We start from the raw sequence: 57671 nt of genomic DNA on the forward strand, positions 1-57671 counted from the left end.
GCGGGGACCCGGGGGAGGCCCGGTCGGGGCCGGACCGTCCGAGGGCCGGGGCCCGGGCCGTGGCGGCCGTGGCCGCTCGCCGTCGGGCGGTGTGGGGTCCGGGCTCACGGGGACGCCGGGGGCGTGTGCGGTTCCGTGCGGGACGCGTCCGGACGGGGGGAGGGGTGCGGGGCGCGGGCGCGCTGCCGCCAGTCCCGGGGCACGATGACTTCGAGCACGTCGTCCACGGTGATCACCCCGAGGATCTCGTCGGCGTCGCCGACGACCGGGACGACCAGCAGATTGTGATCGGTCATCAGCAGGGCGACATCCTCGACATCGGTGTCCGGCCCGACCCGTACGGGGTCGGTGTCCGCCAGGTCCCCCAGCGGGTGGGAGGGGGCGGCCTGCACCAGGGCGACCAGCGGGACGACGCCGGTGAGCCGGTTCCCCTCCGCGGTGACGAAGAGACTGCTCAGGGCTTCGGGCTGGAGGGAGTGGGCGTCCCGCACCGAGCGCAGCGCCTGCTCCGCCGTACGGTCGGCGGGGGCGGTCAGTACGTCGAGGGACATCAGCCCTCCGGCGCTGGAGGGGTGGAAGCCGAGCAGGGTGAGCACCCGCAGCCGCTGCTTGGCACCCAGCGCGTCGAGTACGGGTCGGCGCCGCTCCTGCGGCAGCCCGCCGATGGCGTCGGCCGCGTCGTCGGCCCCCATCCGCCCCAGCACCGCCGCCACCTGCCCGTCCGGCCAGTCGCGGAACAGCCGGGCCCGCGCGTCGGGCTCCAACTCCTCGAAGACGTCGGCCTCCAGCTCCGGGTCCGCGCCGACCGCCCCCAGGATCTCCTGGGACTCGGCCCGGTTCGCCTCCTCCAGCAGGTCGGCGAGGCCCGCGGGCCTGAGCCGTCCCAGCCGTCCCAGCACCCTCCTGCCCGCCACGGTGGGAAGGTGGCCGATCAGCGGCTCGACCGACTTCCAGTCCCGCCAGCCCTCCTCCCGTCCGCCGCCCGCCCGGCGGCGCCACGGCCCTCCGCGCCGACGGCGGGTCAGCACCCGGGTCACCGCCCAGCCGTCGCCGACGGGTTCCAGCAGTACGTCGTACGCCCGGACGAATTCGGCCTCCCGCACATCGACCAGGCGATGCCCCAGGACATCGGCGCGCAGCAGCACCTCGCCCTCGCGCCGGTCGAAGGCGCGTACGTCCATCCGGCCACTGGTCAGCGCCACATGATCGGTGCCCCACCGCGCCACCTGGGTCACGGGGAGGAAGACCTCACGGCGGCGGCCGAGCCTCCCCACCACCCCGGTCACCAGCGGATGCTCCTGCCCCCGCAGCCTGACGATGACATCCGACAGCCGTCCGACGGCCTCCTCGTGCCGTCCGAGCAGCGGTCGCCCGACCAGCTCCGCCAACCGCAGAGAACCATCCATGGCGACAAAATAGACACCTCGGCTGTATCGGTTGCGGTGGACACAGCCGACGGACGGCCATCCGGTGGTCACCGGGGGGATTCTTGACTCATTGCTGATGTCGCACACCTTTGCGGGGGGTCGCGGGTGTGTGCCAGCATGGTGGGGGCGCTCAGCCCTGCCGACGGCCCGCATCGGTGTGACGCCGTTCCGCTGGGAGCCCTGGTTCGCGCGGTGCCGTCCGCGCCCGGTCGTGAGAGGGGGCGTCATGGATCATTCCGGTCCGGGTCACAGTCCGACCCCGCTTCCGGCTCCGCTGCCGGCCGCCCCCGTGCGCGTCTGACCGAAGGGGAACGCCGCTCGTGCGGCGACCCGGGTGCGCCCCGCCTCCCTGTCCCTGAAGGGCTCCGGCCCTGTGCAGGTCCGGGCGCTGCGGCAGGCACACACGGTCAGCCGCACCGCCCGTCGCATGGCCTCGGGGACATCTGCGGAGCCGCCGGGCCGACGGGCTCCTGCGACGGCCCTCGTCCCCCCGTACCACCCTGAACCACCCTCCGCACCGAGTCCTGCCCAGCGCTCCACCGGGCGAAGGAGGAACGGCATGACCACTCGGACGATCACGGACACCGCCCCGTCCGACAAGGCGCCGGCCCGCCCGCGGACCACCGCGGTCCCCGATCACCACCTTCTCCGGCGGGAACGTCCCCCCTGTGCCCGAACTCCCCCGGGAGCACGGCTTCCTCGCGACCGCCCTGCCCGCCTTCGCCGCCGCCCTCTTCCCGCTCCGGCGCACCCGCCGCCGCGGCCGGTCGCGCCGACCGCCGCCGCACACCGGACCGACCGTCCGACCACCCCGGGAGGTGTCACCATGCAGGACCTGACCACGCTCGAATTCTCCGTCCGTCTCGCCACCGGAATCGGCTGCGGCGCCCTGATCGGCATGGAACGCCAGTGGCGTGCCCGGATGGCAGGGCTGCGGACCAACGCCCTCGTCGCGGCCGGGGCCACCCTCTTCGTCCTCTACAGCGAGGCCGTCGGCGACCCCGGCAGCCCCACCCGGGTCGCCTCCTATGTCGTCTCCGGCATCGGTTTTCTCGGAGCCGGCGTCATCATCCGCGAGGGCGCGTCCATCCGCGGTCTCAACACGGCCGCCACCCTGTGGTGCTCGGCCGCGGTCGGTGTGCTCGCCGCCTCCGGGCGCCTCGCGCTCGCCCTGCTCGGCACGGCGGCCATCCTCGCCATCCACCTCGTCCTGCGGCCCGCCAGCCGCCTGGTCGACCGCGCCCCGCAGGGCAACGACGACACCACCACCGCCGTCACCCTGCATGTGCGCTGCGACCGCGGCGACGAACACCACATCCGGGCCCTCCTCATCCAACTTCTCAGCAGCGCCGATCCGCGGCTCGCCGGACTGCGTATCCACCGCACCGAGGACGGTGTCACCGCCCTGGAGGCCGAGGTGACCATCGACGGCCCACCGAACGCCCCCATGGAGCAGCTCGTCACCCGTCTCTCCCTGGAGCCCGGCATCCACGACCTGCACTGGCGCTCACCCACCAGGACGACCGGCACCACCGGACACGGTGCCCTGCTCTGACCCGCCCCGCTCCCCGGCCGCCCCCCCCGGCCGGTGGAGCGCTCAACGGGGCAGGTGGAACGGGACGGTGGTGATGACGATCTTCGGCAGATTCCGCAGCGCGTGACGCAAGCGGCTCGCGGTGCGGCTGTGGAGGAGCCGGTGCCACCGGTGCCGGGTGACGATCTCGGGGAGGAACACGGTGAGGGTCAGGCCCGGGTTGAGCCGGTGAAGGGTCTCGATGTAGTGCACCAAGGGTGCGACGACGGCGCGGTAGGGCGACAGAACGGTCTGCAACGGGAGGTGATCACCCCACAGGCCCCAGTAGGCGCGGAAGCGCCGCTCCTCGTCCTCGGTGGTGCTGATGTGGACGGCGAGCGCGGGCTGCCCGAGGGACGCGGCATAGGCGAGGGTGCGCATGGCGGCGAGGTCGAGGGTGGCGACGGCGATCACCGACAGATGGTGGATCTCCTCCGGGATCTCCTCCGTCTCCCGGTCGGCGTCCGCCGCGGCGGCCCGCGTGGCCGGAGCGAGGGGACCGGTGCTCGTGGGCGCCGGGAGTTCGACGGCGTGCGGCCGTAGCCGCAGGGCCTCCCGCGCGGTTGCGTAGTGGCGCTTGATACGGGTGGTGACCAGCAGGAAGAGGGCGATGGCGATGAGCGCGACCCAGGCGCCCGAGGTGAACTTGCTGATTCCCGCGGTCAGCAGGACCAGCGCGGACAGGAGGGCGCCGGTGGCGTTGAAGAGAAGGCTCTTGCGCCAGTGCGGATCGCGCCGCCGCCACCAGTGGACGACCATCCCGGTCTGGGAGAGCGTGAACGCGAGGAACACCCCGACGGCGTACAGGGGGATCAGGGAGTTGGTCTGGCCCTCGAAGGCGACGTACACGAGGACGGCGGCCAGAGACAGCAGCAGGATGCCGCCGCTGTACGCCAGCCGGTCCCCGAGCCGCAGGAAGGTCTTGGGCGCGTAGTCGTCCCGGGCCAGCAGCGACAGCACACGGGGGAAGTCGTTGTACGCGGTGTTGGCCGCCAGCAGCAGGACCGCCGCGGTCGCCGCCTGGACGTACACATACATCCAGCCCTGTCCGAAGGAGAGATGCGCGAGCTGGGACAGCACGGTCTCCTGGGAACGGGGCACCACGCCGGTCAGATGGATCAGGACGACGATCCCGGCGAACATGGCGATCAGCAGCCCGACCATCCAGCTCAGAGTGGTGCGCGCGTTGCGCCACTCCACGGGCCGGAAGGCGGGGACGGCGTTGGAGATCGCCTCGATACCCGTCATCGCGGTGGCGCCGGAGGAGAACGCCCGGGCGATCAGCAGCAGCCCGACGGTCTCGGTGACCGGCAGCGACGGCGGCGGCACGGGCTGGAACCCGCTCCGGGCCGCGTCCACGAGCCCGGCGGCGACCAGAGCGAACATCGCCACGATGAACGCGTACGTGGGGGCGGCGAACAGCGCGCCCGCCTGCCGGATGCCCCGCAGATTCCCGGCGAGCAGCACCACGATCACCAGGACACCCAGCGGAACCGTCCAGGGGGTCAGCCCCGGCAGGGCCGAGGTGATCGCGGCGATCCCGGACGCGATCGACACCGCGACGGTCAGGACGTAGTCCGTCATCAGCCCCGCGGCGGCCACCAGCCCCGCCACCGGACCCAGATTGTCACCCGCCACGATGTACGAGCCCCCGCCGTGCGGATAGGCGCGGATCGTCTGACGGTACGACACCCCCACCGCCACCATCAGGAACACGATGACCGCGGAGACCGGGAACGAGTACGCGAGCCCCGCCGCGCCCGCCAGCACCAGGACCGTGAGCATGGCCTCCGGTCCGTACGCCACCGACGACAGGGCGTCCGCCGACAGCACCGGCAGCGCCACCAGCTTCCGCATCCGCTCCGTCACGAACGCCGAACTCGCCAGCGGCGCCCCCACCAGCACCCGGCGGACCCGGGAGACCGCCTCCGCCTGGACACCGGCCGCCGCCCGGGGCCCCGCGGCCCGCACCCGCAACGGGGGAAGCGGCACGAGCCGCCCGAACCACGCCCGCCCCGCCTCCGCCGACACCGGGAACGCCCCCACATCCGGCTCCACCGGCAGAGCGCGCCGCCACACCTCAGGTGCCACCGACACCCGCCCCCACGCACGGCCCACCCGCCGCAACGCCCGTACCTGCTCCTCACTCAGCCCCGGCAACACCGCGGCCGGCCCGGGAAGCCCCGAGCCGTCGCCGTCCACACGACCCTCCGTACCCGTCACGCAGGCAAGCCTGGAGCACCGGTCCCATCCGGCAGGGCAACGACACCGTCACATCACCCGACCACACCCGGCAGCCCCACCACCGAGCGACCTGGCTCGTGTCAGGGGCTCATCGGTCCCGCCCGGGCCCGGCCGATTCCTGCCGGGCCCCGGGCGTCCCCCGTTTCCCCCGTTTCCCCCGTGACTCCGGACCCGGTGGGCCGGAACGTCTCCCAGCCTCGCACTGCCTCGCTGAGAACAGGCTGAGCGGACCTGAGGATCTCTCAGGAATCCCCGGACTGTCCGGGCGGCGAGCCCGCGCGGGCACTTCGGCGGCCTCAGCATCCTCTCAGCGGACCACGGCCATACTGCGTCCATGCGGATACTGGTGGTGGAGGACGACCCCCGGCTGATGGAACTGCTGTGCCGGGGACTGGGCGGTGAGGGCTTCGCGGTCGACGGGACCGGCGACGGGGCGCACGCCCTGGAGCTGGCCCAGGAGAACGAGTACGACGCGATCGTTCTCGACGTGATGCTCCCGGGGATGAACGGCCTGCGCGTGTGCGCCCGGCTGCGCGAGAACCGGATCTGGACCCCGGTACTGATGCTGACCGCCCGCGACGGCGAGTACGACGAGGCCGAAGGACTCGACACCGGCGCCGACGACTACGTCACCAAACCCTTCTCCTACATCGCCCTGGTCGCCCGGCTGCGCGCCCTGGTCCGGCGGGGACGGCGGGAACGCCCGCCCGTCATCGAGATCGGCGACCTCCGCGTCGACCCGGCCACCCGCCGCTGCGAGCGCTCCGGGACACCCGTCCCGCTGACCGCACGGGAGTTCGGGGTCCTGTGGTACCTCGCCGCACAGCGCGGGGAAGTCGTCGCCAAGACCGAGATCCTCGACCATGTCTGGGGCGACTTCGAGGGAGACGTCAATGTCGTGGAGGTCTATGTCAGCGCGCTCCGCCGCAAGATAGACACCCCGTTCGGGCGGCGGACCATCCACACCGTCCGTGGAGCGGGCTACCGCCTGGAGGACACCGGCAGCACCTCATGAGGCACCCAGGACGGACGCGCCCCCGGCTCTCGCTGAGCATGCGGGCCCGCGCCGCGCTGCTGTCGGCCCTGCTGGTCGCCCTGCCGCTGACCGCCGGGGCCGTTCTGGCCATCGAGTTCTGGCGGCGGGATCTGCTGGACGTCGCCCTGCGCTACAGCGACAAGGGCCTCGTCGGCCCCCGGCCCGGGGCGGGCGCCACCATCGAGACCTGCAAGGAAAGCATCGACCACACCCGCGACACGCTGCCTTCCGGCATGAGCCAGTACTGCGTCCAGGACCTTGTGACCGGATTCATCACCGACCCCGGTGTACTGGAGAACCACATCTGGCCCGAGGCCCTCGGCGGCCCCGGCGACCGCCGCCCGCTGCGGATCGTGGAGACCGACCCCACCGCCGACCCCCCGTTCCAGCTCGTCACCGTCAACACGCTCAAACGGGAACAGACCGAACTCGACACCCTGATCCTGTCGGCGGTACTCGTCGTCGCCGGACTGACCTTCCTGACCGGCACGGCCACCTGGTTCGCCGTCGGACGGGCGCTGCGCCCCATGGAGGCCATCCGGCTGCGCTTCACCGAACTGAGCGCCCACCACCTCAACCAGCGCGTCCCCGTCCCCCGCTCCGACAACGAGATCGGACGGCTGGCCCGCACCCTGAACGAGACCCTGGACCGGCTGGAGGAGGCCATGGAGCGACAGCGCCGATTCACCTCCGACGCCTCGCACGAGCTGCGCACGCCCCTGGCGGCGCTCCGCGCCGAGCTGGAGATCGCAGGGACCCGGCCCGAGCGCGCCGACTGGCCCAGCGTGGTGGAAGGCGCCCTGGGGGACGTGCTGCGGCTCCAGCGGCTCACCGAGGATCTGCTGACACTCACCCGGCTCGACACCGGGCAGCCGCCGACCGGCCCCGGGGACCGCCTCGACCTGGCCCGGCTGATCCAGGACGAATGCGCCCGCCGCCGCCCGCCGGACCATCTCCGGCTGACGGTATCGGCCCCGAACGAGCCCGTCCCGGTCCGGGGCCGGGCCTCGCTGCTCGCCCGGGTCCTGGGCAACCTCCTCGACAACGCCGACCGGTACGCGGAGCGGTGGGTTGAGGTGACGGTCCGCCGGGACGCCGCCTGCGGGACGGCGGTGCTGGAGGTCCGTGACGACGGCCCCGGTATCCCGTGCGCCGACCGGGAGCGGGTGTTCGACCGCTTCACCCGTGTGGACGATGCCCGGGGCCATGACACCGGCGGTACGGGTCTGGGCCTGGCCATCGCACGCCATGTCGCCACGGTGCACCGGGGGAGCCTCACCCTCGTGGACAGCGACCGGGGCGCGTGCTTCCTGCTGGCCCTTCCGCTGGACGCGGACCCGGCGGACTGACGTGATGTTTCCCGGGTCAGGTGACGTAGGCGTAGGCCAGGATCGCGTTGCCGGTGAAGGCGGCGGCCGTGAAGGCGCCGCCGGTGACGTTCGGCGGGGTCGTCTGAAGGGTGTTGGTGGCGCCGAGACCGGGCGCGGTGGCGCCGAGGAGGGTCGAGCCCTCGCCCACGAGGGCGGGGGGCGCCGTTGCGGTGATCATCACGCCGAGATAGTGGAGACCTGCGTAGGTCGTGGTGCAGGAGCCGGCCGTACCGGCGGACGTCTGTGCGACGGCCAGGGTCTTCGTCGTGTGCGCCGCCCAGGCGGCGGTGGTCTGGTCCGCCGTCCGCGCCAGCGCCACCCGTGACGCGTCGTGCAGGGTGAACCAGCAGTTCAGCGGCAGACTGGCAGCCGTCCCGCCGGAGGTGAAGGCGATGTTGCTGATCAGCAGCCCTTGAGGCAGCCAGATCGGCACCAGGTTCAAGGTGCCTGACGTGGGCGCGGAGGAGGTTCCGCAGCGGAGCCTGCTGGTCGTCTCGTACCGGCCCGCGGGGCGCATCGCCGCCTCCAGGGCCGTGCCCGGGGTGAGGTCGGTGTCGACGACGTTGGTGCCGGGGAGGGCGGTCGTCTCGCCCATGCCGGTGATCGGCGCGGCCGTGGAGACGAGGAGCGCGGTCGCGGCGTTCCAGCCGTTGCCGCTCAGGTCGTTGTCCATCACGACGGCGCCGGTGGCGCCGGCCGCGAGCGAGATCCCGTTGGCGGTGGTGCCGCCGTCCCTGCGGATCTGGTTGCCGGTGACGAGGCAGCCGGTGGCATTGGCGGAGAGCCGGATTCCGGCGGACGCGGCGCGGCGGATCTTGTTGCCGGTGATGACGGCGTCCTGGCCGTTGGTCCCGTCGGCGCCCGGGCCGATGGCGATGCCGTGGTTGCCGGCGGTGCCGTCGATGTGGTTCGCGGTGATCGCGACGGACACGGACCCGGACGCGTTGATGGCGTTGGAGCCCGCGTTCCGGATGGTGTTGCCGTCCACGGAGGCGCCGTCGGAGTAGTTGACGAAGATGCCGGTCGACGCGGTGGATTCGACGGTGTTGGAGGTCACGCCGCTGCTGACGCAGTGCTCGATCTGGAGCCCGTTGCCGCCGGACGACCGGATGGTGTTGCTGTCGACCCGCACTCCGGAGAGTTTCGCGGTGGGGTGCCCCACGGCCCGGATCGCGCTCTCGCTCCCCGGCGCGTCCACGATGTTCCCGGTCACCGCGATGGCGTAGGGGGTGAGGGTGTACCCCAGCGCCGGGTCCGGGACGGCGATCTCGATGCCCGCGTGGCCGGGGTTGTCGATGATGTTGCCGCTGATCACGGAGCGGCACCAGCCGAAGGCGTAGATCCCCTCGTGCATCGTGCCGTCGATCTTGTTGTCGACTGCCTGGATGCCGTCGTAGTACGTTCCGGCCACGAGGGTGTGGGACCCGAACGCCCGGCCGAACAGGCCGAGTCGGGAGCTGGGCCCGACGTAGCAGCCCTGGATCAGGATGTTCCGCGCCGGGGTGTTGTCGTTCAGACCGATCGAGCCGGACCCGGCGCGGGCCAGGTCGATCTGGATGGCCTCGCTGAAGCCGCGGTTCCCGGCGGCCGAGTTGTCCTTGAACCCCTCGATCCGGCAGTTCAGCACCCTTCCGCCGTCGATCGAGTTCAGCTCGATCCCGTGCGCCGAGCTGGTGTTGCGGACCGTCGCGTCCCTGACCGTGATGTCCGCCGCGTGCATCCAGCTGATGACGTTCGTCATCGCCGTCACCGTGCCGACGCCCGCGTGCGCCGCGTTCCCGTCCCAGAGCCCGCCCAGCACCTGGATGGAGCCCCGGCCCTCGTAGCCCGCGAAGGAATCGTCGGCGAGGAAGTTGCGGAGGATGCCGGTGTTGCCGATGGCGCGGATCGTCGCCCCGTACGCCCAGATCGTCGTTTTCTCGTACACCGTCAGAAAGTCGGTGACGCCATAGATCCGACCCGCGGGGACGAGGACCTGCCCGCCGCCTGCCGTGTGCGCCGCGTCCAGCGCGGCCTGGATCGCCGCCCGGTCGTCCGCGACACCGTCGCCGACCGCCCCGGTCACCAGGAAGACGCGTGCGCCCGGCAAGTCGGTCAGGCCGGGGGCGGAGACCGGCCCCGTGAATGTCACCGGGGCCCCTGCGGCGAACGCCGTCGGACCGGTGACCGTGCCGCCCGTCAGCGGCAGCCGCGTGTCCGGCCCGGCGAGCGCCGACCGCGCCGTCGACAGCGCGGCCGAGGCGGTCTCCCGCGCCTGTTGGTACCGACGCACCGGGGTGCCGCCCGACGGGCCGTGGTACTCGTACTCGATCTCGGAGACGTCCCGGGCCTTGAACAGGCGCACGGCCCCCGGCGCCGCGGACCCGGCGGGATCGCTGCGGAGAGTGCCGATCGGGGTGACGCCGTCGACCTCGTACAGGGCGGTGACCGGTTCGCCGGTGCCCGCGCGGCGCACCACGACCGCGCCGTCGGGGACGACATTCCCCACCGCGTCGGTGAGCACGTCGGCCGGAGTGCCACCGAAGGTATAGAGGGCCACAGAGTGGGCCTTTCCGTCGATAGGGTAAGAGCCGGGGATATCTACCCATGACACGCCAGGAGGCACCGTCCCGGTGCGGTCCTGGCCGATTCCGTGCCGACCTCCTCGACCGCGAAGCACTCGACGTCGGCTACCGGCTCCTCGTCGCCGAGCTGTAGCGAAGCCGGACCGGCCGCCCGCCCGCGCACGCCCGGACCGGCCCGTCGGCGGAACCACCGCCGGCGGTGCCTCTGCGGGACCGGTAGCCTCCCTGTGGTGACCCCGAGAGAGACGCAGGGCCTTGTATCGATGACGGACGGGGCCCGGTTGGGCTGGACAGCGCTGGGGGACAGGACCCGGCAGCCGCCCGTGGTCATGCTCCACGGCGGTCCGGGGCTGCCGGACGACCTGGGCGATGTCGCCGCGATGGTCGCGGACCTCGCCCCCGTGTACCGCTACGACCAGCGCGGCACGGGCCGGTCGGCCTGGCAGGGGCGCCATCGCCTCGCCCGGCATGGCGACGATCTCGCCGAGCTGCTCGACGCGTGGGAGGCGCCCGAGGCGGTGCTGATCGGGCACTCCTACGGCGCCGACCTCGCGAGCCGGATCTGCATGGCCCACCCCGGCCGGGTCGCCGCGATGCTGCTGATGTGCGGACCGTTCACCGGGGACTGGCATGCCGCGTACCGGGCGGAGCGCGCCGCCCGCATGTCCGCGGCACAGCGGCAGCGGCTGCGTGCCCTGAAGGAGACGCCGGACCGCACCCGGGAGCAGGAGACCGAGCTGCTGACGCTGGCCTGGTGCACCGACCACGCCGACCCGGAACGCGGGTGGCACCGGGCCGCGCGGGACGCCCGGCGGCGCCGCCCCGTCAACTGGGCCATGAACCGTGAACTGGGCGGAGAAGGACAGACACACCCCCTCGACGAGCACCTCGCCGAGCTGCGCGCGTGCCTGCCGGCGCGAACGGAACTGCTGGGCGGGGCCGACGACCCCCGCCCCGTGTCGGCTCTCGCGTCACTCGCGCTGCGGCTCGGCCGTCCGCTGACGCGGATCGAGAACGCCGGACACGAGCCCTGGTCGGAGCAGCCCGACGCCGTGCGGGCGCACCTCCGGCGATTTGTGCGGGACGCGGTGGGCGCACCGGGCCCCGGCCGGTCCACCGGCTGAACCAGCACGACGACCGGCAGGACGACCGGCATGACGACGGGCAGGACCACGGGCAACGGCGGCGGCGGTCACCGCGGCCGTCGATCTGTACGCGGCCCGGGCAGCCCACCGCGCCCGGCGCCGCACACCACCCGCGCTGCGTATGCGTACGGCGCCCGGCCGGGGCTCAGAGGCGCTTGGCGCTGCGCAGGGTCTTCGCGTAGTAGCCGTTGCCGTCCAGCCGGGAGACGCCGCCCACGTCACCGATGGTGGGACCGTTGACCTCCTCGCGGCTGGAGACGAAGATCAGGTGGCCCTCGGTGTCATGGCCGAGGACCATGCCGACATGGTCCAGCCGCTCCTTGGTACGGGCGTCGAGCTTGAAGAAGACGAGGTCGCCCGGCTGGAGCTGATCGATGGTGGTGGGGCGGTCCTTGGACTCGATCCCGGTCAGGGGGAGCACGTCGACGCCCTCGCTGGAGCGGGCCATGCCGTTGGCCGTGCGGGGCAGACCGTCGCCGGACTTGTCGGAGGACATCAGGGGGTAGCGCCCGCGGTAGCCGAGCACCATCCGCAGATAGCCGGAGCAGTCCAGCGAGTTGGCGCGCATCGCCTCCGGGGCCCCGGTGACACCGTCCCGGAAGGCGTAGGAGGTGCCGAGGTAGTCGTAGAAGTCGGACTGCTCCAGACGGAGATCGCCGCCCTCCCCGCCCGCGGTGTTCAACGGGCCGAAGTTCGCGTCGCCCGCGATACGCACCCCGTTCTCGTCCTTCTTCTCCTTCGCGCCCTCCACATACTGGAAGGCGAAGGCGAAGAGGTCGTCCTCCTTGCTGTCCGCGTACTCGGTGTACCAGTCCTTGAACCACTGCTCCTTCTCGGCGCCCTCGGTCCAGGTCTCCGGCATGACCCGGACCCAGTCCGTGGTGGAGACCTTCGACGCCGTCGAGGCGGGCTCGGCGAAGGTGCGCGCCGGGCCGGTCAGTTTCGCCGTCCGGGCGCCGTCGGTGAGCACCGCCCTGACCTGGCCGTCGGAGCCCCGCAGCACGCTGCGCGCGGGGTTCTCCATCCGGGACCACTTCTCGCCGCCCTTGTCCTGGGCGGCGGTGCCCGAACCCTTGCCGCCGTTCAGGACCCCGACGTTGCGGATCTCCGTGACACCTTGGTCCTCCTGCTTGCGCAGCTCCAGGGTGAGGAATCCGGAGACTCCGACCAGCCCGAGGACGACGGCGCCCGGGAGGATGCGGCGGGACTTCTTCTTCGCGGTCATCGACGTTCCTCGACTCTCAGATGGTGGGCATGATGCCGAGCAGCAGACCGGCGGCGACGACGATGTAGGCCATGAGCGACACGGAGGCGGTCGCCAGCAGCGTGGGGCCCTTGGGCTGGCGCACCAACTGGTAGGCGATCAGACCGGGGACGATGAAGCCGAGGGTCTCATTGGCGTACAGCAGCGGGAATTCCAGCGAGAGGACGATCATCACGGTGGCCTGGAGCACCACGCCCAGCAGGACCACCGCGGCGAACAGCCGCTTGCCGTAGAGGATCATCAGCCGCTGCATCAGCTTGGTGCCCGCGTAGGTCAGGGCGGTGACGCCGACGACCATGGCCGCCCGCTGAAGGTCCTCGATGAGGGTGAGGGCGAGCCAGCCCGGCGTGATCATGCCGCCGGGGGAGAGGTTGGTCGTGAGATAGCAGAGCAGGGAGAAGAGCAGACCTATGGCGATGCCCAGGGCGGCCATCTCGGGGGTCAGGGCGGCGGTGGTCAACAGGGGCTCCGGGCGGGTGGTACGGCGAATGGCTACGGGAGGTTCGGCGGCGGCGGGCGGGCCGCGCGGCCGTCAGGGGCGGTGGTGCGGAGGCTGGTGTCCGTTCTCGGGGTCCGGGTCGTCGAACCAGCCGAAGGCGCCGTCCGCCCCGGGCCGCTCCTGTCCGGGGCGGGCCCCGGCCTCGTGCGCGGCCCCCGGACGCGGGGTCTCCTGGTGCGGGGCCTCCTGCGCCTGCCAGTGCCCCGGCTGCTCGTACGGCGTCTGCCCGTACGGCTGCTGTCCGTGCGGCCACTGGTCGTGACGGGGCTGCTCGGGCGGCGTCCGCCCGTACGGCGTCTCCCCGTACGCGGGCTGCTCGTATGCCTGCCCGTACGACGGCTGCCCGTGCGGCGTCCGGTCGTACGACGACTGCTCCCGCGGCGCGTCCTCGTGTCCGGGCTGCCCGTGTCCGGGCTGCTCGTACGCGGACCACTCCTCGCGCTGCTGACCGTACGGCGCGTGCGACGCCTGCGGTGTGTACGGCGTGTGCTGCGGCTGTTCGTGCCCGTGCCGCTGCCCGGGGGGCGTGGGCCAGGGCGGAAGCGGCGGGGACTGCGCCGGGACGAGGGACGGAGCGGGCTCCGGCCGCTGTGCCGCGGGCGGCTGCGCCCCGGCCTGCTGCACTCCTCCGGCCTGCTGTGCCGCGGTCTGCTGCACCCGGTCCGGCTGTGCCCCGGTCGGCTGGGACGGAATCCGCACCACCGGGATCTCCTGCGTCTGGGACGCCTGGTACCGGTCCTCGTACGCCTGCGGATAGGACGCGTAGGGGTCCAGCCGGGGCGGCTGGGACTGCTGGGGCGACGGGGACGTCCGGGGGGTGTCCCCGTCCGCCGTCTCCGGCTCGCTCCCGCTCTGCTCACTCTCGTCCGCGGGGAGTTCCGCCAGATACTCCAGCAGCTCCTCGCCCTGGCCGTGGATGTTGCCGATCGCGACGAGCGAGGACCCGTCGGGCATCCGGCTCAGCAGGGTCGGCATGAACTCGTGGGCGTCCCGGCGGTCGCCGCCGAGGTCGACGGCGCGGTCCCGCCACTCGGCGGGGATGGCGTCGATGGCGCTCTTCGCGGGGTGTCCGATGACGAAGACGTTGTCGGGCCGGAGGTCGGGGATGATCTCGCCCATCTGGCCATTGCGCTCGACCCGGTCGGGCCGACAGTTGATCACGACGTTCAGGGGCCGGCTGATGGCGCCGAGGTCGAGCAACTGGTTGACGTTCATCAGCGTCGACTCGGGGTCGTTCGCCGCGAAGACATTGGCGAAGGCGAGGCGCTTGCCCTCAGGGGTGACATAGCGCTCGACGGACAGGACACCCGGGTCCGGCGGGGCGTCGTACATGCCCTGGAGGGCGACCTGCCGCTCCACGCCGAGCAGTTCCGCGACGGCCAGTGCGATGGCCACGTTCTCCTTGAAGGTGAACCAGCTGAAGCCGCGCAGCTCGGCGTCGGTGACGGTGTCGGGGTCGGCGTAGATCAGCCGGCAGTTCCGGGCGTCCGCCTCCTCCTGGAGGATGTCGAAGCGGTCCTTCTCGGCGGTGACGCAGATGCCGTTCTCCGGCATGGAGCGGCAGAGCGAGCGGGCCACGTCGTCCAGGGTGGGGCCCATCTCGGCGAGATGGTCCTCACGGACGTTGCACAGCACGCCGATCGTGGAGCGGATCAGCTTGCTCTGGTTCACCTCCTGGAGGGCGGGCATGACGGCCATGCACTCGATGACCAGGGCGTGCGGGCGGTAGGTGGCCGCCCGGCGCACGATGCCGATCTGTTCCACCACATTGGCGATGCCGAACTTGCGGTAGACCGGCTCCTCGGTCGCGTCCGGGTGGATGAAGCGGGCCGCGGTGCCGGTCGTCTTGGCGACGGTGACGAGATCACCGCCGCGCAGCGCCCCCGCGCACAGCCGGGTGATGGAGGACTTGCCGCGGATGCCGTTGACCAGCACCCGTGAGGGTATGGAGTGCAGGGCGGCATAGTGCCTGCGCTGTTCCACGATCCCGGCGACCGCGAGGGCCACCCCTCCGGTGAGCAGGACGAAGTAGAGATAGAGCACGGCCTGTCACCTTCCGCCGACGCCGGGCCGGGCATCGGCGGGCCGACGCGCCTGGTTGTGTCTGTGGGCCTGCGCCTGCTGACGCAGGAGTTCGAGGCTGCGGACGACGGCGCCCACCTCGTCCTGATACCGGGGGTAGAGCACGGTCTTGAGATCGCCGTCCGCGAGCTTCTCGGCACTGGTGGCGAGCGCCCGCAGCGGCCGGACGACGACCAGCAGGATCCAGCCGAGGCAGATGATGATCGCGGCGAGTCCGAGCAGACCGGCGAGGACGCTGCGGTCCTCGCGCTCATAGGGGGCGATCTGGAAGCGCTCCGCGTTCTGCCAGCTCACGACCGTCCAGCCGATGTCGGCGGTGATGCCGCCGCCGGAGAAGGGGGCCGCGGCGGCGACGGTGACCCCGCCGCCCTCCCGCAGGAGCAGACCGTTCTCCAGCGGACCGGCGCCGACCCGGACCCCGGCCGCCCGGGTGAGGTCGGTCAGGGACTGGCGGGGCAGCTCCTCGAAGGCCAGGAAGCCGTCGTTGGCGGCGATGGTCCGGCTCTCGCTGTCCACCACGCGGACCTCGCCGAGGCCGCGCGGCATCAGCAGCGAGTTCAGGAACTCCACCCGGATCTCGCCGACCAGGGTGCTCCCCTTCTCCCCGGGCACCGGGGTGCCGGCCTGGATCACGGGCTTCTTGCCGCCCTCGCCGGAGATCCGGACCCAGGGCAGCTTCTCGTCCTGGGTCCAGGAGTGCGGGTCGCCGCCCGCGCGGGCGCCGACGCGGCCTTCGGCGTCGACGAGGTACAGGGCCTGATAGCGGGTGTGCTTCTTCAGGGTCTCCGGCAGCAGACGGTCGGCGGCGTTCTGTTCCTTCCCGATGAGCCGGGAGGTGGAGACGAGGTCTGCGTGGGCCTCGTTGAGGGCGCGGCGGACGCGGTCGGCGACCAGGTCGGTGCGGTCCCGCTGGTCGTTGACCATGGTCGTCGGGACACTGACCGAGCCGTCGGTGCGGTTCAGCAGCAGACCGACGGGGACGCACCAGAGCAGCAGCAGGACGGCTGTCAGGATCAGCGAGGCGAGTCCGCCGAAGCGCGCCATGAGGCCCCGGCGCCCGCCCTTGCCCCCGCTGCCGGGGGCGGTTCCCGGGGCGCCGTCGCCGAGCCCGGCGAGCTGTCGGCGCAGCCGCTCCAGGGCGGCGCTGACGCGGGCGGCCTCGCCGCCGCGCTCCATGGTGACCGGCCGGGTCAGATCGCCGCGGGCGAGTCGGCGGGACTCCAGGAAGAGCCGCAGCAGCGGGCGCTGCACGGTGGTCCAGAGCACGGTCACCGCGAGCAGTCCGAGCAGTACGAGAACACCGGAGACGGCGAGCCCGTACAGCCCACGGCCCTGCTCGCCGGAGTGCTGCTGGACCACCGGCAGCAGGGCGACGACGGTGAGCCCGAGTCCGGCGGCCACGCTCTTCTTCTCCTCGGGGTTCGAGGAGGCGAGCGAGGCGTATCCGGCGAGGGCGGTGCGGCCGTTGTACTCGCCGCCGACCAGGGTGCCGCTGACGCCCGGGTAGCCCCGGGAGCCGGGCTCCTTGGCCTTGACGGGGTGCTGTTCCGCACGGGACGCGGCCTCGTCGGAGAGCTGGGTCATCTGCTTCTGGAGGAAGGCCAGCTCCCTCCGCTCCTGGTTGGAGTTGAGTGCTTCGGCGCGCTCGAATCCGGCCGTGGCGAGGATCTCGCCGTCCTCCGCCGCGACCGCCATGGTGCGGAAGGGGCCCAGGTTGATGGCGGGTACGGAGAGGCCGCTGGAGGCGATCAGGAGCTGCTGCGGGCGGTCCTTCCAGTCCAGCACGGCCATGAGCATCAGCCGGACGTCACCGGTCTCCAGCCGGACCATGCGGGGGCTCAGGGCGCGGTCGCCCTTGAGTACGTCCTCGTCCAGCCAGCCGAGCGGGATGCTCTCCCCGCGGGCGGCGAGGATGTCCCCGCTCTCCAGGTCCAGCACCGTGGTACCGGTCCACTTCTGGTAGGTCCGGCCCAGGTCCTCCAGGATGCGCTCGGCCTTGACCGGCTTGCCCGCGCTCAGCGCCCGGGCGGTGCGGTCCAGGTCGGTGACCCGCTCGTCGATGGAGGCGCGCATGGCGATGGCGCCGTCCTCGGCGAAGTACTTCTGGGAGGAGAGGACCGCCTTGGGCGCGACGGTGTCCCCGCTGGGGCCGAGTACCTTCGCCGTCAGCGCGGCCAGGGCGAGGACGAGGACGCACAGCACCGCGATCGGCGGCCGGATACCGCCGAGGAGCGGCATGTCCGCGCGCTTGCGGCTGCGGCGCCGCCCCCCGCGCACGGCGTACGCGGCATTGCTCGATTTCACTGGTGTTCTTTCCTGCTTCCTGCGGCCCTGGAACGCTGCGGCCGGGGCCGCGGCGACGCTCGCCCGGCTCCCGGCGGTCCGGAGGGCGGCCGGTCCGTTGCCCGGCCCGCGCCCTGCCCACCCCTGGCCCGAATGATTCGATCTGTCCGATTTTGTCTGACGCGGTTGTCTGACGCTGCCCTGTGGTCAGTCCTTCAAGGACAGCTCGGCCAGGCCGTCGCCGCCCGGTGCGCCCCGGTTGAAGAGGTAGCCGCGAGTGCGCTCCGAGGCGAGGCGATAGCGGGCGATCCGCTCGGCGGACAGCTTGCCCGGCTCGTCGAGCACCTGCCGCACATCGATGAGCCGGTGGTCGGTGACGGCACCCTTGGGCACCTTCTCCCCGACCTCCACCTCGGGCGGGATGTCCATCAGTGTGGTTCTGTACCGGGCGGCGACGTCCCAGCCGTCCTCCGTCTCCCGGAACTCGAACCAGCCGATGACTCCCTCCTCGGTGAGTCCGGTGGGTGAGGAGTGCCGGGCCACCTGGTTGCCGAGACCGTAGGCGATCCAGGTGCCGTTCACCTTCTGGATGGGCTGGACGACATGGGCGTGGTGTCCGATGACCAGATCGACGCCGGTCTCCTCGGTGAGCCGCTCGGCCAGCTCCAACTGGGGCACGCTCGGCTCGTTGTAGTGCTCCAGGCCCCAGTGGACCGAGAGGAGCACCACCTCGGCGCCCTGCTTCCTGGCCCGGGCCTCGGCCTTCTTGATCCGGTCCGTACTGATCCGGTTGAAGGCCCACTGCTGCTTCGCGGGCGTCGGGTTGAGGAAGGACTCCCAGGAGTACGAGAGGTGTGCGACCTTGACGCCCTTGACCTCACGAATGTTGATCTTGTCCGCCTCCGCGCGGGTGCGCGCGGAGCCGCTGTGGCCGAGCCCGGCCTTGTCCATGGCGTTCAGGGTGCGGCGCACCGCCTTCAGCCCGTGGTCGAAGGTGTGGTTCGAGGCGGTGGAGCATGTGTCGTAGCCCACATCCTTGAGCGCCGGCAGGATCTGCGGCGGAACAAGGAACTCCGGGTATCCCTCGAAGGGGCCCTTGGGCCTGCCCACGGGGGTTTCCATGTGGCAGATGGCGAGGTCGGCCTTGGAGATGACGGGCTTGACCCCGGCGAGCAGCGGGCCGAAGTCCAGCCCGGCGACTCCCTTGCCGGACCGCTCGGAGTCCCGGGCCGCCTGATCCGTCAGCTCCGGGTGGATGAGAACATCACCGGCGGCGGCGACGGTGAACGAGCGTCCGCCCGGTTTGGCCGGTGTCTGTGACTCCGAGGATGCTGAGCCGCAGCCGGCGGTGAGGACGGCGAGGGCCGCCGTCGCTGCCAGCGCACGAGCTTTGGGGAGAGAATCACAGAATGTCACCAACCGATCTTCGCACGACCCCCAAGATCGATCGCTCGCGTAATATTACGAGATCATCACTTTTTGTTCTCGTACTGTTTTTTTTCGGTTTCATCCTGACACTGACCGCTTGCCAACGGCAGTCCGCGGACGACACGGTCTCGTCCGACGCTCCCCGGGCCCGCGAACTCGTGGACCTCGATGACCGGATACTGGACTACGCCCGGCGCCCGGAGGGTCGCTCCGGTTACCGGCCCCCCAACGAGGAGCAGCGGGAAGACCTCGCCCGCGGCGTCGGACACCTCATCGATGGTGACGCGGGGAAGGCCGAAAAGGTTCTCGGTGACGCGGGTTTCCGGGTGACCCGGCTCACCGACACCGATTCCGGCAGACGGTACGACGAGGTCGCGGCCCGCTCCTCCGACGGGCGGGCGGCACGCTGGGGACGGCTCTATCTCAACGCCGACGCCGCTGTCCGCTGGAGCGTCCAGGTGCCGCATCCGGTGACCGACCGCAACACCGAAGCCCTCGGGTCCCGGCTCCTGGAGTCCACTCCGGGCGGTGCCCTCGTTCTCGCCGGGGCGCATCGCACGGCCGGCCGGGGGGACACGGCGGACGTCGCCCACCGTACGGACAGCGTCTTCCACGCCGTCGTCACCGAACTGCAGAAGCGCAATGTCCCGGGTGTGCAGTTGCACGGCTTCGCGGAGTCCTCGAAGCGGCCCTACGACGCCATCCTCTCCACGGGCGCGATGCAGACCGCCCCCGGGGAGGCCACCCTGCTGGCGGACCTCATGGAGAACAGCGGCCTGCGGGTCTGCCGCGGCTGGTCCGACCAGTGCCCGCTGGAGGGCGTCACCAACGTCCAGGGCAGGGAGGCCCAGCGCCGGCAGTCGACCTTCCTCCATGTCGAACTGGCCCCCCGCGCCCGGGGCGGCGGCAACGACGCCCCCGAGGCGCGGGCGGCGCTCATCGGACTGCTGGAGAGCTGGAACAGCAGGGCCTAGCGTGATGCGCCGGAAGCGGCGGGTGCCAGTCCTGCCTGCTTGTCCGTCCTGCGGGGTGGTGCGGTGATCGGTTCCGACTGCCGACCGGCCGCACGCCGGGCTGTGCGGCCCGGCTCCGTACCCCCGGGAGGCCGCCGCCACACCGCTCCGTTTTCCCCCTTCCCTCCGAGGGCCCTGATCAGGACAACGTGGCCTCGATGCCGCGGAGTTCGGGCCGACCTGGCGTACCACCAGGCAGGGCGCTTCCGGAACGGCTCGGAGCTGATGGCGCCGGACCGCCGGGGCGCGTGCCTGTCGGACTCCACGGCTCCGTTCGTCCTGGTCAGTGAGTGAGGCCGGTGGCGGAACGCGGGGTGGGAGGAAAGGGCCGGATATCGACGGGGCGCTGAACCCCTGAGCACGACCTGCCATCTCCCAGGCCGATAGGAGCGGCAACCGCTCAGGGGACCGTCCGTGCGCCGCCCAGCCCGGCAGCAGGACACCTCCACGGAAGAAGCGGGGCCGACGGGGGAGGCTTGATCGTGAGCAGAGAGAACCATCCACAGACCCGGGGGACCCCGCGGACCACGAGCGCGCGCTCGCGGTCACGGTGGCTCACCGCCGTACTCGCCGTCCTGAACTCGATGGTGGCCCGGCTCACCGTTCTGTTGCCCGCCGTGCCGGTGCGCGCCGTGAACGGTGACGGCGCCTCACCGTTCACGGTACCTGCGCCACCTGCCTCAGGGACGGCTCCGACAGTGGCTCCCGGCGGAGACCGGAGACCGGGCGGGTGCCGCAGGAGGCCGACTCCGGGCCGCCCGCTGCCGCGCCGGAGGGTCACCAGACCGGTCCCGTAGGGCCACCGGTACCAGCCAGGACATCGGGGCCGTTGGCCGAGTGAGCCTGGCGACACCGCCGAACACCGCCGACACCGCTGACGCACCGGCCGTCGGCCGGCGCACGCCGCCGGGCCCGCACCGTCGGCGGGCGCGTCCGCCGCTCGGCCCGCGGTGCGGGGTACCCGGTCCGGAAACATCCGCTGTGACGACGTCCAGCACCTCCCCGGCGAGGTCCGACGACCTCCCGCCGGGTCACAGTCCACGCCGACGGGGTTCCCGCCTGTCGGCGTCAGGGCCGATCGAGTCGGCCCGCGCGACGGGGTCCTTACGGCCTCGGCGCCCGGAAGGACCGCACGTCCGTGTGGTTCGCCGGGGTGCTCAGGGGAAGCAGCAGCGATCGGCTCCCTTCCGGCTCCTTGATGTCTCTATCGGACCCGGGGAAATTTATTTCCGGCCCGATGTGACGTGCTGAACCACGTCACTGCGATGTGCCGGTCGGCCCTGCGCTGTGAATCGCTGATCGCCAGGTACTTCTGAGTGACCCCCACACCGGAACATGCTGATCTCCACAGAAGAAGAGAGACCATGCACGCCACAGTGCTCAATCAATCCGCCAGAGAAGTATCGGACCGGAAATGCCTTCCTGACCTGCTTCGGGAACAGGCGCTCCGGCATCCGCACGGTACAGCGGTCGTTCATGACGACGAGACTCTCACCTTTCGCGAACTCGTCGAGCACGGCTCGGAACTGGCCGTGTATCTGCGGTACCTCGGTGTGAAACCGGACGACTGCGTCGGCGTGTTTGTCGAACCGTCGACGGAACTGATGACAGGTGTCTGGGGAATCCTGTTCTCCGGCGGCGCGTATCTGCCCCTGTCACCGGAGTACCCCGAGGAGCGGCTGCGCTACATGATCGAGGATTCCGGCACAGAGGTCATCCTCGCGCAGCGGGGACTCGCGGAACGCCTTGCCGGGCTCGTTCCGCGAGGGACCAGGATCATCACCCCGGACGACGCGGACGCATTCACACGACGGCGTACCGGGGAAAGCGGGTACGGGCCCCTGGACCTCCGTCCGCACCATCTGGCCTATGTCATCTACACCTCAGGCAGTACAGGAAAGCCGAAAGGCGTGATGATAGAACACCGGAGTGTCGTCAACCAGTTGGAGTGGCTGGCTTCCGGGCTCGGGGTGAACCGCGGGACGACCGTGCTCCAGAAGACACCCATGAGTTTCGACGCGGCGCAGTGGGAGATCCTGGCCCCCGCGTGCGGCAGCAGGGTCGTGATGGGCGGTCCCGGTGTGTACCGGGACGTCGAGCGGCTGATCGAGACGATCGTGCGCCACGGCGTCACCGCGTTGCAGTGCGTGCCCACGCTGCTTCAGGCGCTCGTGAGCACGGACGAGTTCGCCCTGTGCACCTCCCTCACGCAGATCCTCAGCGGCGGTGAGGCGCTGTCGAGGAGCCTCGCCGCGAAGTGTGTCGAGGTGTTGCCCCACTGCGAGCTGGTCAACCTGTACGGCCCGACCGAATGCACGATCAACACCTCGGCGTATGTCGTCGACCCGGCCGCCGTCGGGAACGGTCCGGACGCGATCTCGATCGGTACCCCGGTGGCCGGTACGCGGTACCACGTCCTGGACGACCAACGGAACGTGGCCGCGGTGGGGGAGACCGGCGAACTGTACATCGGCGGCGTCCAACTGGCGCGCGGATATCTGCGGCGGCCGGAGCTGACCGCGGAACGATTCGTCAGCGATCCGTTCGTACCCGGTGGCCGCCTGTTCCGCAGCGGTGATCTCGCCTACCGGAACGCCGACGGCACGGTGCAGTTCGTCGGCCGCCTCGACAATCAGGTGAAGCTCCGGGGTTTCCGGGTCGAACTGGACGAGATCAGGGTGTCGATCGAGAACCACGACTGGGTCAGGAGCGCGGCGGTGGTGGTCCGCGACGACCCGCGCACCGGGTTCCAGAACCTCGTCTCCCTGGTCGAACTCGACCCCGGGGAAGCGGCCCTGATGGACCAGGGCAACCACGGCGCGCACCACCAGTCCAAGTCCAGCAGGCTCCAGGTGCGCGCCCAACTGACCAACAGCGGGTGCCGGGACCCCGAGGAGATCGACGGCAGGGCCGTCGTCGAGCTGCCGGGCGGCGTGGCCACGCCGCGGCAGCGGCGGCAGGCGTTCGCCCGCAAGACCTACCGGTTCTACGAGGGCGGCGAGGTGACCAAGGCCGACATCCTCGAACTGCTGGCGGAACGATTCACCGGCGCGCGGTCCCGCGAGGTGGGCGCGGTCGGCCTCACGGAGCTGGGCGAGATCCTGCGCCACTTCGGTCAGCACACCAGCGACCAGCGATTGCTCCCGAAATACGGCTACGCGTCACCGGGATCGCTCTACGCCGCGCAGCTGTATGTGGAACTGGACCGGATCGGCGATCTGGCGCCGGGCTTCTACTACTACCACCCGGTGCGCCATCAACTGGTGCTGATCACCCCGAAGGGCGGCGCCGCCCCGGCGGCACGGATCGTGATCCACTCCGTGGGGAAGCGACGGGCGATCGAGCCGGTCTACAGGAACAACATCCAGGAGGTCCTGGAGATCGAGACCGGCCATATGGTCGGCCTGTTCGAGGCGGTTCTCCCCGGCCATGGCCTGACCGTCGTCGACAGTGACCACACACCGGCCGTCATGGACAGCCTGGACTGCGCCGCCGAGGACCACTACCTGGGCAGCTTCGGGATCGGCCCGTGCACGACCGCGCTGGACCTCCCGCTGGACCTCTATGTGCAGGCCCACCCGGGCGGAATCCCCGATCTGCCCGCCGGTCAGTACCGTTACCACGAGGGCGGGCTGGAGCCGGTCTCCGGCGAGCTGATCCAGCGCAGGCACGTCATCGCCATCAACCAGCAGGTCTACGACCGGGCGCGCTTCGGGATCTCGGTGATCAGCAGGACCGAGCAGGTCTGGAGGCGCTATGTCGATCTCGGCCGTGCGCTGCAACACCTCTCCATGAACGAGCTGAACCTCGGCTTCATGTCCTCGGGGTACAGCTCGAAATCCGGCGCGGACCTGCCGTCGGCGAAACGGCTGGAGACCGTGCTCACCGGTGCCGGACTCCGGGGCGGTCCGTCCTACTTCTTCGTCGGCGGACGGGTCAGCGACGAGCAGAAGCGGGCCGAGGACATGAAGGAGGACACGGTCCATATGAAGGGGCCGGCGGAGCTGATCAGGGACGACCTGGCGGGCACCCTCCCCGACTACATGATCCCCAACCGGGTCGTGGTGCTGGACAAGCTGCCCGTCACCGCGAACGGAAAGATCGACAACGCGGCGCTGGAGGGGTTGGCCGAGAGCGCCCTCACCCATGACGACCGGCCGTTCGTCGCGCCGCGGACCACCATCGAGCGGCGGATGGCCGAGCTGTGGAAGGCGGGTATGAAGCGGGACGTGGTCTCGATCCACGACGACTTCTTCGCCTCCGGCGGCAACTCGCTGATCGCGGTCAGCCTGATCAACAAGATCAACCGGGAACTCGGCAGCTCCCTCCCGTTGCAGGCGCTGTTCGAGGCGCCCACCATCGAGAAGCTGGCACTGCGAATACGGGGGAGGGCCACGGATGGGATATCGAGGCTGGTCCCCCTGCACGGCGCGGACACCGGGAACCCCGTCTACTGCTGGCCCGGCCTGGGCGGCTACCCGATGAACCTGCGGCTCCTGGCCGGACGCACCGGCCTCGACCGGCCGTTCTACGGACTACAGGCGCACGGCATCAACCCCGGTGAACAGATCTACCCGACCCTCCAGGAGATGGCCGCGCGGGACATCGAGGAGATCCGTCGGCGTCAGCCGGAGGGGCCCTACACCCTGTGGGGCTACTCCTTCGGCGCACGGGTGGCTTTCGAGGCCGCCCACCAGCTCGAACGGGCCGGGGAGCGGGTGGAGCACCTGTTCCTGATCGCGCCCGGTTCGCCCGAGGTCGACGCCCCCGGCGGCGTCGACCTCGCCTACCGGGACCAGGCGTATGTGACGATCCTGTTCTCCGTCTTCGCGGGCCGTATCACCGGTCCGGAACTGCGCGCATGCCTGCGCGTCGCCCACGACGACGACAGTTTCGCCGCGTTCGTCAGCGCCACATTCCCGCATCTGGACATCGAACTGGTGAAGCGGATCGCCGCGGTGGTGCACCGCACCTACACCTTCACGTACGAGTTCCACGAGCTCGCGACGCGGCGGATCAGCGCACCCGTCACCCTCTTCAAAGCCACCGGCGACAACTACTCGTTCATCGAGAACAGCGTGGGATATTCGGTCGCCCGACCGCGTGTGGTCGAACTGGAAGCCGACCACTACGGCATGCTCAGGGAGCCGGACGTCGATGAACTGGTGACAGCGATCCGTGATCGCCTGCAAAACGGCAACGGGGGAGACACCATGCCGCACATCAACATCAAGTATTTCTCGGACGCACTCTCCGAGGAACGGCAGTCCCAACTGGTCGCCGAGGTGGCCAGGGCCGTCAGGGCCGCGTTCGACTGCGACGAGGGCGTTGTCTCGATCGCTCTGGAACCGGTCGACAAGGAGGTGTGGAACGACCGCGTCTACGTTCCGGAGATCGCCGGCCGGAAAGAGTTACTGCACAAGTCACCGAACTACTGAGCAGGAGAACGAGAAACAATGATCCATGAGGGAGAGATGCGATGAGCGGCGCGTCCGTACTCCGGTTCTTCCTGTTGGCCCTGTTGTGGGGCAGCAGCTTCATGCTGATCAAGGTCTCCCTGGACGGGCTGGCCCCCGACCAGATCGTGCTCTCCCGGCTGATTCTGGGGGCGGCCGTACTGGCGGTGACGGCCGCGGTGCGCAAGGTGCGCCTCCCCGGCTCCGCCAGGATCTGGGGCCATGTGGCCGTGGCCGCCCTCTTCGGCAACGTCATCCCGTTCCTGCTGATCTCCTACGGTGAGCGGACCACCGGAGCCGGCCTCGCCGGTGTACTGATCGGTATCACTCCGCTGCTCACCCTGGCCCTGGCCACCGTGGCGCTGTCCACCGAGCGGGCCACGCCGCGCAAGGCCATCGGCCTGGTGGTCGGCTTCCTCGGTGTGGTGCTGGTCATGGGGCCGTGGTCCGACGCGGGCGGTTCGCTCGGCGGGCAGTTGGCGTGCGTCGGCGCAGCGGCCAGCTATGCCTGCGGGTTCGTCTATGTGCGCCGGTTCCTCTCCTCCCGGGGCATCGCCCCGCTGGCACTGGCCGCGTCGCAGCTCATCGCGGCCACCGCGCTACAGGCCATCGCCACCCCGTTCCTGACCTGGCACACCCCGGAGCTGTCGGGCAAGGTCGTCGCCAGCATCGTCTGCCTCGGAGTGTTCAGCACCGGCCTGGCCTATGTGCTGTACTTCCGGCTCATCGGTGATGTGGGTGCCACCACCGCGTCCGCGGTCAACTACGTGGTCCCCGTCGTCGCCGTGGTGGCCGGTGTGCTCCTGCTGGGCGAGCCGGTGACCTGGAACCTGGTCCTCGGCGGACTGGTCGTCCTCGCCGGAGTCGGATTCGCGGAGGACCGCGTCAAACAACTGCGCCGCGACCCGTCGTTGTCGGAGGCGTCGTGATGGGCGCCCGCGGGCTGTACCGCACGGCGATGGCCGACCTGGACATGATCCGGGAGCGCGACCCGTCGATCCTCTCGCGCACCGAGGCGCTGCTGCACCCGGCGGTGGTGGCGATCTGGGGCTACCGGGTGGCGCACCGGACGCATCTGCGCGGTCTGCGCCGGACGGCCCGGCTGATGTCCACCGTGGCCAGAGTGGTCTCGGGCGGGATCGAGATCCACCCCGGCGCCCGGATAGGCCGCCGGTTCCTCATCGACCACGGCACCGGTGTGGTGATCGGGGAGACCGCGGTCATCGGCGACGACGTCACCATCTTCCACCAGGTGACGCTGGGCTCGGTCGGCTGGTGGCACGACCAGGGCCGGCCCGAGGGGACACGCAGGCACCCCGAGGTGGGCGACCGGGTGGTGATCGGCGCCAACGCCACCCTGCTGGGTGCGATCACCGTCGGCCCGGACGCGGTGATCGGCGCGCAGGCGCTGGTCATCCGGGACGTGGCCAGTGGCGCGAGAGTCCTGGCGCCCATCGCCGAACCCCGGCCCCGCCGCACCCACCGGACCCAGAACCACCGGCGTCGTGCGCCCGTCGCGGCCGACAGGGCACGCCGGGACCACGACAACACCTCCGTCACCTTTCCCACCTGGTGACCCACCATCCGAAAGAGGCACTGTGCTGACGTCGACCAAGCGGCCACCGGCCGCCTCCCTGGAGCACCTGATCGGCGGCACCCCGATGGTCCGGCTGGATCTCGGCGCCGCGGACAGCACCACCACCGTCTACGCCAAGCTGGAGATGGCGAACCCGCTGTCCAGCGTCAAGGACCGCGTCGCCCTCCAGATGATCGAGGCCGCCGAGGAACGCGGACTGCTGCGCCGGGGCGAGGGCACCGTCGTGGAGGCGACCTCCGGCAACACCGGCATCTCGCTGGCCGCGCTGTGCGCGGCCCGGGGCTACCGGTGTGTGATCGTACTGCCGGACAACGCGACCAGCGAACGGGTCCAGCTCCTGCGCGCGTTCGGCGCGGAGATCGTCAGGACCCCGCACGAGCAGGGGTATGTGGCCGCGATCGAGAAGGCCGAGCAGATCCACCGCGAGCGGCCCGGCTCCTGGTTCGCCTGCCAGCACGAGAACCCCGACAACACCCGGGCGCACTACGCCACCACGGGACCGGAGATCTGGCGCGACACCGACGGAACCGTCGATGTGCTGGTCTGCGGCGTCGGCACCGGCGGAACCCTGTCCGGCACCGCCCGCTACCTCAAGGAGCAGAACCCCGCGGTCCGGGTGGTGGCGGTTGAGCCGGAGCGCTCACCGGTGCTCAGCCAGGGCTGGGGCGGGCTCCACCGCATTCCCGGCCTCAACGGCGGCTTCGTCGCACCGACCACCGACGCCGACGTGATAGACGAGGTGCTCACCGTCTCCGACGACGACGCCTTCGCCGCCGCCCGGGGACTCGCACGCACCGCCGGCCTGCTGGTCGGCGTCTCCTCCGGGGCTGCCGCGCACGCCTGCCGGACACTCGTGGCGCGACCGGACCACGCTGGGAAGACGCTGGTGACGCTGTTCCCGGACACCGGAGAGCGCTATCTGTCCTGGTTGCAGGAAGCCGACGACGACAAGAGCGAGAAGTGAGCCCGAGTGACCATGACTGATCTCCCCGTGGTCGACCGGTTGCTGAACGACCGGACCCACTACATCGAGTTCAACAGCGACCCCGGCCTGACCGGTCCGGCGTTCCCCGCCGACAGGCTGCTGCCGTCCGCCAGGCACCTCAGCAACCACGCCAAACACGCGGTCATCGCCCTGGCGGGTCTCGGCGCACCGCCGGACACGATCGAGGCGTACTACCGCACCTACACCTCGCTCACGCCCTACGGCTACGCCCTGGAACCGGCGAGGGTCTCGCGGCAGGCCGTCTCCGAGGAGAACTGGGAGCAGTTCGTCGGCGCCCGCCTCCACTTCGCGGACTACTGCGACTTCTTCGACCGGCGAGAGCGGGAGATCGGCCTCGACGAGCTGCTGCGACGCTATGTGCCGAGGCTGCTGCCCGGCTGGGCCGGTGCCTTCACCCACGCCACCATCCACCTGGGCTGGGCATTGGACGCGGGAAACCGCTGGATGGCCATCGAGGGCCTCGCCTACCTGGCTTTCTCCTATGTCTCGTGCCACCCGGAGCGGGCGGCCCCGCTGCTCGACGACCCCTTCGGGGACGAGCGCGCGGTGGACTCGCTGCTGCGCGTCGCGGGCGCGTGGGAGGACGATCACGAGACGCTTCGGCAGTGGGCCGAAACGCTGGTGGCCGACACGAGCCCCGACGCGACCGCGGGCATACATCCCGCCCTCGCGGGGCTCCAGTACCGGATCGCCCGAGTACTCGGCGAGGGACACCCGTTGATCCACCGGACGCCCGCCTGGACCGATGGGCGGGACGACTCCGAGATCTGGGAGCAGTTGTACTACGCCGTCACCCTGGTGTATCTGGCGACGCCCGGAGACTTCGTCGCCCTCCATCTGATCACCTCGCTCCACGCGATGGAGGAGATCACCGCCCGTCTGCCCGACGACCAGCGTCGACACGCCGTCACCTGCTACTGGACGGGAATCCTGGGCATCCTCTTCTCCCGCGCCGAGTTTCCGAGCAGGACGAACCTGGCTGAGCTGCACGCACGTTTCGAGAAATCCTTCGACAGCGCCATGGACACGGCGAAGGACGAAGAGTGGGAACGGAATGCCGCCCGGGCGATCGGCCAGGTCGAGGAGCACAACCCCAAACTGGTCTATGTGCTCCGACGGGTCTGGAAGAGGAGCCGCCGCCGCTCCGTCTACCGTGTTGCGGCCGGTCACTTCACTCCGACACCCGAGGCGCTCAGGGCGGCGTGACGGCCACCGAGGCCGGGGGAGCGGACGCACGGAGCCCCTGCGGACGCATGGAGCGCCTGTGCTGCTCCCGTTCTCGTGCTCGGTGACACGCGTCGGCCCCATGCCCGGGTGGGGCAGCCGGGGGGTCCGTCCCCGGCTGCCCGTGTCCTTGAGCGGGTGGCTGGTGTTGCCTGGTTCTGGTGGACTCCGGTACCGGCAGGGCGCTGGTTGCCTTCAGCGACCGGTGTGAGGGTGGGGTGTGAGGGCGCTCTGCCTCGGTGTGCAGGTTTCGGGGCAGGGCTTCTCACTCGTCGCCTTGGTGTACCACCGATCGGAGGACAAGATCCCCATGATGTGCAAGAGGGCTGCTCGAAGCAGGGCGGTCGCCGCTCTGTCGATGCTCGCCGCCGGTGTGCTGACCGCGATGGCCGCCGCGCCCCCGGCGGTGGCGATGTCGGGTCCGGGGGGCCGGGTGGCGCTGGTGGCGCCGATGTCGGAGAGATCGGGGATGAAGGACTGCGTCGCGGGCAAGTTCTGCTTCTGGGAGGACCGGGACTTCTGGGGCTGGCGGTTGTCGACGACCGGCAGTGTGTCCTATGTCGGTGACTTCATGAACGACAAGATGACGTCGTTCTACAACAACACCAACTATTGGGTCAATGTGTACCGCGACGCGAACTACGTCGACTGCCTCTTCTCGACCTGGCCCAAGGGTCGGTCGGAGGGGCTGCCGGACGAATACAACGACAAGGCGAGTTCACTGCTGCTCATGACGGACTCGTCGGGGATGTGCTGACGCCGCCGCCGTCCCGGCGGTGTGGGCCCGGATCTGATGGCGGGTGTCCGGGGGCGGACCTGTCTGTCCGGCGGGCCCGTCCCCGGAGTGCGCCTCAGCGTCCGGTACATGGTCGGCGGTCCCTGTCCGGCTGGAACACGCCATCGCCTCCCAGGCCGTCGGTCCGGTGCGCGCCGGTGCGTCGGAGCGGTGCGGCGCTGGTCAGTCATGGTGAAGATTCCGGTGATCTGGTGTCGGTTCCGTAGCGAACCGGACAGAGCGGCGCCAGTTCGACAGGTGTTCGGGTTTGTCGTGGCCGGTCCGGTTGGTAGCCCCGCCACAGGCTCGACCGGCGTTCGGCGCACACGGGCACGTGGGGCGCGGGAGCACGGGACCCGAGGCACGGACCGGGATCAAGGGGAGGAAACATGGGCGACGTCCAGGAGTCGGTGGTGCGGGCGCGGGCGTTTCAGGCGGTGGTGTGGGGGATGCCGGCGGTGAACTACCGGCTGATGTACGACGCCGCCGTCGGAGCGGGGATGGGCGGGGAGAACCAGATCCTGTGGTGGCCGGGGCTGATGGACTGGCGGAACCAGAGCCTGACCCCCAACCCCGACGTGATCTATCTGATGCCGTTCTTCACCACCGAGAACGGACCGGTGGTGCTGGAGATCCCGCCCGCCGACGACACCCACAAGATCAACGGCAGTGTCATGAACTACTGGCAGGCCGCGATCGAGGACGTCGGCCCCGCCGGACTCGACGCCGGAGCAGGCGCCAAGTACCTCATCCTCCCGCCCGGGTACACCGACCCCGTACCCCTCGGTTACACCCTGCTCCAGAGCGACACCTACCGGGGCTACGCGCTCCTTCGCTCCATCCCGGCAGGCCAGAGCGACAGCGAGATCGCTGACGCCGTCGCGTACGCCGAGAAGATCGCCCTGTACCCGTACACCCCGGACGGTGTCACCGGGACGACGGTCCGGGTGGATGGGCTCGACAGACCCTATGACGCGGCGATCCGCTACGACGCGTCGTTCTTCGAGACCCTCAACACCGTGGTGCAGGCCGAGCCCTGGCTGGAACGGGACCGTTCCATGATCGACCAGCTCGCGTCCCTCGGCATCAGCCGGGGCCAGACCTACGCCCCCGACCGGGCGACCCTGGACGCCCTCACCGCCGGGATCGGCGACGCGAAAACCTGGCTGGACGAGCGCTACCAGGCTCTCTTCGAGGCCCCGTACTGGCCCGGCACGCACTGGACCATGCCCGCCATGCCCGACTTGATCACCTCCACGGCGAACGGATTCAGTGTCCCCGGCGCGTACCCGGTCGACGACCGCGGCCTGGCCTACACCTTCGCCTTCTTCTCCTCCCGCCACCTCGGCAAGGGCCAGTCCTATCTGATGGCCATCGCCGACCAGAGCGGTCAGGGCTTGGACGGCACCAAGAACTACCGGCTCACCGTCCCCGGGAACGTTCCCGTCGCCCAGTACTGGTCACTCACCGTCTACGACGCCACCACCCACACCTTCGTCCAGAACTCCCCCCGGCTCAGCTACTCCTCCCTCGCCGAACCGGACGCCGACCCGGCCGCCCCGGTCGACCTGTACATCGGCCCCGACGCCCCGGCCGGTGTACCCGAGACCCACTGGATCCCCACCCTCGGCACCGCCTCGTTCGAGGTCATGTTCCGCCTCTACGGTCCCCAGCAGGCGTACACCGACAAGACCTGGGTCCTCGACGACCTCCAGCGCCTGTGAACACCGCCGAGCCCTCGTCCATGCCCTCGGCCCCGACATGAAGATCGTCGTCCGCCTCAACCTGGACACCCTCTACTCCCAGGCGTGGCTCGACCTGACCGCCGAACCCCTGGTGCTGTCCGTCCCCGTCATGGACGACGACCCGGCCCACCCGCGGTACTGGCTGATGCAGACGCTGGACTTCTGGACCAACACCGTCCAGGACCCCACCCCAGCAGCTACATCCCGCCGGACGGCACCTACGACCCGAACCTTCCCACCGCCGCGCCCGCCGACCAGATCGCCGACATGGACGGCCCCGCCTTCTTCACCCGTCTCAAGACCCTCCTCACCGCCACCCCGCCCAGCCCCCCGGACGCCGTCACCACCGGCCAGAACACCATCGCCACCTGGACCCAGCCCCCCACGACCAACGGCTGGAACCTCACCACCACCGACATCGGCACCTACGGCACCGACTACGGCCAACGCGCCTACATCGCCCTCACCGCCCTCGGCGCCAACCTCCCGAACGACGCCCTCTACCCCTCCACGGCCGCATCGGCGGACGCCGGCCCCCACACCCTCGCCTTCCCCGCCGACCAGCTCCCGCCCGTCAACGCCTTCTGGTCCCTCACCGCCTACGACGAACAGGGCTTCCTCATCACCAACACCCCCGGCGTCTACTCCATCGGCCACCGCACCCCCACACCCGTCCCGAACGCCGACGGCTCCCTCACGCTCCACATCCAGTACGAGAAGCCCGCGGACTCCGTACCCACCGCCAACTGGCTGCCCATCAACAGCACCGGAACCTTCACCCTGATGCTGCGCCTCTACGCACCGCAGGCGGACCAGATCATCCCGACGGCCATCTGGACACCCCCGCCTCTCACCCCGGCCACCGGCACAAGCCGCACCGGTGCGCCGGGAACGACTGCGGCCACCGGTCCCGGAGCGGACGGGGCTCAGTCGGTGAGTCCGTAGGGGTCGGCGAGGAACTGAGAGATCTCCGCCTCGCAGGGCAGGAGTTCCGGGAGCCGTGCCGCGAGGGCGGCGCGGGTCGTGTCGACGAGGGCGCTCCGGGAACCGGGCCTGGTCCAGCGGGCGCGCCGACGGGCGGAACGGCCGGGAGGACGCGGGAGATTCGGGCTCCCCGGTTCAGAGCGCCGTGAGCGCGCCGCCGTCGATGAGGTGGTCCGCGCCGGTGAGGTTTCCGGCGGCGTCGGAGAGGAGGAAGACGATCAGGGCCGCGACTTCCTCAGGTTCGGTGATACGGCCGGTGGCGATGCCGAAGTCCTGGGGCAGCCGCTGGAAGAAGGTGGCGTGGTCGAGCCCGGACTGTGCCGCGACCGCGCCGCCCAGGGCGTCGGGGGACGCCCAGATGAAGGTGTTGACCGCGCCGGGGGAGACGGTGTTCACCCGTACACCCTGGGGGCCGAACTCCCGGGCCAGGGCCTTCCCCAGCGAGGTGAGGGCCGCCTTGGCCGCGCTGTAGGCGACCAGGCCGTCGGTGGGCTCCCGGGCGCTGATGGACGAGACGTTGACGATCGACCCGCGGCGTTCGATCAGGCTGGGCAGCGCGGCGCGGGTGGCGCGGACGGCGCTCAGCAGGTTGAGGTCGAGGATGCCGGTCCAGTGGGCGTCGTCGCTGTCCAGGAAGCCGACGGGCGCCAGGCCGTCCCCGCCGCCGACGTTGTTCACCAGAAGATCGATGCCGCCCAGTGTGTCGAGGGCGCCGCTGATCAGGGTGGCGACGCCTTCGGGGGTGCTCAGGTCGGCCGACACGGTGTGCGCGCCGGTCTCCTGGAGTTCGGGGGTGATGGTGCGGGCGGCACCGACGACGCGGACGCCTTCGGCGGTCAGGGCCCGGACGGTGGCGAGTCCGATGCCCCGGCCGGCACCTGTGACGACCGCTGTCTTCGAGGCGAGGTTGAGATCCACGGGACTCCGATTCTCGAACGGTGAACACGTGATGAGGAGGGGTACTTCAGGCAAGACGGGCCGCAGTTCGGTGCAGGCCGATCTTCGCGCCCGGCAACCGAAAAGTCCATCGCGGACTCCGCGACGCCCGCAGGAGAGGCGGGGCCCCGCAACCGTTCCGGCAGCAGGGCTCCCAGGACTGCGACATCGCGTCCGAACGTGATCCGCCGGCCGTCCTCGTTCAGCGCCCGGACGGTGACCCGGTACGGGCGGGAACACATCGGACGGCAGGCTCGTTGCCGCGGCTGCCGTTTCCGGCAGCCATGGCGACACAGCCGGTGGGCCCGGCAACAAGGGAGGCAGGGAGGCAGGGTAACGCCGGTATCGTCAGCGGCTGCGCATCGCCTCTTCGAGCAGGCCGCGGACCCCCCCGACGCTCCTCCGCTTACACGGAGCCTGCCTCCCTGCCGAGACTGATCGAAGAGAGACTGTGGATACCCCTCCCCGTCTCCCGACCACCGCGGCGTATACCGCCCGTACCGCCCGTCAGCGGGCCTTGCGCACTCGGCTGGCCTTGCGGGCCTCCGCCATCCTGCGGGCCTCCGCGGCCTTGCGGGATTCCTTCGGCGGGCGGCCCGTCTGGGTGCCCAGACCCCGGAACGCCGCGTTGCCGGTCTTCGTCCGGTCCTGGACCGGAGGCCGCTTCGCGCCCGTGATGCTGGTCAGTTTCTCCTCGCCGGAGCGAACCTGGGTGACCGTGGGCCGGATACCGGCGTCCGACATCATCCGGTTCACGTCCCGGCGCTGGCCGGGCGTGACCAGCGTGACCACGCTGCCGGACTCCCCGGCACGCGCGGTGCGCCCGCCGCGGTGGAGGTAGTCCTTGGCGTCGGCGGGCGGATCGACGTTGACCACGAGGTCGAGGTGCTCGATGTGGATGCCACGGGCGGCGACGTTGGTGGCCACCAGCACCGTGAGCCCGCCGTCCTTGAACCGGGCCAGCGTGTGCGTGCGCTGCGGCTGCGACTTCCCGCTGTGCAGAGCACCCGCCTGTATGCCACTGCTCCGCAGATGGCGGGTGAACTGGTCCACACCGTGCTTGGTGTCCAGGAACATCAGCACCCGCCCGTCCCGGGCCGCGATCTCGGTGGCTGTCGCGTACTTGTCGGCGGGATGGACGTTCAGCACATGGTGCTCCAACGTCGCGACCGAGCCCTCCGCCCGGTCGACCGTGGCCGGTACCGGCTCCGTCAGATAGTGCCTGACCAGGTGATCGACGTTGCGGTCGAGCGTCGCGGAGAACAGCAGCCGCTGCCCGCCCGGAGGCATCCGGTCCAGCGCCTCCGAAACCTGCGGCAGGAATCCCATGTCGCACATCTGGTCCGCCTCGTCCAGCACCGCGATCCGCACCCGGTCCAGATGGCAGTCCCGCCGGGCGACAAGATCGGCCAGCCGTCCCGGCGTCGCCACCACGACCTCGGCACCGGCCCGGAGCGCCGCCACCTGCCGGTTGATCGCCAGCCCGCCGACCACGGTCGCCGTCCGCAGCCCGAGCGCCTCCGCGTAGGGAGCCAGCGCCTCGCTCACCTGCTGCGCGAGTTCCCGTGTCGGCACCAGGACCAGCGCGAGAGGGCGCTTCGCCTCGGCGCGCAGGCCCGCGGTACGGGCGAGGAGTGCCAGCCCGAAGGCGAGCGTCTTTCCCGAGCCGGTCCGTGCGCGGCCGAGGATGTCCCGGCCTGCCAGTGCGCTCGGCAGGGTGGCCGCCTGGATCGGGAAGGGGTCCCGTACGCCGAGCCGCGTCAGCGTTCCCATCAGCTCGACCGGCAGTCCCAGCTCCGCGAAGGACCCGGCCGGTGGGAGGCCGGGCGTCGGTGTCCCCGGTACCGAGAGCTCGCCCCGGAGGGCCCTCTCCTGGTCCTGCCTGCCGGGTCCGGAGCGGCCGGAGGTCGGCTGCTTCGCGTTCATGGGGTCCATCCTCGTTTTGGTGCCCTGTACGGACCAGGGCCCGTACCTTGTCCGGCACAGGCCCAGGCTGTCTGCGAGCGTGCCCCGATTTTACCAGCGCGGGCCTCGCGCCCGCCGTCCCCCGATCCGCTGGAACCACCTCCCCGCCCCGGAGCGCCGATCGCACCGTCGTCCTCGACCACGGACACCTCGCGGATGAGGGCGACCACCACCGGCTGATCCACCAGAACGGGGCCTACGTCACCCTGTGGAACGCACAGGCCACGCACTGCACAACCACCTGACTGCACTGCGGGAGGGACATGATCGACGGCCTTCGGCCTGCCGCTCGGGCACGGACGGCGTCCGTGGTCGGGCCCGCGGGCGAGCTGATCCGGTGTCCGAGCCGGGTGACGCGTCCGCCTGGCCGTTCCCCCCGGGCCGCGGGGACGTGGCGGACGGCCGGCCGCGCGGCCCGGGGACCGGCCGGCTCCAGGCTCGCCGCGTCGGTGTTCTGCCGCATCGCCGCCGGCCTCGTACCCGCGCCGGTACCCTGCACGGCGGGCTCGCCGTGCTCCTGGACGACGGACGAGCACACCGGAGGGTTCGACGGCGCCCGCGCCTGCCTCGCGGACCCGGCCGCGGCCCGCCCGGCGGGGGTGATGATCTTCGGGATCGCGGCGGGCCTGCCGCTCCGCGCCGCATGGGCGGGGTTCATGGCTTTCGCGCGACGGCACCGGCGATGCACCGCTGGGCTGCGTTCAGCGGCTTGAGCTGCGGTCCGTCCGGCCACCAGTCGGCGCACCGCACCAGACCCGGGTCGACCAGGTCCAGGCCGTTGAACAACTCCAGCAGTTCGTCCCTCGTGGAGAAGGTGCCACTGCCCAGCATGCTGTGCAGGAACATGTCCTCCATCTTCCGGGCGGTGTCGCTGTACTCGTCCTCCGGGTCGAGGAAGTGGCTGATCGCCACGTAGGAGCCGGACGGCAGCGCGTCGGTGCAGGCGCGCACGATGTCCTTGCGGGAGCGTGTGTCCTCGCCGTTGTAGTGGTGCAGCGTGCCCAGGTGCAGCAGGGCGATCGGCTGGTTCCAGTCGAGCTCGGACCGTACGACCTCGTTCATCAGCAGTGTCTCCGGCTCGAAGATGTCCTCGGAGACGAAGAAGGTGTTCTCGCTGTCCTCCAGCAGCGCCCGGCTGTGGGCCAGGACCGTGGGGTCGTTGTCCACGTAGACGACCCGCGACTCCGGGTTGATCCGCTGCACCACCTGGTGGGTGTTCTCCGCGGTCGGCAGCCCCGATCCGCAGTCCAGGTACTGGGTGACGCCTGTCTGCCGGGCCAGGAACCGGCAGACGCGGATCAGGAAGGCGCGGTTCTCGACGGCCAGGTCCGCAGCCTCCGGCGCGACTTTCTGCACGCCCCGGACCACCGCGCGGTCGACCTCGTAGTTGTCCTTGCCGTTGAGGAAGGCGTCGTACACCCTGGCGATACTGGGCTTTGTCGTGTCAACGGACGCGGGCACGGGCACGGGCACGGGCTCATCGGGCGTCGCACCGGACATGGGGCACCTCACTGTCGGTCTCGACGGGGGGACGGGCAGCGCGGCACGGCGGTGCCGCTGCGTGGCGAAAGGGGCCGGATGTGGTCAGTGGACTCTAGATCCGTGCAGGCGCCGCATACAGCCGTGATAGCCGGTAACGGGCAGATCCCACTCGTTCGTGCGACGCGCAGCACCAGCACGGCGACGGAGTGGAGCGGCAGAGCGGGGAGTCGGTCCAGACGTTCGACGCGTTCACCGTGTATCCCGAATCCGGGTCCGGCCGCTGCACCACCGGCCCCGGCCGTTGCGACTCCACAGACCCCCCGCGGCATCCGTATGGCGTGAATTCCCTGGTTCCGGGCGACCCGGGTACGAGCGGACCCTGGCTGACCGCGCTGCGCCGGGGGAAGGTGGCACCCGGCCGCTGCGAGGCCGACCCGCTCCCCCCAGCCGGAGCACGACCGACGCGGCCGACGAGAGGATATGCGCCCATGTCGTACCCAGCGCACAGCACAGAGGGAAGCCCCCGGCGGCGGACCGGCCGCCGACGGGCCGTCCGGGTCAGGTCGGCGGTCCTCGGGGCCGCGCTCGCCGCCACCCTGTCCATGGGAGTGGTGACCGCGCCGCAGGCCGCCGCCGGGAATCCGTATCTCTGCCCGCAGTCGAACTTCTGCCTCTGGGAGCACGCGGACTACGACGGCGTCATGCTCGCCGCGGTGGTCAGCATCCCCCAGGTGAGCTCCTATATGAACGACAGGGGCAGTTCGTACTGGAACCGTACGGGCAGTTGGGTCACCCTGTACCGCGACATCCACTTCCAGGGCGGTTGTCTGATGGGCTCGATCGGCCCTCAGGACAGTGCGACGGTCGTTCCTGCACATGTCAACGATCAGACATCGTCCATCGGGTTCTCCCGCGAACGCGTCTGCTAGGAATTCCTTCAGAGGCGGCAGCCCCAACGGGCTCCCGCGCGGCCTCCGGGGATCGCCGTCGAGGAGACCACCACCTGGCCATGCCTGTCCTCGCAGGGAACGAACTCGAACCCGGAATCGGTGACCTCGTTCCCGGACACCTGCCTGCCCGGCCCCGGCCCCCGGCCGTGGCGGGACCCGCAGGTCCCGCCACAGCGGATGGCTGTCGCCGCTCATTCCCGCCCTGGATGCGGTCTTGGAGGGCAGGCTTCAGCAGGCGGGGGTGGGGTTGATGATGTAGGAGGACATTCTGTCGTTGAGGTTTCCGGGGAGCAGGGTGGAGGACCCGCCCGGCGGGATGGACAGCATGCAGCCGCCGCCGTAGTTGGCGTCGTAGTAGAAGTTGACGTACCAGCTGGTGCGGTTCCAGTACGAGCTGGCCTTGTCGTTGAAGTCCGTGCCGACGTAGGACACGTTCCCCTTCGACATGAGGTACGCGCCTTCCTGGTTGGCGTCGGACCAGACGCAGAACCAGACGGCCCGGCAGATGGAGGGGTCCGCCGCGGCCACTGGGGCCTGGACGGTTCCGGCGGCGAAGGCGGCCGCGAAGGCGCCCGTGATGGCCGCCAGGCGTAAACGGGTGCTGCGCCGGGTGTTCCGTCGCGGGGTGCGGCGCGTGATCTGTCGCATGGGGGAGATCCTTTCGTCGGTTCCGTGTCTGTGGCAGGTGCTGCCATCTCTCTCTACGGGGCCGAACGGCTACGGGTTCGATATCCGGGCCACTCAGTCCGCAGGGCGGTGGCCGACCTCTCCATCCGTAAGATACGAGTGCGGATAGCAGCCCTTACGCAGTGTTGTCCTGGTGTCTCACCGTCTCACCGTCGAGGTCTGCCGACATCTGCGCACGGAGGCCGGCACCTCGGACAAGGCCCCGGGAGACCCCGGCATCGCTTCCTACGGCCACTCCAGCCCTGGCTTCGGCGGCACGCAGGCACCCTGTGGATCTCCGTCGGCTTTCGGGCAGACAGCGGTGTCCCCGCCCGTGGAGCAGGGCGGGGACACCGGGAGACGACGGGTACCGGGCGGTCAGGAGACGGTGATCTCGAAGGCGGTCTGTGCGTTGCGGTCGACGACGGCCGTGACCAGGAACCGTCCGGCGGCGGGGCCTGCGGTCAGGGCCGGGGCCTGGGCGGTCCCGTCGGCGCCGGTGCGTACGGTCGCGGTGGTGGCGCCGCCGGGAAAGGTGAGTTCGCCCGGGGTGGTGAAGGTGACGGGGACGTCCCGCACCGGCTGGAACGAGCCGTCCATGGCCTTCACGGTCAGGGCCTGGGGGACCTGCCGTCCGGTGGAGACGGTCTGTTCGTCACCGGCCACGGCCCGCAGATAGGTGACGGCCGGTGCCGACCGCTCGGCGGCGGCCGGGGTCCCGGTGGCGGCGGCAGGGGCGGGGACGAGAGCCGCGCCTGCCGCGAGAAGGGCGATGGCGGCGAGGGCGGTGCCCGCGCGCCTGCGGATGGTCGGAATCATGGGTGCCTCTCTCCGAGGAGTGCGTGCGAGGGAGGTGGGGCCGTTCAGCACGGGCGGAACGAGTACAGCGCGTCCCTGGTGGTGGGGATTCTGCCGCCCGCCGCGATCCTCGTCTGGGTGCCGCCGTAGTTGACCTGCGGGTAGGCGCAGTAGTCCAGGCTGGTGTTGTTGACCGCCGACAGGGCGCCGTAGAGGCGGTAGCCGTAGGTGGTGCTCAGCTCGCTGGTGTCGGGGATCTCGGTGCCCGGCAGCGCGGCCCAGGCGACGGACCTGTAGGTGTCGGCGTTGAAGACGCAGAGCCAGCCGGTGGGGCAGGGCGGGGCGTCCCCCGAGTCGCCGAGGATATGGACGCCCGGCGGGTTGGACGTCGCGGCGGCGGCCGGGGCGGCCGGGACCGTCAGCACGGCGGCGACGGCCGACACCAGCGCGGCCAGGGCGAGCCCCGGGCGGCGGAACGGAGCGGAGAACGCGGTCACTTGGCTGCCCCCTTGGCCGGAAGGTCCTCGGACCAGACCACCTTGCCGGTGCCGGGCACCGAGACGGTGACCGGGCCGACCTGCTGGTACCTGGGGGCGTTGGTGTCGCAGCCGAAGATGCGCTCGTAGTAGCCCCGGACCTTCATGTTCTCGATGCCGATGTAGACGGTGTAGCCCTCGTAGGCCCCGACGCTGTACTCGACCTCGGTCTGCCGTTCGACGCTGTTCTGGAAGGTGGTGGTGAAGCCGTACTTCGTCTTCAGAGCCGCCGACATGCTCGCGGCGAAGGCGTTGAAGCCGGTGGTGACCTCCACGCCGATTTCGACCGAGTGGGAGAAGGAACTGGTCGTGGTCGTCTTGGTGCGCTCGGTGTACTTCTTCGGAGTCCTGCTCAGACGGTTGTCGAACGTGAACCGCTCGGCGATGACCCGCTCCTGCTCCGGGGCCTGGGTCTGGACGAAGTGCCACTGGCCGTCGCACGCGACGTTCCCCGGGTCGGCCGCCGCCGGTCCGGCCGACGCCACGGTCAGCAACCCCGCGGCCAGGGCACCGGCGAGCGCCGCCGCCCCACTCCTGCGGATCATCCGCGGTCGGCGCGTGGACCGCATGCTCAGTACATCCATGCTGCCTTCTCCCACTTCAGATTCGTGGCCGCGGTGGGCGCGTCCTGGGTCCAGTACAGATGGGACTGCGGCGCCAGTTTCGGAAGAGTGACCTCGGCGGTCTCGCCCGGCTCCACCTGGCGCCAGATGATGTCGTACGTGCCCCGGATCGACTTGCGGCACAGCGCTTCCGACTGGTCCGTACCGGACTTGCCCTGGCAGTCGTAGACGACGGCCGACAGATCCCGGGCCAGCCGACCGGTGTTGACGAAGGACAGGTACAAGCCCTTCTGACCGGTGAGTTGGCAGAGCCGGATATCGCCGCCGGTCGCCGCGATGGTGCGCAGCGCCTTGACACAGCTCGGCGCGGCGGCCGGGGCCTGGGGGGCGGCCGTGGCTGTGGTGGCCGTGCTCAGAGTGGTGACACCGAGCAGCGCCATGAGCAGGGCGGCCACCGGACGGCCGCCATAGCGTGTCCGCATGACGGACAGCCAACGGGACATGAGTGATCTCCTCCATGAGTGAGGGGTCGGCACACGAGGGCGGGTACGGCGGATGCCCGGAACGCCGGTGCGCCGAGAAGGGGGCGAAACGGATCGGAGGGATGCCCGCCGCGTCGGGGCGGGCGCCGGGGTGTCTGCCGATGTTCGTCCGGCGCAGGGGGGGGTGGGGCTTCCGCCGTCGCGCGGACCGGGGGATGGGTGAGGTGGATCTGGCGGCTGGTTGGGCCGACTCCTGCGGCCGTGGACCGAGCGGAGCCGGATACGTCCGTCCTGGCCTCCGCAGTACTGGATCAGGACCGGACCTTGTACGTACATCCAGCATGAGAGCAGACGTGAACCGACAATCAAAGAATCAGTTGGTCTATCCACCTGTTCGGGCGACCGGCCGGTGCCGGAGATGACGAACCCGTGTTCCACGACACTCCGTCACCCGCCTCCACACGTCGGCAGGCTGTCCGCCCCTGCCCCAAGCGCGCCGACCCGGCGACGAGAGGAGCGGCCTTCCAACAGCGGGCCCGTCGCGCGGGGAACGTGCTGCGGCGGGGAGCACTACCGCTTTGAGTGGTTTACCTGCTCATCCGGTCGGTGAACGTCAAACGGCCTGTAGAACCGTGCTGTTCGATCTCTCCCCACTGTAGTGGAGGTTGTTATGGTTCTGCGTGCTCTGCGTCGTCCGCTGGCGGTCCCGGCGGTCCTGGCCTGTTCCGCCGCCTTGCTGGGTGCGTCGGGAGCGGCGACGGTGGCCGAGGCCGACGCCCCGGTGGTTGTGATCACCGACTGGTCGGCGGCGAAGACCGCGATCACGGCGACCTGTCCCCAGGGCACCCAGCTCGTCGGGGGCGGCTACGACTCCGAACCCGTGCACCTGGGCAACGGGGCCGTGGCCGACGCGGTCAACACCAACGCCCCCTCCGCCTCGAAGCCCAACAGCTGGGTGATCAAGATGGACCTGGGCCGGGCCAAGGCGATCGCCATGTGCAGCAAGGCCTCCGCGACGCCGCCCACCATCGTCACCTCCGCCTGGTCCGCCGCCAAGCAGGCCGTCTACGCGACCTGCCCGGCCCGCACCCAGCTGACCGGCGGAGGCTACGACTCCCAGCCCGTCCACACCGGCAACGGCGCCAATGCCGACACCGTCGCCACCAACGGCCCCTCGGCCGCCAAGCCGAACTCCTGGGTCGTCAGGATGGACCTCGGCAAGATCCAGTCCTTCGCCATGTGCGTCCCGGACTGAGCCCGGCACACACACCCGGACGTGCCGCGCCGCCCCGGGGGGGGCGCGGCACGTCCACTGGGGGAGAAGCCGTACACGGCCGTCGTCCCCAACCGCTGCCCCAGGGCTGATCAGCCGGTTTGTGGGGCCGCCGCCGGGACTGTCCCACCTGGGCGGGGTGTGGCGTAGACGCAGACGTTGAGGCTGTCGTCGAACTCCGTGCCGGGCGCGCAGTCCATGACGAAGAACGCGCCGAAGTCGTCGCACTGGAAGAACTTGGTCCGGTCCCCGGGGAAGGGACCGTAGTAGTCGCCTCCGCAGATGGGGTTGGGCTTGGCATGGGCCGCGGGGGCGGTCATGGTCAGGGGGACGAGGAGTACGGCCAGGGCCAGGGTGGCCCGGACGGCGACGCTCGCGACAGGTTTCATGCGCATGTGCTGCCTCTTCTCATGTGGTCCGAAAGCTGATCGGGCCCGTCGCCACGGCGTCCCGTCTCCGGTGCCGTGTCCGGCCCTGCCAGACATACGGGCTGGCCGTCGGCGGTTCGCCATCGGTCCGCCGGGGTTCACCCGACCGGCTCAACGACGCTTCCCGGCACCAGGAAACGGCCCTGCAACCTGCCGGGCGCCATCGTGATCCGCGAACGCTGTCCCTCCTGCCTTCGGCTGCCTCCCCGTCGCGCTGACCGGCGTCGTCCGGCAGACCTGCCGCACACCCCGGTCCGCACTGCCTACTCGGCAGGCATCGAGCGCGATAGGGACCGCGTCGGGCTCGCCGCCATCTACCGGCAGTTCCCCGGCCCCGCCGAGTTCCAGGACCCGACCGCACCCGGCCCTACCGCCCGATCGCCGTTGAACGCGTCGGCCGCCAAGCCCGCGCACGGCACCAGCGCACTCCAACTGTCCGGCCACCTCTACAAGGGCGTCACTCCCTACGCATGGGCCGAACAAGCCAGGGACGCCACCGGTGGCACCCTGCTGACCATGCTGGACAACGGCCATGCCTCCCTGCCCTCATCGCCCTGTGCCGAGAAGGCAGTCACCTTCTTCCGCACCGGACGGACGGCCGGGGGCACCTGCGGCGGCAGCGAACAGCCCGCACAGCGCCGGCCTGGCCCCGCCGCGTGATCCGTTCCGGCGCTGGGTGGGGCCTCAGGACAGGGGCTCTACCGCAGGGAGACGGAAGTGGCGTGGTCGTTGATCAGGCCGACCCAGTCCGCGGACCCGGTAGGTCGGCCCCGTGCGCGGAACCGCCGGAGCGGCACTTCGAGCCCATCGAGAGAATGGCGGACCGGCCGCCGTAGCGCCTGTGTTCGTACAGCACACCGCCGATGTACTCCGGAGGACCGGCGGCGGCACGCGCCTCACCCGAGGCGGTGGCGGGTGCGTTCAGGTGACTCACGGCCGTGACCGCTCTCCTCGGTCCTGTACCCGGTCGACGCCACCCTGGTACCGGAAGTGGTGGCGGGGCCCGAGCGGGTGGGCCGCTGTGCCGGTCAGGCCGCGGGCTCTGGCAGCGATGGGTTTCGGAGCGGGGGAGTGGTGTACCGGCTGGTGTGTCCGGCGGCAGGATGCCCGCGGCCGGAGTCCGTCTCGATGCGGGGAGCGCGGCAACGGGTGCCGACCGTGAGGATGACGCGCGGTTGCGGGGTGCCTGGAAATGAGTGGCTGGTGTTGCCTGGTTCTGGTGGACTCCGGTACCGGCAGGGTGCTGGTTGCCTTCAGCGACCGGTGTGAGGGTGGGGTGTGAGGGCGCTCTGTCTCGGTGTGCGGGTTTCGGGGCAGGGCTTCTCACTCGTCGCCTTGGTGTACCACCGATCGGAGGACAGGATCCCATGATGTGCAAGAGGGCTGCTCGGAGCAGGGCGGTCGCCGCTCTGTCGATGCTCGCCGCCGGTGTGCTGACCGCGATGGCCGCCGCGCCCCCGGCGGTGGCGATGTCGGGTCCGGGGGGCCGGGTGGTGTTGGTGGCGCCGATGTCGGAGAGATCGGGGATGAAGGACTGCGTCCGGGGCAAGTTCTGCTTCTGGGAGGACGAGAATTTCTGGGGCTGGCGGCTGTCGACGACCGGCAGCGTGCCCTATGTCGGTGACTTCATGAACGACAAGATGAGCTCGCTCTACAACAACACCGACTACTGGGTCACTGTGTACCGCGACGCGAACTACGTCGACTGCATGTTCTGGACCTACCCCAGAAGGGCGTACTCCGCGCTGGGCGACGAGTTCAACGACCAGGCGAGTTCAGTGCTACTCACGACGACGGCACCGGAGACGTGCTGACGCCGCCGCCGTCCCGGTCACCCTGGCCGGTGCCGGGCCTTTCCGCCCCGTCGCCCACCGCGCGGCCGTTCCACGACCATGGGGCACCCTCTCCCGGCGGATGACGGACAGCACCTCAAGACCCGGCCGGGCACATCAAGCACACATGAGGCTTGAGCAGGGCGAGCCGGCAGCGGCGACGATCAACGCGAGTAGCTTCGTACACCCCATCCAGTGCATCCGTTACAGCGGTCGGGGACGCCCCTGAACTGCGAAAACTCCATCCAGGTGGGTACAGCGGCAGGGCCTCGCAGGTGGGGCTGTCCGGCGGCAGCGGTTCGTCGATGAGGGATCAGCCCGGACCCGACGGAGGTGTCACATACTCAAGGGCGGTAGGGGTGCACGGGATTGAAAGCTCGGCAGGTTCTCCCGGACGAAGGCGTCGAGGGCGCGGGCCGGACGCCCCAGCAGGGCTTCGACGGTGCCGTTCGGGGACTCCGGCCGGGCGGCGGCGAGCTGCTGGATCTCCACCACATGACCGGCGAGCCACCCCGGCAGGCCCACCGTCCGGACCAGGTGCTCATGGAAGGCGGCGGGCGGCAGATCGATCACGCGGACGGGATGCCCCGTCAGCCCCGAGAGCAGCCGGGCCAGCTCCGGCTGCGTCCAGGCGCGCGGACCGGTGAGGATGTGGCGACCCCCCGCGAGCGCGGGCCGCAGCAGGATCGCGGCGGCGGCGTCGGCGATGTCCCGGACGTCGATGTAGTTGCAGGGCGCCCCGCCCAGCGAGCCGATGAGTACGCCTTCGGCGATCGCCGGAGCGCTCAGCAGCAGCTTCTGGAAGAAGGCGTAGGGCCGGAGCACGGTGCTCACCATGCCGGTGGCGGCCAGCCGGTTCTCGATGTGCCAGTGTCCCCGGGAGACGGCGACGGGCGAGTCCGGTTCGGCGGCGGGCGCGGAGAGTTTGACGACATGGCGCACACCGGACGCGGCCGCCGCGTCCACGACCGTGCTCTCGTACTCGGTCTGACGGGGGCCGTTGGCCATGGTGAGGAAGAGCTGTGTGGTGCCGGAGAAGGCGGCGCGCAGCGAGCGGGGGTCGGCGGCGTCCGCCCCGGCGATCTCGACGGGGGGCCGCGCCGGGCCGAGCGCGGCGCGCAGGGAGTCGGGGGTGCGGGTGACGGCCCGGCAGGGGATGCCGAGCGCGCTGAGTCTGCGGAGCAGGGCTCCGCCGGTGGCGCCGGTCGCGCCCATGACGGTGATCACTGCGGGATGCCTTTCACGGTTCGGGGTGCCGGTCGGCCGGGGACGGGAGACGGGACGGTGGCACGCCACCGCCAGGCGAGGACTCCGGCGGCGAGGGCGGCGGAGAGCGGCAGGTCCGTACGGAGCCGTCCGGGCCAGGCCGGATCGGGTACGGGGGTGTGGGACGGCAGCCATCCGGCGGCGAGCCAGCCAGCCGCCGCCGCGAGGACGGCGGCGAACGCGGCCACCCCGGCGGCGAGGGCGGGCCGGGGCACGGTCGCCGTCCACCGGGGCGGCCCGCCGGGCCGGGGCCGACCCCGTCGCCGGAGCCAGAGTCCGGTGGCGGCGGCCACCGCGGCGGAGGTGAGGCCGATGGAGGTGAAGGCGGCGAGAGTGAGTTCGGGGTCGCCCCGGAGGATTCCGCCGAGACCGGCGGTGAGGGAGGGGGCGAGATAGGCGACCGCGACCTCCCTGCGGAGGGCGAACGGCGGTGCGGTGGCCGGGGGCCGGTCTCTCATCATGCTGCTCCGGTATCGTCCGATGAAGGTAGTAAGGAAGCTAACTATTGGGTCGCGAGTACGCGGCGGTCGCACGGGGCGGACCGCCGGTTCCCTCTGGCCCGGGGACGGAAGGGCTAATCGGCCGTCAGTGCGCCGACCCCGCCCGTGATCCGCCCCAGCAGATCCAGGAACACGTCGCGCTCCTCGGCGCTCAAGGCGCCGACCAGCGCCTGGAGCCGGGCGAAGTGGTCCGCCGCCATATCGCGCAGCCGCCGGTCGCCGCGCGCCGTGAGGACGACGACCGCGCCGCGCCCGTCCTCGGCGGACGCGCGGCGGGCCACCAGCCCCTCCCGTTCCAGACCGTTCACCAGGCCGGTCACCGTGGCGCGCGAGACACCGAGGCTGCGCGCCAGCCGGGAGGGCGACTTCTCGCCGCCGCAGTCCTCCAGGTCGGCCAGCAGCCGGTACCGTCCGGTCGACAGCCCGAAGCGGGCGAAGTGGACCTCGGAAGCCCGGTCCAGTAGCGCCCCGGCGGCCATGAGCCGGGTCGCGACCAGCACCGCGCGGGGGTCGGCGGCCAGGCCGTACCGGGCGATCTGGCGGCGTGCCTGGTCCAGTGTGGGGGCGGTCGGCCCCGTCTGCTCCGTGCTCATAAAAACAAATATGGCAGCTAACCACTTCTCGATCAAGTGGCCGGTACACATCGCCCGCCGGTACCTTGACCCGCTATGACGATCTCTCAGCGCATCCTGGTGGGCCTGCTGTTCCTCTTCGCCGCCCTGCGACTCCTCAACGCGGCGGTCACCCCCTCCGACCAGTGGGCCTCGGCCGCGGCCGATGTGATCGTGGGCGTCCTCTTCTACGCGGCCGCGCGGACCATCGTGAAACTGTCCCGCAGGCTGCCGCACTGACCCGGCGCGGCCAGGACGGGGCGGCCGAGAACGGCGCGGCAGCCGGGGCGGTCGGTGGAAGGCACGGACGAAGATGTCCGATGTGCCGTTGGTGTTGTCACCGGGGACGATGTCGACGGCGGCGGCCCGGAAGACCACTTCGCGCCCGCCGCGGGTGACCGCGTCGATCTCCGCCGAGGCGGACCGGCTGGAGACGGGCCTGTCGGCGCCGGTCCGCGGATCGCACAGCGCCGGCGAGGACGGCCCGGTCGCCCCGCCGAGGGTGTGCGGCAGAGCGGCCGGTGGGGTCGATGGCCACGCCCCGGACGTCCGGCACCTGCTCGGGCGCGGGCAAGAACGCTGTCACCAATCCTGCCGGCTCGTTCCGCGCCTGGACGGACAGAGGCCCGCCCACCGAGCCCCAGGACCTCATCGACGCGGTCACCACCGGACACGGCGTTGACCTCTGCCGCCGGATTGAACAACCACCGGTAGGAGCCGCCCGGACGATCTGGTGGTGCTCAGACGAGCGTGGTTGCCGCCGGCGAAGGCGGGCCCCTCCAGGGCCCGTCATGGCTGCTGCTGGAGAGGCGCACCCAGCGCACAGAGCCTGCGACCAGCGGGATGCCCCTGGATGAGGGTCACGATCTTTCCTCGAACGTGTCCAGGCTCGGAGTGGGCGTGGGCCTGTGCGATCTCTTCCAGGGGGTAGGTCTGTTCGATGCGCGGCGTGCAACGGCCTTGCGCGCCGAATCCGGCGGCCCCGGTGAGGAGCGCGGGATCGTTCGCCGCGCCGCCGACCGCGCCTTCGATCAGCACAATACGCCCCGCCAGCGGGCCGAGCGCCTTGAGCCCGCCCCATGCCGTCACGGCCGGGAATGGCCGGCAGGTCCACCGGGAGTACGTCGCGGACCTCTCCGCTGCGCACCTTCCAGTCGACGGGGGTGACACCGGCCGACACGATCACCGCACGGTCAGCGGGGGAGGAGTCCGGCGGAATGGCGATGGGGCGCGAGAGTTCGCGATGCCGGTCAACCCCCGGTGCGGCAGACCCGGCGGACCCGCCCCTGCCGGACGACGGCCTCGGTGTCACTGGTGCGGGCCCGGTCGGCTGCATAGCTCCTGCGCGATGTACGACGCCGCGGGGCAGTGGCCGAACCACGGGTGGATGTTCTCACGCTCACCAGCTCTCACCGTGTCCACTTGCGGAACGGGAGACCGGCCGCCTTCACTGTGCACCGAGCCCGCTGCGCCTGGTCGCAGCGGTTCTCTCCGAGGTCGTCGGCCATCGCTCCATCTCCACCTGTGCCAACAGCCGGCAGTACGAGATGTATTCGCATCCCCAGCTGAACTCCCGCAGGGTTGGTCCGACCGTGTGCGCGAACGCGTTCGGTAGCGCGAGCGGGTCGGAACTCTGCCCGGTCGTCGGCCGCATCGGACATCAGGAACAACGCCTCCCGGTGAACAGCGGGCGCGGGAAGCACCCGGACAGGGCCTTCAGTCCGGCTGCTCCGCCGGAGCGGTGCGCCGCCGAACGGCGACCATCGCCCACACATAGGCCAGATCCAGTACGAGGCAGCTGAAGTACAGGAAGTACATCAACCCGTTGTCGTACCGCGGATCGATCTCGGGGACGGTGAGCATCGCCAGGGACGCACACGCCGTCCCGAGGAGCTTGGTCACTGCGATCCCGACGGACTGCCCCCGGGGACCGCGGGCGGCGAGCATGGCCAGAAAGAGCGCGGATATCAGCACATTGTCGGCGAAGGCCGAGAGGTGCCGCTCCCCGTGGTCCAGCTCCCGGGAGATCAGTTCCATCGCTGTGTACGCGAGCGCGCAGACCCCGATGAAGGACGGCAGCAGCAGCCGCGGCGGCAGGCCCGGGAACTCCCTCCGGCCGTACCGGACGATCGTGTACCCGATCGCGAGATCGAGACAGAACCAGGTCAGGTTGATCCACGCCCGCACCCCCGGCACCGGGCGGACGAAGGTGAAGGTGAATTCCCAGCCGATACTGGCCGCGAAGGCCACGACCGGCATGCCGTACGTACGGTCGCGCAGACCGGCACGGATGATCAGGACGTATGTGGCCGTCCAGAAGATCCCCGCCCCCAGCGGAAAGATCATATACATCGGCAAGGCTCCGATACTCCGAGGGCATACGAGGAAACGCCGCCCCGCCGTACGGGTGAGCGCCGCATGCCGAACGAACGCCGGACCGGGGCGGCACGACCCCGGCCACCCTCCGGCGTCGGTCCGCCCGCGTGGGGCCACCAACGGTCCGCCCCCCATGGAAACGGCGCCCGGGGTCCACAGGTTCAGCTCCCGGACATCCGTCCCGCCGGCGCGGGGACCCTCCCCGCCCCCGGACCTCTGTCCCGGCCCTCTGTTCCGGACTTCGGGAGGGCCCGCCGTATCCGGGAGCGGTTCATCGGGGCCTGCTCTCGGACCGCCTGCCGCCCTCACGGACCGTCCCTTTGGCGGGGTCGGTCGTCGTGCGGTTCGAGCCACTCCCGCTCCTCCCCGTCCTGGACGTCATCGACGACACCGGCCTCGACCGGCGGGGGAGTGCGGCGCTCGGCAGTACACCCATGGCCGACGGACGGAGCTGTTCCACCGGCCATGGGTGAACCCCGGCGCCTGGGGGATCGGGGTCCGGGATGGCGCTTATCGGAGGGTGCGGAGGAAGATGTCCGTTGTGCCGTTGGTGTCGTCGGGGACGATGTCGTCGGCGGCGGACTGGAAGACGACGTGGCGTCCACCGGCGCTGACGGTTTCGACTCCGGCGGTGGCGGGCTTGTCGGTGACGGTTTCGTCGGTGCCTGTCGCGAGGTCGCGCAGGGTGAGAGGCGCCGGTCCGGTCGTGCCAGGAGGGGTGTGGAGCAAGTACCGGCCGGTGGGGTCGATGGCCAGGGCCCTCACTCCGGGAACCTGGTGGGCGGTCCCGGTGGCGGTGTCGTGGACGTAGGTGTCGGGGCCGGAGAGGTAGACGACCTTGCTGCCGTCGTCGCTGATCTGGACGAGCTCGGCCGCCCTGTCCGGGCCCTCGACCGGGCCGTGGACGGTGTTGTCGGTCCGGTCCCACAGGAGGACGTCCTGCTGCCCGCCGTCCTGGTAGGCGAGGAAGCGGCCGTTGCCGCTGAGGGACGGCCGGGACGGTGCCAGGTTGTGGACGATGTCGATGGTCTGCATGGCGCCGGTGGCCGGGTCGAGGACCTCGATGCGCTTGTTGGTGTGCGGGTACCGGGGAGTGACGCTGTACGCCCGGTTGCGGCCCGCCCCCGCGGAAGCCTCGCAGCTGTTGAGGGAGCAGCCATAGGACATCCGCCACCCCATATCCACTTCGTACTGGTAGAAGGTCATATGGTTCATCACATAGGCCAGGCGGGCGACGTACGTGCCGTCGCTGCTGAGCATCGGCGGCCCCAGCGAGTCCCCGCCGAACCGCCTGTTCTGCCCCGTCGCCGATTCGCGGACGAACACATCCTCGGTCCTTCCCGTGTCACCGGGGGCGAGGTTGTTCGCGTACGACGAGAAGGCGATGAGCCGGCCATCGGGCGTGATCGACGCGCCGGTGGATTCGTCGTTGGCCTGTGTGCCGTCGGCCGCGACACTGGCCCTCTCGACTCCGGTCCCGCGGACACCCCCCGCGTCCGCGGGCTCGGCCGAGGCGGCTCCGGGTAAGACCGCTGTGATCACACAGACAACGGCGGCGCTCAGGGCGGCCCGGCCGCGTCTGGTGGTGCCCCGGTTCGTGATACTTGTCATTTTCCCCCCAGGCGGCTTGTGCCTCCGGCACCTCACCGGAGGACCAGCAGCATGCAACCGCGACGGCGCCGCGCGGTCAATGCGTCCACACGCCACATGACCTGTCGGGAGGAAACGGTTTCGGTCGTGGACAGCGGTCCGGTCACCTGCCGTGGGCCTGTGCCGCTGGTATCGTGCCCTGGCGATTCCCGTCGGTGAACCCGGGCTCCGCCCGTACCACCCGGCCGGGTGGGCTCCGGAGACGGGTGAACGAGGACAGCATGATCGCGTGACAACGCCCCAGGTCACGAAGTATCTACCCCGCCCGCGCGGGGGTCGCCCGCGGTACGCACGCCCTGTCGGGCGTGGCCGGTAATCCGCCCCGCCCGCGCGGGGGTCGCCCACTCCCGAACCCCAACCCCGGACTCCGGGGCGCCCGCCGTGTCCAGGAACGGCTCATCGGAGCCTTGCCCTCACCGCGGTTGTCGACCTCGCAGACCTTCTCCGAGAGCATCTTGCGCCGCTCGAACGGGCAATCAGGGGCGTTGTGCGGCTGGAGCCGGCCCCGCCCCGCCCGGCCCGGCCCCCGAGCGATCGTCTTTCGGCCGGGTTGACGGAGGGGCCACAACACCGTGGCGTGGCGCCGGTAAGGTGCCGGTACGCACTGCGGTGCGCCTCCTCCCCGGACATGTCCGGGCCCCTCGTCTTCGGGGCCCGGCCCGATCCCGAAGGAGAAGGCCGTCGCCCGGGATTCCGGGGCGGCCGGTTCTGAGAGGAGGCGCCCATGTTCCGCCCCACGCCCGCAAGGGACGCTCCCAGCCGGGCCCGGACCTCTTCTGCCCCTGACGACGGCAGCAGCGGCTTCCTGTTCGCCGAACGGGGACCCGGCCGCCGCCCGCCCCGCGCAACGCCGCAACACACCTGATCCGGCGCTCCGCCGTATCTCCTGGCTGTGGGCCATATCGGCCCCAACAGCCCCTGGCCGACAGTAACGTGGCACCCGGCGGACCGGATCGCGAGCACCCCGGTGTCCCGGACGGAACGCAGAGCACACCGAAGCACATCCCTGGGCAGTGTCGTCGGATCGGCGAAGAGTTGAGGGCCATGAACATCCTGGGTATCAACTGTGTCTTCCACGAGTCCTCCGCGGCGGTCGTCATCGACGGCCGGGTCGTCGCAGCCGTCGAGGAGGAACGGTTCAACCGGGTCAAACACGCCAAGCCCGCCCTGGTCGGCACGGCGGACGTGCTTCCGGCCGCCTCGATCTCCTTCTGTCTGGAGGCCGCCGGTCTGTCTCCCGAGGACATCGATCTGGTCGCCTGCTCGTTCGATCCCGAGATCCGGCGGAAGGACTTCGAGACCGACCCCCTGAGCAGGCCCGGCGACTGGGGCAGCGCCGACGGCGAGAAGACGTTCCTGCGCTCGATCGAGCGCATCCCTGAGGCCGTCCGCGCCGAGTTCGGCATCGACACCGGCGAGCGGTTCCGCTGGGTCCCGCACCACATCGCGCACGCCGCCTCGGCCTACTACCCGTGCGGGGACGAGCAGGCGGCCGTGCTGGTCGTGGACGGCATCGGAGAGGCCGCCACCGCGCTCCTCGGCGGGGGTGACGGGACGGTGATCCACCGCCTCCACGAGCTCCACTACCCGAACTCCATCGGGTTCGTGTGGGAGAAACTGAGTGCCTTCCTCGGCTTCTCCCCCTACGACGCCTCCAAGGTCATGGGACTGGCCGCGTACGGCGACGCCGACACCTGTGCCGGCCGACTCGCGGAGATCGTCGGCCCGTACGACACCCTCGCGGTACGCTCCGACCAGTTCGCGTTCCGCCTGGACGGCTTCGAGAACCTCGAATCCCGCTTCGGACCGCGGCGCCTGCCCGGGGAACAACTCGCCCAGCGCCACGCGGACCTGGCCGCGGCGCTCCAGCGCTGGAACGACCGGACGATCCTGTCCCTCGCCCGTCGGGCCCACGACCTCCACCCGGCGTCGACGCTGTGCTACGCGGGGGGCGTGGCGCTCAACTGCGCGACGAACTGGCTGCTCAAGGAGGAGGGACCGTTCTCCCGGATCTACATACCCTGCGCACCGCACGACGGCGGAACGGCACTCGGGGCGGCCCTGTGGGCGTACTACGACTCCGGGGTGACCGAGCTGACGCACCCGGCGCTGGACACCGCCTGCACGGGCCCGGGTTATACGGACGAGGAGATCACCGCCGCCTTCGCCGAGGCCGGACTGACGGCGCGGCGGTCCCCGGACATCGCGCTCGACGTGGCGCGGCGCATCGCCGCCGGGCAGGTCGTCGGCTGGTTCCAGGGCCGCATGGAGCTGGGGCCCCGGGCGCTCGGCAACCGTTCGCTGGTGGCCGACCCGCGCGATCCAGGAATACGCGACACGCTGAACCGCAAGGTCAAGCACCGTGAGGACTTCCGGCCGTTCGCCCCCAGCGTGCTCGCCGAGCACGCCCGCGACTGGTTCGAGCTCGGCCACGACTCCGAGAGCCACCGGTTCATGCTCTACACCTGTCCGGTCCGGCCCGGACGCGCCGAGGACATCCCGGCCGTCCTGCACATCGACGGCACCGCACGGGTCCAGACGGTGACGTCGGCGGACAATCCGCGCTACCACCGCCTGATCTCCTGTTTCGAGGAACTCACCGGGGTGCCCATGGTGCTCAACACCTCCTTCAACGACAGCGAGCCCATCGTGTGCTCGCCGCGTGACGCGCTCGCCACCTTCGCCGCCACCCGGATCGACGCCGTGGCGATCGGCGACCACATCGCGTCCCGGTAGCGGAACGCCGCCCCAACCCGGCCGGGCCCGAACCGGAAGGACGACAGCATCAGATGATCAAGGTTGAACACCGGCCCGGAAGCGGGTCCGCCCCGGCGCGCTACGACCTGACCGCCGCCGAGGCCGCCCGGACCCGGGAGGTCGTCACACAGACCCTGAGCCATGTGGAATCGAGCGAGGACCCGTCCCTCTACCGGTACGCGCCCCTGGCGACCCGCCTGCTACCGGAGCGGCTGCTGGCCTTCCTCCACCACTTCCGCCAGGAAGAACCCGCCGGTGCCTGCGTCATCAGCGGCTGGCAGGTCGACGACCACGCGATCGGCCCGACACCGGACACCTGGCGAACCGGCACCACCCGCTCCCGCGCCCTGGCCGACGAGGTCTACCTCGTCCTCCTGTCCTCGGTCCTCGGCGAGGTCTTCGCCTGGAGCACCGTCCAGGACGGCCACCTGGTCCAGGACCTGTTCCCCGTCCCCGGCGAGGAGCACGAGAAGAGCGCCGGCAGCAGCGCCAGCCTCCTCGACCTGCACAGCGAGGACGCGTTCTCACCACTTCGCTGCGACTACCTCGGCCTGCTCTGCCTGCGCAACGACACCGCCGTCCCGACCTCCTACGTCCCGGTCGACGGCCTCAGCCTCACCCCCGAGCAACGCACTGTGCTCGCCGAGCCACGCTTCGTCCTGCTCCCCGACTCCGAACACCTCAAACGGGCTGCCGAGCGCGGCGAACAGCCACCGGCACCACCCAGGACCGCCCTCTTGTTCGGCGACCCGGCCTCCCCGTACCTCGTGGTCGACGAGTTCTTCATCCGGACCGACCCCGACGACACCCAGGCACAGGACGCCCTCGCCGCCCTTCTGCGCCTGCTGAACGACTCCCAGCGCGACGTGACGCTCGCCCCTGGCGAACTCCTGTTCATCGACAACTACCGGGCCGTCCACGGCCGCAAGCCCTTCCACGCCTCCTACGACGGACGCGACCGCTGGCTGAAAAGGACCAGCGTCACCCGCGACCTGCGCAAATCCCGTGCCGCCCGAACCTCCGCCACATCCCGCGTGGTCAGCACCGGACTGTCCTGGTGACTGCGGCCGCCCCGCAGGGTGACCCGCCGACCAGTGGGCCAGGACCGCAGGACCCCCTCCGCCGACGACCGGACCACCGGCTTCTTCCTGATCCGCCTCCCGGCCCGTATCGGATCTGCGGCCGAGAGACGGCCCCGCGGACCGGGCCGGTTCCGGGCCGATTCCGGTTCGGTCCGGTTCGGTTCCGGGCCGGACAGGGCGACGAACCGACACCGACCGACTCCGTCCCGCCGAGGTAGCCCTATGCGTATCCTGCACATCTCCGACCACGCCGACCCGCTGGCCACCCCGGGGGGCGAGTTCTGCGGCGGTCAGAACGTCTATGTGAGGGAACTGGCCAGACGGCTCGCCGACTCCGGCTGCACGGTCGATGTCGTCACCCGCTGGGCGGACCGTCGGCTGGCCCGGCAGGAGCCGATCGCCCCCGGCGCGCGGACCGTCCGGGTGCCGGCCGGACCGGTCGGGCCGCTGCCGCGCGAGCGGTTCGGCGAAGTCCTCGACGAGTTCTGCGAGGGCGTCGTCGGACTCCACGAGGAGACGGGCGGATACGACGTGGTGCACAGCCACTACTGGTACTCCGCCGTCGCCGCCCTGCGGCTCGGCGAGCGCCACCCGGTACCGCTGGTGCACACCCATCACTCCCTGGGCGCGATGCGCCGGGCGGCGATCGGGCGGGACGCGGCAGACGAGGCCGGGGAGCACTTCGCGGCCAGGCACCGGATCGAACGCCGCATCGGCCTGCGCGCTGCCGCTGTCGTGGCCAGCAGCCCCGGCGAACTCGCCGACCTGGAGCGACAGTGGGGAACGCCGCGGCACACACTCCACATGGTGCCCCCCGGGGTGGACACCGCGGTCCTGACCCCGCGCGACCCCGCCCTCGCCCGCGCCGAACTGGGCCTGCCGGGCGACGCCCCGGTGGTCCTGTTCGTCGGGCGGCTGGAGCCGCGCAAGGGCTTGGCGGACCTCGTCTCCGCCTTCGCCCTCGTACGCCGGGCGGTTCCCGGCGCGGTTCTCGTCGTCGTCGGCGGCGAGGCGCCGGAACGGCGAGCCGACCCCGGTCCGCTGGCGGCACTGGTCGAGAGGCACGGGCTGAGGGGGAGCGTGGACCTGCGCGGGCCGGTTCCGCACGCGGCCACGGCCCGCTACTACAGTGCCGCGGACGTCACAGCCGTGCCCTCGCACTACGAGCCCTTCGGCCTGGTCGCCGTGGAATCGATGGCCTGCGGCACACCGGTGGTCGCGACCCGCGTCGGCGGCCTGCGCTGGAGCGTCGCCGACCCGAGCGTCGGGACGCTGGTACCGCCGCGGAATCCGGCCGCGCTCGCGAAGGCACTGGTCGACGTGCTGACCTCGGGTACGGCAGAGCGCCGACAGGCCTGCCTGGACCGCGCCACCAGCGTCTACTGCGCCGAGCGGTGGGCCGACGACATCCGGGCGATCTACCGTCGAGTGGCGGCCCCGCACATCGCCGCGACAGGGGCGGAGCAACCCCCCCTTCGCCGACGCCTCTGACGGCCCGTCCCCATGCACTGGAGCCGCCGTCCTGAGCGCTCGTCGACGAAGGCTCCGGCCGTCTCGGCCAGGATCGGGTGCACCCCACTACGCAGCCGCACGGGGCCACATCGGGCCGGGGTCTGCCGCAGCCGGAGAACAGACCGGCATGCCGTGCGGGTCCCGCGTGGGCCATGCCGTCGCGCCCGCCCTGGTCGGGGTCGGCGCCGACGAGGCCGTCCTCGTCCGCCCCGCCCGGGCTCTGCCGGCACCCGGACGCTGCGCCCCGCCGCAGACCTGTCCGAGCCGGACGGACAGCCACCGCCCCGCCGGCCTAGACCATGGTCAGGAGGTGGTCCGTCGGTGTGTAGTCGATCTTCCAGTCGGCATAGACCCCGCAGAACCCGTCCCTGGCGCACCGCAGACCCACGGTCACCCAGCGGACCGATCCGTCGTCTCCGAGCGAGAACGCGACCGCGGCCTCGAACTCCTCACCCCCGCAGGGGCAGCCGGCCATACCGGGCTCGTCGCCCTCCCAGGACTCCTCGTCCCAGTACTCCCCGCTGTCCGCGATGAACGCGCGGCTCCCGCAGCCCGAACACTCCCGTTCCGCTCCGGACGCGTTGACCAGTACGAAGAACACACGGCCACCGCACCCGCACACAGAAGCAGCGACCCGCACCGGGCGACCGTCGCCCGCACCGCGCAGGAACGCCGCCAACTCCGCGGGGACGCCCTCGCCAACCTCATCATCCACATGCATGGACACATCGTCCCAGCCACCCCCTGACTCGTCGACGGTTCGCTGGAACGGATCACCCCAGGCGGGTCAGCCGCCGCTGTACGTCGGCGCGGACGGCGTTCAGCGGCGCGTCGAAGGACTCGGTGTCCCGGCCGACGAGACCGCCATCGGAGCCGAGGCCGGTACGCGCGTTCAGCAGGTCATGGCCGACCGGGCACGCGCCCTCCAACGCGCCCTGCGCGAGCAGCACCCGCGTGAGGCACGGCGGGGAGAGACCCTGCTGCGGCGCCGCACCGCACAGGTCGGCCAGCCGGAGGGTTGCTCGGGCCCGCTGCTCTGCGGGCCGGCAGGAAGCGGCCTCGCGAAGGTGCTCGATTTGGCGGTCATCTCACAGGGCATGTAACGCGTTCCCATGAGCTGTGGCCCTTCCTCCGGGATCTCCCTCCGGGGTTTGCCGAGCGAAGCCGGGCCAGGGGCTCGGCCCGGACGGGGTATGCCTTTCGGAGGAGGCCGGATGGCGCACGATTGTCGCACAGCGGTCGAATATTTGCTTCTGTCAGTTTGCTTGTTTCCCATCTGCACGAGCATCCG

46 protein-coding genes and 2 pseudogenes are annotated in these 57671 nt (G+C 70.9%); 24 read left to right on the forward strand and 24 right to left on the reverse strand.

The window, feature by feature from the left end; all coding sequences use genetic code 11:
• Positions 1-104: 104 nt before the first annotated feature.
• Positions 105-1406, reverse strand: coding sequence for a magnesium transporter MgtE N-terminal domain-containing protein (locus CRV15_RS35165; protein ID WP_003952672.1), 1302 nt, complete (start codon positions 1404-1406; stop codon positions 105-107).
• A gap of 847 nt (positions 1407-2253) precedes the next feature.
• Between CRV15_RS35165 and CRV15_RS35170 the strand changes: the two genes are divergently transcribed.
• Positions 2254-2982, forward strand: coding sequence for an MgtC/SapB family protein (locus CRV15_RS35170; protein WP_003952675.1), 729 nt, complete (start codon positions 2254-2256; stop codon positions 2980-2982).
• 42 nt (positions 2983-3024) lie between these two features.
• Here CRV15_RS35170 and CRV15_RS35175 read toward each other — a convergent pair whose 3' ends face one another.
• The gene (locus CRV15_RS35175; protein WP_044954814.1) at positions 3025-5163 is read right to left on the reverse strand and encodes an APC family permease; all 2139 of its coding nucleotides are present in this window, start codon (positions 5161-5163) and stop codon (positions 3025-3027) included.
• Positions 5164-5578: 415 nt separating this feature from the next.
• Here CRV15_RS35175 and CRV15_RS35180 point away from each other — a divergent pair, with 415 nt between their 5' ends.
• Both CRV15_RS35180 and CRV15_RS37630 read left to right on the forward strand, forming a co-directional pair.
• Positions 5579-6259, forward strand: coding sequence for a response regulator transcription factor (locus CRV15_RS35180; protein ID WP_003952677.1), 681 nt, complete (start codon positions 5579-5581; stop codon positions 6257-6259).
• The gene (locus CRV15_RS37630; RefSeq protein WP_003963716.1) at positions 6256-7629 is read left to right on the forward strand and encodes a sensor histidine kinase; all 1374 of its coding nucleotides are present in this window, start codon (positions 6256-6258) and stop codon (positions 7627-7629) included. Before CRV15_RS35180 ends, CRV15_RS37630 begins: the two co-directional genes overlap by 4 nt.
• A 16-nt stretch (positions 7630-7645) precedes the next feature.
• Here CRV15_RS37630 and CRV15_RS35190 read toward each other — a convergent pair whose 3' ends face one another.
• On the reverse strand, positions 7646-10189 hold the full coding sequence (locus CRV15_RS35190) for a right-handed parallel beta-helix repeat-containing protein (RefSeq protein ID WP_003963717.1): 2544 nt from the start codon (positions 10187-10189) through the stop codon (positions 7646-7648).
• Positions 10190-10444: 255 nt separating this feature from the next.
• Between CRV15_RS35190 and CRV15_RS35195 the strand changes: the two genes are divergently transcribed.
• Positions 10445-11338 (forward strand): alpha/beta fold hydrolase, encoded by an 894-nt coding sequence (locus CRV15_RS35195; protein WP_230864280.1) that lies wholly within the window; start codon positions 10445-10447, stop codon positions 11336-11338.
• A 166-nt stretch (positions 11339-11504) separates the two neighbouring features.
• Here the strand turns inward: CRV15_RS35195 and CRV15_RS35200 are convergent, their stop codons facing one another.
• The 5 genes from CRV15_RS35200 to CRV15_RS35220 form a co-directional block, all read right to left on the reverse strand.
• Positions 11505-12584 carry a C40 family peptidase gene (locus tag CRV15_RS35200; protein ID WP_003952681.1) on the reverse strand — a complete coding sequence of 360 codons (1080 nt, stop codon included), beginning with the start codon at positions 12582-12584 and terminating at the stop codon, positions 11505-11507.
• Positions 12585-12600: 16 nt separating this feature from the next.
• On the reverse strand, positions 12601-13083 hold the full coding sequence (locus CRV15_RS35205; RefSeq protein WP_003952682.1) for a poly-gamma-glutamate biosynthesis protein PgsC/CapC: 483 nt from the start codon (positions 13081-13083) through the stop codon (positions 12601-12603).
• 72 nt (positions 13084-13155) lie between these two features.
• Positions 13156-15165, reverse strand: coding sequence for a poly-gamma-glutamate synthase PgsB (pgsB, locus tag CRV15_RS35210; RefSeq protein ID WP_003952683.1), 2010 nt, complete (start codon positions 15163-15165; stop codon positions 13156-13158).
• Between the two features lie 6 nt (positions 15166-15171).
• Complete coding sequence (locus CRV15_RS35215) at positions 15172-17442, reverse strand: HAMP domain-containing protein (RefSeq protein WP_029183293.1); 2271 nt, start codon at positions 17440-17442, stop codon at positions 15172-15174.
• Positions 17443-17694: 252 nt separating this feature from the next.
• The gene (locus tag CRV15_RS35220) at positions 17695-18903 is read right to left on the reverse strand and encodes a CapA family protein (RefSeq protein ID WP_003963719.1); all 1209 of its coding nucleotides are present in this window, start codon (positions 18901-18903) and stop codon (positions 17695-17697) included.
• A gap of 170 nt (positions 18904-19073) precedes the next feature.
• On the opposite strand from CRV15_RS35220, the gene CRV15_RS35225 reads away from it, so the two are divergent.
• The 10 genes and pseudogenes from CRV15_RS35225 to CRV15_RS35280 all read left to right on the forward strand — a co-directional run bounded on the left by CRV15_RS35225 (position 19074) and on the right by CRV15_RS35280 (position 32676).
• Positions 19074-19889: a hypothetical protein gene (locus CRV15_RS35225; RefSeq protein WP_003963720.1), complete on the forward strand. Its 816-nt coding sequence runs from the start codon at positions 19074-19076 to the stop codon at positions 19887-19889.
• 1403 nt (positions 19890-21292) lie between these two features.
• Positions 21293-25366 carry an amino acid adenylation domain-containing protein gene (locus CRV15_RS35240; RefSeq protein ID WP_003963722.1) on the forward strand — a complete coding sequence of 1358 codons (4074 nt, stop codon included), beginning with the start codon at positions 21293-21295 and terminating at the stop codon, positions 25364-25366.
• A gap of 41 nt (positions 25367-25407) precedes the next feature.
• A complete protein-coding gene (locus tag CRV15_RS35245; protein WP_003952691.1) occupies positions 25408-26313 on the forward strand; it encodes a DMT family transporter in 906 nt (301 codons plus the stop codon).
• The gene (epsC, locus tag CRV15_RS35250) at positions 26313-26960 is read left to right on the forward strand and encodes a serine O-acetyltransferase EpsC (protein ID WP_003963723.1); all 648 of its coding nucleotides are present in this window, start codon (positions 26313-26315) and stop codon (positions 26958-26960) included. Before CRV15_RS35245 ends, epsC begins: the two co-directional genes overlap by 1 nt.
• A gap of 22 nt (positions 26961-26982) precedes the next feature.
• Positions 26983-27945 (forward strand): cysteine synthase A, encoded by a 963-nt coding sequence (gene cysK, locus CRV15_RS35255; protein ID WP_009999660.1) that lies wholly within the window; start codon positions 26983-26985, stop codon positions 27943-27945.
• Positions 27946-27957: 12 nt separating this feature from the next.
• Positions 27958-29193 carry a questin oxidase family protein gene (locus CRV15_RS35260; RefSeq protein ID WP_003963724.1) on the forward strand — a complete coding sequence of 412 codons (1236 nt, stop codon included), beginning with the start codon at positions 27958-27960 and terminating at the stop codon, positions 29191-29193.
• 328 nt (positions 29194-29521) lie between these two features.
• On the forward strand, positions 29522-29968 hold the full coding sequence (locus tag CRV15_RS35265) for a peptidase inhibitor family I36 protein (protein WP_003963726.1): 447 nt from the start codon (positions 29522-29524) through the stop codon (positions 29966-29968).
• Between the two features lie 407 nt (positions 29969-30375).
• Positions 30376-31710, forward strand: a complete 1335-nt coding sequence (locus CRV15_RS35270) for a DUF1214 domain-containing protein (protein ID WP_003952698.1) — start codon at positions 30376-30378, stop codon at positions 31708-31710.
• Between the two features lie 37 nt (positions 31711-31747).
• Positions 31748-31876: pseudogene (locus tag CRV15_RS35275) on the forward strand (DUF1254 domain-containing protein); the annotation flags it as partial.
• A 122-nt stretch (positions 31877-31998) separates the two neighbouring features.
• Complete coding sequence (locus tag CRV15_RS35280; RefSeq protein ID WP_003963727.1) at positions 31999-32676, forward strand: DUF1214 domain-containing protein; 678 nt, start codon at positions 31999-32001, stop codon at positions 32674-32676.
• Between the two features lie 174 nt (positions 32677-32850).
• Here CRV15_RS35280 and CRV15_RS35285 read toward each other — a convergent pair whose 3' ends face one another.
• The 3 genes from CRV15_RS35285 to CRV15_RS35305 form a co-directional block, all read right to left on the reverse strand.
• Positions 32851-33633 (reverse strand): oxidoreductase, encoded by a 783-nt coding sequence (locus tag CRV15_RS35285; RefSeq protein ID WP_003952700.1) that lies wholly within the window; start codon positions 33631-33633, stop codon positions 32851-32853.
• Between the two features lie 525 nt (positions 33634-34158).
• Positions 34159-35577, reverse strand: a complete 1419-nt coding sequence (locus tag CRV15_RS35290; protein WP_003952701.1) for a DEAD/DEAH box helicase — start codon at positions 35575-35577, stop codon at positions 34159-34161.
• Between the two features lie 693 nt (positions 35578-36270).
• Positions 36271-37116, reverse strand: a complete 846-nt coding sequence (locus CRV15_RS35305) for an SAM-dependent methyltransferase (protein WP_003952704.1) — start codon at positions 37114-37116, stop codon at positions 36271-36273.
• A gap of 470 nt (positions 37117-37586) precedes the next feature.
• Here CRV15_RS35305 and CRV15_RS37265 point away from each other — a divergent pair, with 470 nt between their 5' ends.
• Complete coding sequence (locus CRV15_RS37265) at positions 37587-38027, forward strand: peptidase inhibitor family I36 protein (protein WP_009999665.1); 441 nt, start codon at positions 37587-37589, stop codon at positions 38025-38027.
• Between the two features lie 249 nt (positions 38028-38276).
• Here CRV15_RS37265 and CRV15_RS35315 read toward each other — a convergent pair whose 3' ends face one another.
• The 5 genes from CRV15_RS35315 to CRV15_RS35335 all read right to left on the reverse strand — a co-directional run bounded on the left by CRV15_RS35315 (position 38277) and on the right by CRV15_RS35335 (position 41114).
• A complete protein-coding gene (locus tag CRV15_RS35315; RefSeq protein WP_003952706.1) occupies positions 38277-38696 on the reverse strand; it encodes a peptidase inhibitor family I36 protein in 420 nt (139 codons plus the stop codon).
• Between the two features lie 396 nt (positions 38697-39092).
• The gene (locus tag CRV15_RS35320) at positions 39093-39533 is read right to left on the reverse strand and encodes an Ig-like domain-containing protein (protein ID WP_003963730.1); all 441 of its coding nucleotides are present in this window, start codon (positions 39531-39533) and stop codon (positions 39093-39095) included.
• A 44-nt stretch (positions 39534-39577) separates the two neighbouring features.
• Complete coding sequence (locus tag CRV15_RS35325; protein WP_003952708.1) at positions 39578-40009, reverse strand: peptidase inhibitor family I36 protein; 432 nt, start codon at positions 40007-40009, stop codon at positions 39578-39580.
• Positions 40006-40632 (reverse strand): hypothetical protein, encoded by a 627-nt coding sequence (locus CRV15_RS35330; protein WP_230864279.1) that lies wholly within the window; start codon positions 40630-40632, stop codon positions 40006-40008. The genes CRV15_RS35325 and CRV15_RS35330 overlap by 4 nt, the downstream gene beginning before the upstream one ends.
• Positions 40620-41114 (reverse strand): hypothetical protein, encoded by a 495-nt coding sequence (locus tag CRV15_RS35335; RefSeq protein ID WP_009999670.1) that lies wholly within the window; start codon positions 41112-41114, stop codon positions 40620-40622. The genes CRV15_RS35330 and CRV15_RS35335 overlap by 13 nt, the downstream gene beginning before the upstream one ends.
• 649 nt (positions 41115-41763) lie before the next feature.
• On the opposite strand from CRV15_RS35335, the gene CRV15_RS35340 reads away from it, so the two are divergent.
• Positions 41764-42348, forward strand: a complete 585-nt coding sequence (locus CRV15_RS35340; protein ID WP_009999671.1) for a hypothetical protein — start codon at positions 41764-41766, stop codon at positions 42346-42348.
• Between the two features lie 110 nt (positions 42349-42458).
• Here CRV15_RS35340 and CRV15_RS35345 read toward each other — a convergent pair whose 3' ends face one another.
• Complete coding sequence (locus CRV15_RS35345; protein WP_009999672.1) at positions 42459-42761, reverse strand: carbohydrate-binding module family 14 protein; 303 nt, start codon at positions 42759-42761, stop codon at positions 42459-42461.
• A 417-nt stretch (positions 42762-43178) separates the two neighbouring features.
• Between CRV15_RS35345 and CRV15_RS37270 the strand changes: the two genes are divergently transcribed.
• Positions 43179-43454, forward strand: a complete 276-nt coding sequence (locus tag CRV15_RS37270) for an alpha/beta hydrolase (RefSeq protein WP_009999673.1) — start codon at positions 43179-43181, stop codon at positions 43452-43454.
• Positions 43455-44161: 707 nt separating this feature from the next.
• Positions 44162-44608 carry a peptidase inhibitor family I36 protein gene (locus tag CRV15_RS35360; RefSeq protein ID WP_003952715.1) on the forward strand — a complete coding sequence of 149 codons (447 nt, stop codon included), beginning with the start codon at positions 44162-44164 and terminating at the stop codon, positions 44606-44608.
• A gap of 354 nt (positions 44609-44962) precedes the next feature.
• On the opposite strand, the gene CRV15_RS35365 is transcribed toward CRV15_RS35360, so the two are convergent.
• The 3 genes from CRV15_RS35365 to CRV15_RS35375 all read right to left on the reverse strand — a co-directional run bounded on the left by CRV15_RS35365 (position 44963) and on the right by CRV15_RS35375 (position 46985).
• Positions 44963-45853: an NmrA family NAD(P)-binding protein gene (locus CRV15_RS35365; RefSeq protein WP_003952716.1), complete on the reverse strand. Its 891-nt coding sequence runs from the start codon at positions 45851-45853 to the stop codon at positions 44963-44965.
• Entirely contained in the window at positions 45850-46353 is a 504-nt protein-coding gene (locus CRV15_RS35370) for a hypothetical protein (RefSeq protein WP_003963732.1), read from the reverse strand. Before CRV15_RS35370 ends, CRV15_RS35365 begins: the two co-directional genes overlap by 4 nt.
• A 113-nt stretch (positions 46354-46466) precedes the next feature.
• The gene (locus CRV15_RS35375) at positions 46467-46985 is read right to left on the reverse strand and encodes a MarR family winged helix-turn-helix transcriptional regulator (RefSeq protein ID WP_003952718.1); all 519 of its coding nucleotides are present in this window, start codon (positions 46983-46985) and stop codon (positions 46467-46469) included.
• Between the two features lie 75 nt (positions 46986-47060).
• On the opposite strand from CRV15_RS35375, the gene CRV15_RS35380 reads away from it, so the two are divergent.
• Positions 47061-47243 carry a hypothetical protein gene (locus CRV15_RS35380; protein ID WP_009999677.1) on the forward strand — a complete coding sequence of 61 codons (183 nt, stop codon included), beginning with the start codon at positions 47061-47063 and terminating at the stop codon, positions 47241-47243.
• 612 nt (positions 47244-47855) lie between these two features.
• Here CRV15_RS35380 and CRV15_RS35385 read toward each other — a convergent pair.
• Positions 47856-48228, reverse strand: a pseudogene (locus tag CRV15_RS35385) (zinc-binding dehydrogenase); the annotation flags it as partial.
• Positions 48229-48719: 491 nt separating this feature from the next.
• Entirely contained in the window at positions 48720-49355 is a 636-nt protein-coding gene (locus CRV15_RS35395) for a transmembrane-type terpene cyclase (RefSeq protein WP_003952725.1), read from the reverse strand.
• Between the two features lie 362 nt (positions 49356-49717).
• Between CRV15_RS35395 and CRV15_RS37635 the strand changes: the two genes are divergently transcribed.
• A complete protein-coding gene (locus CRV15_RS37635; protein WP_261785598.1) occupies positions 49718-49852 on the forward strand; it encodes a hypothetical protein in 135 nt (44 codons plus the stop codon).
• A 37-nt stretch (positions 49853-49889) separates the two neighbouring features.
• Here CRV15_RS37635 and CRV15_RS35400 read toward each other — a convergent pair whose 3' ends face one another.
• Positions 49890-50990, reverse strand: a complete 1101-nt coding sequence (locus CRV15_RS35400) for a WD40 repeat domain-containing protein (protein WP_003963737.1) — start codon at positions 50988-50990, stop codon at positions 49890-49892.
• Between the two features lie 1083 nt (positions 50991-52073).
• Here CRV15_RS35400 and CRV15_RS35405 point away from each other — a divergent pair.
• The 3 genes from CRV15_RS35405 to CRV15_RS35415 all read left to right on the forward strand — a co-directional run bounded on the left by CRV15_RS35405 (position 52074) and on the right by CRV15_RS35415 (position 56359).
• Positions 52074-53765 (forward strand): carbamoyltransferase family protein, encoded by a 1692-nt coding sequence (locus CRV15_RS35405; protein ID WP_003963739.1) that lies wholly within the window; start codon positions 52074-52076, stop codon positions 53763-53765.
• Between the two features lie 53 nt (positions 53766-53818).
• Positions 53819-54847 (forward strand): guanitoxin biosynthesis L-enduracididine beta-hydroxylase GntD, encoded by a 1029-nt coding sequence (gntD, locus tag CRV15_RS35410; protein WP_003952732.1) that lies wholly within the window; start codon positions 53819-53821, stop codon positions 54845-54847.
• Positions 54848-55090: 243 nt separating this feature from the next.
• Positions 55091-56359: a glycosyltransferase gene (locus CRV15_RS35415; protein WP_003952733.1), complete on the forward strand. Its 1269-nt coding sequence runs from the start codon at positions 55091-55093 to the stop codon at positions 56357-56359.
• Positions 56360-56672: 313 nt separating this feature from the next.
• On the opposite strand, the gene CRV15_RS35420 is transcribed toward CRV15_RS35415, so the two are convergent.
• Entirely contained in the window at positions 56673-56981 is a 309-nt protein-coding gene (locus tag CRV15_RS35420; RefSeq protein WP_009999678.1) for a hypothetical protein, read from the reverse strand.
• Between the two features lie 118 nt (positions 56982-57099).
• On the opposite strand from CRV15_RS35420, the gene CRV15_RS35425 reads away from it, so the two are divergent.
• Positions 57100-57483: a hypothetical protein gene (locus CRV15_RS35425; RefSeq protein ID WP_003952734.1), complete on the forward strand. Its 384-nt coding sequence runs from the start codon at positions 57100-57102 to the stop codon at positions 57481-57483.
• Positions 57484-57671: the final 188 nt, after the last annotated feature.

The organism is Streptomyces clavuligerus (assembly GCF_005519465.1).
GTDB lineage: Bacteria > Actinomycetota > Actinomycetes > Streptomycetales > Streptomycetaceae > Streptomyces > Streptomyces clavuligerus.

Bases quoted from the DNA above. Each gene is read 5' to 3' on its own strand.
- CRV15_RS35165 (WP_003952672.1), bottom strand. From the start codon at position 1,406: ATGGATGGTTCTCTGCGGTTGGCGGAGCTGGTCGGGCGACCGCTGCTC.
- CRV15_RS35170 (WP_003952675.1), top strand. From the start codon at position 2,254: ATGCAGGACCTGACCACGCTCGAATTCTCCGTCCGTCTCGCCACCGGA.
- CRV15_RS35180 (WP_003952677.1), top strand. From the start codon at position 5,579: ATGCGGATACTGGTGGTGGAGGACGACCCCCGGCTGATGGAACTGCTG.
- CRV15_RS37630 (WP_003963716.1), top strand. From the start codon at position 6,256: ATGAGGCACCCAGGACGGACGCGCCCCCGGCTCTCGCTGAGCATGCGG.
- CRV15_RS35200 (WP_003952681.1), bottom strand. From the start codon at position 12,584: ATGACCGCGAAGAAGAAGTCCCGCCGCATCCTCCCGGGCGCCGTCGTC.
- CRV15_RS35215 (WP_029183293.1), bottom strand. From the start codon at position 17,442: ATGCCGCTCCTCGGCGGTATCCGGCCGCCGATCGCGGTGCTGTGCGTC.
- CRV15_RS35240 (WP_003963722.1), top strand. From the start codon at position 21,293: ATGCACGCCACAGTGCTCAATCAATCCGCCAGAGAAGTATCGGACCGG.
- CRV15_RS35245 (WP_003952691.1), top strand. From the start codon at position 25,408: ATGAGCGGCGCGTCCGTACTCCGGTTCTTCCTGTTGGCCCTGTTGTGG.
- epsC (WP_003963723.1), top strand. From the start codon at position 26,313: ATGGGCGCCCGCGGGCTGTACCGCACGGCGATGGCCGACCTGGACATG.
- CRV15_RS35260 (WP_003963724.1), top strand. From the start codon at position 27,958: ATGACTGATCTCCCCGTGGTCGACCGGTTGCTGAACGACCGGACCCAC.
- CRV15_RS35265 (WP_003963726.1), top strand. From the start codon at position 29,522: ATGATGTGCAAGAGGGCTGCTCGAAGCAGGGCGGTCGCCGCTCTGTCG.
- CRV15_RS35270 (WP_003952698.1), top strand. From the start codon at position 30,376: ATGGGCGACGTCCAGGAGTCGGTGGTGCGGGCGCGGGCGTTTCAGGCG.
- CRV15_RS35280 (WP_003963727.1), top strand. From the start codon at position 31,999: ATGGACGGCCCCGCCTTCTTCACCCGTCTCAAGACCCTCCTCACCGCC.
- CRV15_RS35290 (WP_003952701.1), bottom strand. From the start codon at position 35,577: ATGAACGCGAAGCAGCCGACCTCCGGCCGCTCCGGACCCGGCAGGCAG.
- CRV15_RS35305 (WP_003952704.1), bottom strand. From the start codon at position 37,116: ATGTCCGGTGCGACGCCCGATGAGCCCGTGCCCGTGCCCGTGCCCGCG.
- CRV15_RS37265 (WP_009999665.1), top strand. From the start codon at position 37,587: ATGTCGTACCCAGCGCACAGCACAGAGGGAAGCCCCCGGCGGCGGACC.
- CRV15_RS35315 (WP_003952706.1), bottom strand. From the start codon at position 38,696: ATGCGACAGATCACGCGCCGCACCCCGCGACGGAACACCCGGCGCAGC.
- CRV15_RS35320 (WP_003963730.1), bottom strand. From the start codon at position 39,533: ATGATTCCGACCATCCGCAGGCGCGCGGGCACCGCCCTCGCCGCCATC.
- CRV15_RS35330 (WP_230864279.1), bottom strand. From the start codon at position 40,632: ATGGATGTACTGAGCATGCGGTCCACGCGCCGACCGCGGATGATCCGC.
- CRV15_RS35335 (WP_009999670.1), bottom strand. From the start codon at position 41,114: ATGTCCCGTTGGCTGTCCGTCATGCGGACACGCTATGGCGGCCGTCCG.
- CRV15_RS35340 (WP_009999671.1), top strand. From the start codon at position 41,764: ATGGTTCTGCGTGCTCTGCGTCGTCCGCTGGCGGTCCCGGCGGTCCTG.
- CRV15_RS35345 (WP_009999672.1), bottom strand. From the start codon at position 42,761: ATGCGCATGAAACCTGTCGCGAGCGTCGCCGTCCGGGCCACCCTGGCC.
- CRV15_RS35360 (WP_003952715.1), top strand. From the start codon at position 44,162: ATGATGTGCAAGAGGGCTGCTCGGAGCAGGGCGGTCGCCGCTCTGTCG.
- CRV15_RS35370 (WP_003963732.1), bottom strand. From the start codon at position 46,353: ATGATGAGAGACCGGCCCCCGGCCACCGCACCGCCGTTCGCCCTCCGC.
- CRV15_RS35375 (WP_003952718.1), bottom strand. From the start codon at position 46,985: ATGAGCACGGAGCAGACGGGGCCGACCGCCCCCACACTGGACCAGGCA.
- CRV15_RS35380 (WP_009999677.1), top strand. From the start codon at position 47,061: ATGACGATCTCTCAGCGCATCCTGGTGGGCCTGCTGTTCCTCTTCGCC.
- CRV15_RS35395 (WP_003952725.1), bottom strand. From the start codon at position 49,355: ATGTATATGATCTTTCCGCTGGGGGCGGGGATCTTCTGGACGGCCACA.
- CRV15_RS35400 (WP_003963737.1), bottom strand. From the start codon at position 50,990: ATGACAAGTATCACGAACCGGGGCACCACCAGACGCGGCCGGGCCGCC.
- CRV15_RS35405 (WP_003963739.1), top strand. From the start codon at position 52,074: ATGAACATCCTGGGTATCAACTGTGTCTTCCACGAGTCCTCCGCGGCG.
- gntD (WP_003952732.1), top strand. From the start codon at position 53,819: ATGATCAAGGTTGAACACCGGCCCGGAAGCGGGTCCGCCCCGGCGCGC.
- CRV15_RS35415 (WP_003952733.1), top strand. From the start codon at position 55,091: ATGCGTATCCTGCACATCTCCGACCACGCCGACCCGCTGGCCACCCCG.
- CRV15_RS35425 (WP_003952734.1), top strand. From the start codon at position 57,100: ATGGACACATCGTCCCAGCCACCCCCTGACTCGTCGACGGTTCGCTGG.